General features: G+C 64.9%; 57 protein-coding genes. 38 read left to right on the top strand and 19 right to left on the bottom strand.

Features of this window, described 5'->3' with window-relative positions; all coding sequences use genetic code 11:
- Window positions 1-55: 55 nt before the first annotated feature.
- The gene (locus tag ACODTW_RS22945; protein WP_488948451.1) at window positions 56-1,102 is read left to right on the top strand and encodes an EAL domain-containing protein; all 1,047 of its coding nucleotides are present in this window, start codon (window positions 56-58) and stop codon (window positions 1,100-1,102) included.
- Between the two features lie 12 nt (window positions 1,103-1,114).
- Here the strand turns inward: ACODTW_RS22945 and ACODTW_RS22940 are convergent, their stop codons facing one another.
- Entirely contained in the window at window positions 1,115-2,104 is a 990-nt protein-coding gene (locus ACODTW_RS22940; RefSeq protein WP_488948450.1) for a 2-hydroxyacid dehydrogenase, read from the bottom strand.
- Window positions 2,105-2,321: 217 nt separating this feature from the next.
- Here ACODTW_RS22940 and ACODTW_RS22935 point away from each other — a divergent pair, with 217 nt between their 5' ends.
- Window positions 2,322-2,867, top strand: coding sequence for an SH3 domain-containing protein (locus ACODTW_RS22935; protein WP_488948449.1), 546 nt, complete (start codon window positions 2,322-2,324; stop codon window positions 2,865-2,867).
- 116 nt (window positions 2,868-2,983) lie between these two features.
- A complete protein-coding gene (locus ACODTW_RS22930; RefSeq protein ID WP_488948448.1) occupies window positions 2,984-3,358 on the top strand; it encodes a YciI family protein in 375 nt (124 codons plus the stop codon).
- A 24-nt stretch (window positions 3,359-3,382) separates the two neighbouring features.
- On the opposite strand, the gene ACODTW_RS22925 is transcribed toward ACODTW_RS22930, so the two are convergent.
- Together ACODTW_RS22925 and ACODTW_RS22920 are read right to left on the bottom strand one after the other, a co-directional pair.
- Window positions 3,383-5,110, bottom strand: a complete 1,728-nt coding sequence (locus tag ACODTW_RS22925) for a stimulus-sensing domain-containing protein (RefSeq protein ID WP_488948447.1) — start codon at window positions 5,108-5,110, stop codon at window positions 3,383-3,385.
- Between the two features lie 128 nt (window positions 5,111-5,238).
- Window positions 5,239-5,937, bottom strand: coding sequence for a response regulator transcription factor (locus ACODTW_RS22920; protein ID WP_488948446.1), 699 nt, complete (start codon window positions 5,935-5,937; stop codon window positions 5,239-5,241).
- Between the two features lie 171 nt (window positions 5,938-6,108).
- Between ACODTW_RS22920 and ACODTW_RS22915 the strand changes: the two genes are divergently transcribed.
- The 5 genes from ACODTW_RS22915 (at window position 6,109) to ACODTW_RS22895 (ending at window position 13,403) form a co-directional block, all read left to right on the top strand.
- Window positions 6,109-6,855, top strand: coding sequence for a HugZ family pyridoxamine 5'-phosphate oxidase (locus tag ACODTW_RS22915; protein WP_488948444.1), 747 nt, complete (start codon window positions 6,109-6,111; stop codon window positions 6,853-6,855).
- A 70-nt stretch (window positions 6,856-6,925) separates the two neighbouring features.
- On the top strand, window positions 6,926-8,845 hold the full coding sequence (locus ACODTW_RS22910) for an amidohydrolase (RefSeq protein ID WP_488948442.1): 1,920 nt from the start codon (window positions 6,926-6,928) through the stop codon (window positions 8,843-8,845).
- 155 nt (window positions 8,846-9,000) lie between these two features.
- A complete protein-coding gene (locus ACODTW_RS22905) occupies window positions 9,001-10,395 on the top strand; it encodes a serine hydrolase domain-containing protein (protein WP_488948441.1) in 1,395 nt (464 codons plus the stop codon).
- Window positions 10,396-10,581: 186 nt separating this feature from the next.
- Window positions 10,582-11,595 carry a hypothetical protein gene (locus tag ACODTW_RS22900; protein ID WP_488948439.1) on the top strand — a complete coding sequence of 338 codons (1,014 nt, stop codon included), beginning with the start codon at window positions 10,582-10,584 and terminating at the stop codon, window positions 11,593-11,595.
- 203 nt (window positions 11,596-11,798) lie between these two features.
- Entirely contained in the window at window positions 11,799-13,403 is a 1,605-nt protein-coding gene (locus ACODTW_RS22895; protein ID WP_488948437.1) for a phosphoenolpyruvate carboxykinase, read from the top strand.
- 189 nt (window positions 13,404-13,592) lie between these two features.
- On the opposite strand, the gene ACODTW_RS22890 is transcribed toward ACODTW_RS22895, so the two are convergent.
- Both ACODTW_RS22890 and ACODTW_RS22885 read right to left on the bottom strand, forming a co-directional pair.
- Complete coding sequence (locus tag ACODTW_RS22890) at window positions 13,593-14,009, bottom strand: HRDC domain-containing protein (RefSeq protein ID WP_488948435.1); 417 nt, start codon at window positions 14,007-14,009, stop codon at window positions 13,593-13,595.
- 227 nt (window positions 14,010-14,236) lie between these two features.
- Window positions 14,237-14,989 carry a SapC family protein gene (locus ACODTW_RS22885; RefSeq protein ID WP_488948433.1) on the bottom strand — a complete coding sequence of 251 codons (753 nt, stop codon included), beginning with the start codon at window positions 14,987-14,989 and terminating at the stop codon, window positions 14,237-14,239.
- 323 nt (window positions 14,990-15,312) lie between these two features.
- Between ACODTW_RS22885 and gcvA the strand changes: the two genes are divergently transcribed.
- Window positions 15,313-16,242, top strand: a complete 930-nt coding sequence (gcvA, locus tag ACODTW_RS22880) for a transcriptional regulator GcvA (RefSeq protein ID WP_488948431.1) — start codon at window positions 15,313-15,315, stop codon at window positions 16,240-16,242.
- Here the strand turns inward: gcvA and dapD are convergent.
- Together dapD and ACODTW_RS22870 are read right to left on the bottom strand one after the other, a co-directional pair.
- Window positions 16,220-17,065, bottom strand: a complete 846-nt coding sequence (gene dapD / locus ACODTW_RS22875) for a 2,3,4,5-tetrahydropyridine-2,6-dicarboxylate N-succinyltransferase (RefSeq protein WP_488948429.1) — start codon at window positions 17,063-17,065, stop codon at window positions 16,220-16,222. The genes gcvA and dapD overlap by 23 nt on opposite strands.
- A 105-nt stretch (window positions 17,066-17,170) precedes the next feature.
- A complete protein-coding gene (locus tag ACODTW_RS22870; RefSeq protein ID WP_488948427.1) occupies window positions 17,171-17,923 on the bottom strand; it encodes a pyrimidine 5'-nucleotidase in 753 nt (250 codons plus the stop codon).
- A gap of 108 nt (window positions 17,924-18,031) precedes the next feature.
- Between ACODTW_RS22870 and ACODTW_RS22865 the strand changes: the two genes are divergently transcribed.
- The 4 genes from ACODTW_RS22865 (at window position 18,032) to ACODTW_RS22850 (ending at window position 23,028) form a co-directional block, all read left to right on the top strand.
- Window positions 18,032-19,705 (top strand): sensor domain-containing diguanylate cyclase, encoded by a 1,674-nt coding sequence (locus tag ACODTW_RS22865; protein WP_488948425.1) that lies wholly within the window; start codon window positions 18,032-18,034, stop codon window positions 19,703-19,705.
- Window positions 19,706-19,771: 66 nt separating this feature from the next.
- Window positions 19,772-21,049 (top strand): DUF2336 domain-containing protein, encoded by a 1,278-nt coding sequence (locus ACODTW_RS22860; RefSeq protein WP_488948424.1) that lies wholly within the window; start codon window positions 19,772-19,774, stop codon window positions 21,047-21,049.
- Window positions 21,050-21,052: 3 nt separating this feature from the next.
- Window positions 21,053-22,336 carry a CCA tRNA nucleotidyltransferase gene (locus ACODTW_RS22855; protein WP_488948422.1) on the top strand — a complete coding sequence of 428 codons (1,284 nt, stop codon included), beginning with the start codon at window positions 21,053-21,055 and terminating at the stop codon, window positions 22,334-22,336.
- Window positions 22,337-22,476: 140 nt separating this feature from the next.
- On the top strand, window positions 22,477-23,028 hold the full coding sequence (locus ACODTW_RS22850) for a DUF924 family protein (RefSeq protein WP_488948421.1): 552 nt from the start codon (window positions 22,477-22,479) through the stop codon (window positions 23,026-23,028).
- Between the two features lie 30 nt (window positions 23,029-23,058).
- On the opposite strand, the gene hemJ is transcribed toward ACODTW_RS22850, so the two are convergent.
- On the bottom strand, window positions 23,059-23,493 hold the full coding sequence (gene hemJ / locus ACODTW_RS22845) for a protoporphyrinogen oxidase HemJ (RefSeq protein ID WP_488948420.1): 435 nt from the start codon (window positions 23,491-23,493) through the stop codon (window positions 23,059-23,061).
- 203 nt (window positions 23,494-23,696) lie between these two features.
- On the opposite strand from hemJ, the gene ACODTW_RS22840 reads away from it, so the two are divergent.
- Complete coding sequence (locus ACODTW_RS22840; RefSeq protein ID WP_488948419.1) at window positions 23,697-24,755, top strand: hypothetical protein; 1,059 nt, start codon at window positions 23,697-23,699, stop codon at window positions 24,753-24,755.
- Between the two features lie 8 nt (window positions 24,756-24,763).
- Here the strand turns inward: ACODTW_RS22840 and ACODTW_RS22835 are convergent, their stop codons facing one another.
- Window positions 24,764-25,234 (bottom strand): Lrp/AsnC family transcriptional regulator, encoded by a 471-nt coding sequence (locus ACODTW_RS22835; RefSeq protein ID WP_488948417.1) that lies wholly within the window; start codon window positions 25,232-25,234, stop codon window positions 24,764-24,766.
- Between the two features lie 117 nt (window positions 25,235-25,351).
- On the opposite strand from ACODTW_RS22835, the gene ACODTW_RS22830 reads away from it, so the two are divergent.
- Both ACODTW_RS22830 and ACODTW_RS22825 read left to right on the top strand, forming a co-directional pair.
- The gene (locus tag ACODTW_RS22830) at window positions 25,352-25,744 is read left to right on the top strand and encodes a VOC family protein (RefSeq protein ID WP_488948416.1); all 393 of its coding nucleotides are present in this window, start codon (window positions 25,352-25,354) and stop codon (window positions 25,742-25,744) included.
- A 138-nt stretch (window positions 25,745-25,882) separates the two neighbouring features.
- Window positions 25,883-28,012: a transglycosylase domain-containing protein gene (locus ACODTW_RS22825; protein WP_488948415.1), complete on the top strand. Its 2,130-nt coding sequence runs from the start codon at window positions 25,883-25,885 to the stop codon at window positions 28,010-28,012.
- A gap of 43 nt (window positions 28,013-28,055) precedes the next feature.
- Here the strand turns inward: ACODTW_RS22825 and ACODTW_RS22820 are convergent, their stop codons facing one another.
- Entirely contained in the window at window positions 28,056-29,156 is a 1,101-nt protein-coding gene (locus ACODTW_RS22820) for an alkene reductase (protein ID WP_488948413.1), read from the bottom strand.
- 233 nt (window positions 29,157-29,389) lie between these two features.
- Between ACODTW_RS22820 and ACODTW_RS22815 the strand changes: the two genes are divergently transcribed.
- Window positions 29,390-30,682: a hemolysin family protein gene (locus ACODTW_RS22815; protein ID WP_488948411.1), complete on the top strand. Its 1,293-nt coding sequence runs from the start codon at window positions 29,390-29,392 to the stop codon at window positions 30,680-30,682.
- 27 nt (window positions 30,683-30,709) lie between these two features.
- Here the strand turns inward: ACODTW_RS22815 and ACODTW_RS22810 are convergent, their stop codons facing one another.
- The 6 genes from ACODTW_RS22810 to ACODTW_RS22785 form a co-directional block, all read right to left on the bottom strand.
- Window positions 30,710-31,741 (bottom strand): response regulator, encoded by a 1,032-nt coding sequence (locus tag ACODTW_RS22810; RefSeq protein ID WP_488948409.1) that lies wholly within the window; start codon window positions 31,739-31,741, stop codon window positions 30,710-30,712.
- A complete protein-coding gene (gene glgX / locus ACODTW_RS22805; protein WP_488948408.1) occupies window positions 31,734-33,941 on the bottom strand; it encodes a glycogen debranching protein GlgX in 2,208 nt (735 codons plus the stop codon). Before glgX ends, ACODTW_RS22810 begins: the two co-directional genes overlap by 8 nt.
- A 94-nt stretch (window positions 33,942-34,035) precedes the next feature.
- The gene (locus ACODTW_RS22800) at window positions 34,036-34,911 is read right to left on the bottom strand and encodes a hypothetical protein (RefSeq protein WP_488948406.1); all 876 of its coding nucleotides are present in this window, start codon (window positions 34,909-34,911) and stop codon (window positions 34,036-34,038) included.
- A 445-nt stretch (window positions 34,912-35,356) separates the two neighbouring features.
- Window positions 35,357-36,259 carry a DMT family transporter gene (locus ACODTW_RS22795; RefSeq protein WP_488948405.1) on the bottom strand — a complete coding sequence of 301 codons (903 nt, stop codon included), beginning with the start codon at window positions 36,257-36,259 and terminating at the stop codon, window positions 35,357-35,359.
- Between the two features lie 5 nt (window positions 36,260-36,264).
- On the bottom strand, window positions 36,265-37,200 hold the full coding sequence (locus ACODTW_RS22790; protein ID WP_488948403.1) for a DMT family transporter: 936 nt from the start codon (window positions 37,198-37,200) through the stop codon (window positions 36,265-36,267).
- Between the two features lie 114 nt (window positions 37,201-37,314).
- Window positions 37,315-38,691, bottom strand: a complete 1,377-nt coding sequence (locus ACODTW_RS22785) for a pentapeptide repeat-containing protein (RefSeq protein ID WP_488948402.1) — start codon at window positions 38,689-38,691, stop codon at window positions 37,315-37,317.
- A 357-nt stretch (window positions 38,692-39,048) separates the two neighbouring features.
- Here ACODTW_RS22785 and ffh point away from each other — a divergent pair, with 357 nt between their 5' ends.
- The 9 genes from ffh to ACODTW_RS22740 all read left to right on the top strand — a co-directional run bounded on the left by ffh (window position 39,049) and on the right by ACODTW_RS22740 (window position 46,683).
- Window positions 39,049-40,407, top strand: coding sequence for a signal recognition particle protein (ffh, locus tag ACODTW_RS22780; protein WP_488948401.1), 1,359 nt, complete (start codon window positions 39,049-39,051; stop codon window positions 40,405-40,407).
- Window positions 40,407-40,769, top strand: coding sequence for a hypothetical protein (locus tag ACODTW_RS22775; RefSeq protein WP_488948400.1), 363 nt, complete (start codon window positions 40,407-40,409; stop codon window positions 40,767-40,769). Before ffh ends, ACODTW_RS22775 begins: the two co-directional genes overlap by 1 nt.
- Window positions 40,766-41,890, top strand: coding sequence for a GNAT family N-acetyltransferase (locus ACODTW_RS22770; protein WP_488948399.1), 1,125 nt, complete (start codon window positions 40,766-40,768; stop codon window positions 41,888-41,890). The genes ACODTW_RS22775 and ACODTW_RS22770 overlap by 4 nt, the downstream gene beginning before the upstream one ends.
- A 103-nt stretch (window positions 41,891-41,993) precedes the next feature.
- A complete protein-coding gene (gene rpsP / locus ACODTW_RS22765) occupies window positions 41,994-42,335 on the top strand; it encodes a 30S ribosomal protein S16 (RefSeq protein WP_488948398.1) in 342 nt (113 codons plus the stop codon).
- A gap of 58 nt (window positions 42,336-42,393) precedes the next feature.
- Window positions 42,394-43,032 carry a ribosome maturation factor RimM gene (gene rimM, locus ACODTW_RS22760; RefSeq protein WP_488948397.1) on the top strand — a complete coding sequence of 213 codons (639 nt, stop codon included), beginning with the start codon at window positions 42,394-42,396 and terminating at the stop codon, window positions 43,030-43,032.
- A 4-nt stretch (window positions 43,033-43,036) separates the two neighbouring features.
- Entirely contained in the window at window positions 43,037-43,867 is an 831-nt protein-coding gene (gene trmD, locus ACODTW_RS22755; protein WP_488948396.1) for a tRNA (guanosine(37)-N1)-methyltransferase TrmD, read from the top strand.
- 5 nt (window positions 43,868-43,872) lie between these two features.
- Window positions 43,873-44,268, top strand: coding sequence for a 50S ribosomal protein L19 (gene rplS, locus ACODTW_RS22750; protein WP_488948395.1), 396 nt, complete (start codon window positions 43,873-43,875; stop codon window positions 44,266-44,268).
- A gap of 259 nt (window positions 44,269-44,527) precedes the next feature.
- Entirely contained in the window at window positions 44,528-45,007 is a 480-nt protein-coding gene (locus tag ACODTW_RS22745; protein ID WP_488948394.1) for a PAS domain-containing protein, read from the top strand.
- 173 nt (window positions 45,008-45,180) lie between these two features.
- Complete coding sequence (locus tag ACODTW_RS22740) at window positions 45,181-46,683, top strand: ATP-binding cassette domain-containing protein (RefSeq protein WP_488948393.1); 1,503 nt, start codon at window positions 45,181-45,183, stop codon at window positions 46,681-46,683.
- Here the strand turns inward: ACODTW_RS22740 and ACODTW_RS22735 are convergent.
- Entirely contained in the window at window positions 46,678-46,869 is a 192-nt protein-coding gene (locus tag ACODTW_RS22735) for a hypothetical protein (RefSeq protein WP_488948391.1), read from the bottom strand. The genes ACODTW_RS22740 and ACODTW_RS22735 overlap by 6 nt on opposite strands.
- Window positions 46,870-47,189: 320 nt before the next feature.
- Window positions 47,190-47,849, bottom strand: a complete 660-nt coding sequence (locus tag ACODTW_RS22730; RefSeq protein ID WP_488948390.1) for a S24 family peptidase — start codon at window positions 47,847-47,849, stop codon at window positions 47,190-47,192.
- 127 nt (window positions 47,850-47,976) lie between these two features.
- Here ACODTW_RS22730 and ACODTW_RS22725 point away from each other — a divergent pair, with 127 nt between their 5' ends.
- The 8 genes from ACODTW_RS22725 to ACODTW_RS22690 all read left to right on the top strand — a co-directional run bounded on the left by ACODTW_RS22725 (window position 47,977) and on the right by ACODTW_RS22690 (window position 53,331).
- Window positions 47,977-48,360 (top strand): hypothetical protein, encoded by a 384-nt coding sequence (locus ACODTW_RS22725; RefSeq protein WP_488948389.1) that lies wholly within the window; start codon window positions 47,977-47,979, stop codon window positions 48,358-48,360.
- The gene (locus ACODTW_RS22720; RefSeq protein WP_488948388.1) at window positions 48,357-49,016 is read left to right on the top strand and encodes a hypothetical protein; all 660 of its coding nucleotides are present in this window, start codon (window positions 48,357-48,359) and stop codon (window positions 49,014-49,016) included. Before ACODTW_RS22725 ends, ACODTW_RS22720 begins: the two co-directional genes overlap by 4 nt.
- 2 nt (window positions 49,017-49,018) lie before the next feature.
- Entirely contained in the window at window positions 49,019-50,155 is a 1,137-nt protein-coding gene (locus ACODTW_RS22715) for a portal protein (RefSeq protein WP_488948387.1), read from the top strand.
- Window positions 50,103-51,356 (top strand): tyrosine-type recombinase/integrase, encoded by a 1,254-nt coding sequence (locus ACODTW_RS22710; RefSeq protein ID WP_488948386.1) that lies wholly within the window; start codon window positions 50,103-50,105, stop codon window positions 51,354-51,356. The genes ACODTW_RS22715 and ACODTW_RS22710 overlap by 53 nt, the downstream gene beginning before the upstream one ends.
- An 88-nt stretch (window positions 51,357-51,444) precedes the next feature.
- The gene (locus ACODTW_RS22705; protein WP_488948385.1) at window positions 51,445-51,816 is read left to right on the top strand and encodes a toxin-antitoxin system TumE family protein; all 372 of its coding nucleotides are present in this window, start codon (window positions 51,445-51,447) and stop codon (window positions 51,814-51,816) included.
- Window positions 51,813-52,217 (top strand): HVO_A0114 family putative DNA-binding protein, encoded by a 405-nt coding sequence (locus ACODTW_RS22700; protein ID WP_488948384.1) that lies wholly within the window; start codon window positions 51,813-51,815, stop codon window positions 52,215-52,217. Before ACODTW_RS22705 ends, ACODTW_RS22700 begins: the two co-directional genes overlap by 4 nt.
- Window positions 52,218-52,371: 154 nt before the next feature.
- Complete coding sequence (locus ACODTW_RS22695; RefSeq protein WP_488948383.1) at window positions 52,372-52,782, top strand: helix-turn-helix domain-containing protein; 411 nt, start codon at window positions 52,372-52,374, stop codon at window positions 52,780-52,782.
- A gap of 279 nt (window positions 52,783-53,061) precedes the next feature.
- Window positions 53,062-53,331, top strand: coding sequence for a helix-turn-helix domain-containing protein (locus ACODTW_RS22690; protein WP_488948382.1), 270 nt, complete (start codon window positions 53,062-53,064; stop codon window positions 53,329-53,331).
- Here the strand turns inward: ACODTW_RS22690 and ACODTW_RS22685 are convergent.
- On the bottom strand, window positions 53,300-53,533 hold the full coding sequence (locus tag ACODTW_RS22685; protein WP_488948380.1) for a helix-turn-helix domain-containing protein: 234 nt from the start codon (window positions 53,531-53,533) through the stop codon (window positions 53,300-53,302). The genes ACODTW_RS22690 and ACODTW_RS22685 overlap by 32 nt on opposite strands.
- A 168-nt stretch (window positions 53,534-53,701) precedes the next feature.
- Here ACODTW_RS22685 and ACODTW_RS22680 point away from each other — a divergent pair, with 168 nt between their 5' ends.
- The 4 genes from ACODTW_RS22680 to ACODTW_RS22665 all read left to right on the top strand — a co-directional run bounded on the left by ACODTW_RS22680 (window position 53,702) and on the right by ACODTW_RS22665 (window position 55,295).
- Complete coding sequence (locus ACODTW_RS22680; RefSeq protein WP_488948379.1) at window positions 53,702-53,917, top strand: hypothetical protein; 216 nt, start codon at window positions 53,702-53,704, stop codon at window positions 53,915-53,917.
- A complete protein-coding gene (locus ACODTW_RS22675; RefSeq protein ID WP_488948378.1) occupies window positions 53,904-54,122 on the top strand; it encodes a hypothetical protein in 219 nt (72 codons plus the stop codon). The genes ACODTW_RS22680 and ACODTW_RS22675 overlap by 14 nt, the downstream gene beginning before the upstream one ends.
- The gene (locus tag ACODTW_RS22670) at window positions 54,115-54,468 is read left to right on the top strand and encodes a hypothetical protein (RefSeq protein WP_488948377.1); all 354 of its coding nucleotides are present in this window, start codon (window positions 54,115-54,117) and stop codon (window positions 54,466-54,468) included. Before ACODTW_RS22675 ends, ACODTW_RS22670 begins: the two co-directional genes overlap by 8 nt.
- Before the next feature lie 170 nt (window positions 54,469-54,638).
- Window positions 54,639-55,295, top strand: a complete 657-nt coding sequence (locus ACODTW_RS22665; RefSeq protein WP_488948376.1) for a hypothetical protein — start codon at window positions 54,639-54,641, stop codon at window positions 55,293-55,295.
- Window positions 55,296-55,459 lie beyond the last annotated feature (164 nt).

Genomic DNA, 55,459 nt, shown 5'->3' with positions numbered 1-55,459 from the left:
CTCCCTTGAAAGCCCGCCCGCGGGAGCGATGTCACTGGCACCGAAGGAGAGCGCCATGCATTGCCCTGACTGCAAGAAGATCAAGACCCTGATCCATGCCGACAACCGGCTTCTGCTGTCCACGCCGACGGTGCGGACAAGAGAGAAGCTGGCGGGACTGGCGGACCGGCGGGGGCTGGTGCTGACGCAAGTGGATGATCCCGACTGTCTGGACATCCGCCTGCCATCCGACCGGATGGGCATCTTCGTGACAGAGGCCAACGGTCTGCTGTCGCAGGAGGAGATGGAACATACGCGCGCCCTGCTGCTGGATGCCGGCCGCACGCCCAGCCTGTCGGACTGGATGGGCACGCGCACGCTGCGCTGGCTGGTGGCGGCGGTGAAGGGGCAATGGCTGGTGGGGATGCTGGAGCGCGACCGGCTGTTTTCCATGCTGCAACCCATCTGCCGGCCCGATGGCAGCGTCTTCGGTTACGAGGCGCTGTTGCGCGGGCGGGAGGAGAATGGCGACATTGTCGCCGCCGGTGCGCTGCTGTCGGTGGCGGCGGAGACGCAGTTGCTGTTCACCGTCGATCTGGTGGCGCGGCGGGAGGCGATCCGCGCCATGGCCGCGCGGCGCGCACCCGACGCAAGGCTGTTCGTCAATTTCAACCCGTCCAGCATCTATGACCCGTCCTACTGCCTGCGCACGACCCATTCCTTCGTGCAGGAAATGGGCCTGACCCCGGCCAATATCGTGTTCGAGGTGACGGAGACGGCGGAGGTCAAGGATCAGGCGCATCTGCGCGGCATCCTGGCCTTTTACCGGCAGGCCGGGTTCCGCGTGGCGCTGGACGATATCGGTGCCGGCTTTTCCGGGCTGAACATGCTGCAGGAACTGCGCCCGGACTATGTGAAGATCGACATGGCCCTGATCCGCAATGTCGATGCCGATCCCTACAAGCAATCCATCGTCCGCCACCTGGTCGGCATTGCCCGCGACACGGGCTGTCAGGTGGTGGCGGAAGGGATCGAAACGCCGGCCGAACTGGACTGGGTCCGCGCGGCCGGCGTCCATCTGGTGCAGGGCTATCTGCTGGGCCGGCCGGCGCTGGCGGCGTGAGTCCGGGACCGGTCAGAACATCATTTCCAGCACGCGGTCGCGCGGCTGATGCCCGTCGACGAAGGTCTTGATGTTGACGATCACCTTCTCGCCCATGTCGACACGGCCTTCCAGCGTCGCCGAGCCCATGTGCGGCAGCAGCACGACATTATCCAGCTTCAACAGCTTGGGATCGACATTGGGCTCGTCCTCGTACACGTCCAGGCCGGCGGCCCCGATCTCGCGGCGTTGCAGCATGCGGGCCAGCGTCGCCTCGTCCACCACCTGCCCGCGGCTGATATTGACCAGGATGGCGGTGGGCTTCAGCAAGGCGAGACGGCGCGCGTTCAGCAGGTGATATGTCGCCGGCGTGCGCGGGCAGGTGATGGCGACGATGTCCATGCGGGCCAGCATCTGGTCCAGGCTTTCCCAATAGGCCGCATCCAGTTCCGCCTCCACCTCCGGATGGACGGGCTTGCGGTTATGGTAATGGATGGACAGGCCGAAGGCCTTGGCGCGACGGGCCACCGCCTGGCCGATCCGGCCCATGCCGATGATGCCCAGCCGCTTGCCCGCCATGCGCGATCCCAGCATGATCGTCGGCGCCCAGCCCTTCCATTGCCCTGCGCGCACCAGCCGCTCGCCCTCCGACAGGCGGCGTGCGGTCGCCAGGATCAGGGCCATGGTCATGTCGGCCGTGTCTTCAGTCAGCACGCCCGGCGTGTTGGTGACAATGATGCCCTTGGCCCGGGCCACGCGCAGATCGATATGGTCGACGCCATTGCCGAAATTGGCGATCAGCTTCAACTGCGGCCCGGCCTGGTTCAACAGCGCCTCGTCGATCGTGTCGGTGACGGTGGGCACCAGCACGTCGGCATTCTTCACCGCCTCTTCCAGCTCCGCCCGGGTCATCGGGTGGTCGTCCAGGTTGAGGCGCGTCGTGAACAGCTCCATCATCCGGGTCTCGATCACGTCGGGCAGCTTGCGCGTGACGATCACCAGGGGCTTCTTGCGTTCGGCCATTTACCGTTCCTCCCATGGACTGGACGGAATTAGCAGTAATGGCCGGGGCCTGAATTGTCCATGCCAAGCGCGCCCGACAAGCTGTCGCGGCTGAACGCACGGCTGATGCTTGACCCGGCCATCGGCGGTACGGCACAAAGGGTCTGTTAACGATCCGGCGCGCTGTTGCGCCGTTGGGACTCGGGGCTGGGCGTTGCGGTTTTCACGGGCGAACAAGGTGCGCAGGACAGGGATCGCGGCCAGCGGCCGCCTGCTGTTCTGCTGCCTGCTGTCCGCATCCGCCCTGCTGACCCCGGCCACGGGCCTGGGTCAGGAAACGGACCCGCGATCGGACATGATCGTGCGCAGCGGCCTGCCGGTTCCGCGCTTTGTCTCCCTGCGGTCAGCGGAAGTGAATATCCGCACCGGCCCCGGCCGTTCCTACCCCATCGAATGGGTGTTCGTGCGGCCCGGCATGCCGGTGGAGATCACGGCGGAATTCGATACCTGGCGCCGCATCCGCGATGTGGAGGGCACGCAGGGCTGGGTGCACCAATCCATGCTGTCGGGCCGCCGCACCCTGGTCATCACCGGGGAGCTGCGCACCATCCGCGAACGGCCCAGCGCGTCCGCCGCCGCCGTGGCCCAGGCCGAACCCGGCGTCATGGGCCGCCTTGTCTCCTGCAAGGGCGAATGGTGCGAGGTGGAGGTCCAGGGCTATCATGGCTGGCTGGAACGCACCGGCTTCTGGGGCGTCTATCCCAAGGAGGAGGTGGAGGACTGACGTCCCCCACCTGGACTCGCCCGAATTTTTTTGCATGCCACTGTCGGCAGTCGCCCTGTCATCACCGTTCCTTGATCATCGGGTTGCGGCCCAGGACCAAGGCAATGGAGGAAGCGATGCGCGTGATGGTGATCGTCAAGGGCACGGTGGACAGCGAAAAGGGCCTGCTGCCCGACCCGCAATTGTTCGAAGCCATGGGCAGGTTCAACGCGGAACTGATGGCGGCCGGCATCATGCAGTCGGGCGACGGGCTGAAACCGTCATCCCTGGGCAAGCGCGTGCATTTCGATGGAACCGCGCGCCGCGTCAGCGACGGCCCCTTCGGCCCGCCCGGCGAACTGGTGGCCGGCTTCTGGATCTGGCAGGTGAAGGACATGGAAGAGGCGGTGGCCTGGGTGAAGCGCTGCCCCAACCCCATGCCCGGCCCCAGCGACATTGAAATCCGCCCCTTCTATGAAGAAGCGGATTTCGCCAGTCTGGTCGACGGGTGACGGCGCGGGGCGCCCGGACCGATCCTATCGCGGCAGGACGACGGTGAAGCGGGCGCCCGTCACGGTCCCGTCCGCCGCCTTCATATTCTCGGCGAAGATGCGGCCCTGATGGGCCTCGATGATCTGCTTGGAGATGGACAGGCCCAGGCCGGAATGTTTGCCGAAGGCTTCCGATTTCGGCCGTTCGCTGTAGAACCGGTCGAAGATGGCGTCCAGCTTGCCTTCCGGGATACCCGGCCCCTGATCCTCGCAGGTGATCTCCACCCGGTCGGCGAAGGATCTGGCCTTGAACCGCACCACCCCGCCCGCGGGGGAAAAGGACAGGGCGTTCGACAGCAGGTTCTGGAACACCTGGGTCAGGCGGCCTTCCAGGCCCGGCACGATCAGGCCGGTCCTGGTCAGGGGCAGTTCCACCTCCACCCGCACGGGCGGCGGCACATCGGCCAGATCCGCACCGGCCGACGCGGCCGCTTCGCGCAGGGCCTCTTCATTACCCAGGGTGGCGTCATGAATATTGGCCAGCATGGTCAGCATCTGGCCCACATCGGCCGGCTCCGTGCGGGCGCGCGACAGTTCGGCGTCCAGACGGCTGGCATTGGAAATGTCGCTGATCAGCCGGTCCAGCCGCTGCACATCATGGTGGATGATGGACAGCAGCCGCTGGCGCTGCTCGTCCGTCTTTACCCGCTGCACCGTCTCCACGGCGCTGCGCATGCTGGTCAGCGGGTTCTTGATCTCATGCGCCACGTCGGCCGCGAACCGTTCGATGGCGTCCATGCGGTTCCAGATGGCGGCCGTCATTTCCCGCAGACTGTCCGACAGGTCTCCTACCTCGTCCCGGCGGCGGGAGAAATCCGGAATGGTGACCTGTCGCCCATGACCATGACGTACCTCGTCGGCGGCATTGGCCAGCTTGCGGATGGGCCGGGCGATGGTGCCCGCCAGATAGAAGGACAGCAGCACCGTCACGCCCAGGGTGATGGCGAACAGGCGCAATATATCCATGCGGAACTGGCGCACGGCCACATCGACGGCAGTGCCGGAGCGGGAGATATAGACGGCCCCCAGCACCTTCTTGTAGCGCTGCACGGGCACGGCCACGGTCAGCACCATGTCGGTGCGCCCGTCGGCCCGGCCGATCCGCCAGACATTGCGGCCTAGCTCACCCGCCAGGGCCTTCATCACATCGGGATAATTCTCCGCCGTCGGGTCCTTTTCGCTGGGATAGGCGGGCAGATGTTCCCGCTCCGGCACGGCATTGACGATATAGTCATAGATGGCGATGCCGATCTCGGTCAGACGGTTGCCGTCGCGCAGCGGCGGCAGTTCCTCGATCTGCACCACGCCCTTGGCCCCGCCCAGCACGCGGCTGTCGGCGATCAGTTCGCCATTGGGGGCGAACAGGCGGGTGCGGGTGTCGGTGGTCTCCACCAGGCGCCGCACCATCTGCCGGGCCAGTTCATAGGAAAGCTGGCTGGCGGGTTCGTTGAACTCGTCCGTGGCCGGCTGCATGGCGCCTTCGCCCAGCGCACCGGCGAAAATCCGCGCCTCTGTCGTCAGTGCCGACAGTTCCTTGTCAATCAGCCATTGCTGATAGGTGGACAGGTACAGCAACCCGCCCAGCAGGATGGCCAGCGCCAGCATGTTGACAGCCAGGATGCGCAGCGTCAGCGGCGAGAAATGCCGGACGCGGCGCCGGACAGCGGCGCCCTCGGCCGCATTACCAGCCGGATCGCGAAACGGACGCTTCACCGCACCCTAACTCCCTGTGAAACCGGCTTCCATTGGCCTGGAAGCCGGAGGCCGCCGACCGGCGGCCCGCGCCTCTTGGCGCGTAAGCCCAAGCCACCGGATGGTGGCGCCCGGCGCCTGAGGGAACATCACTCTTTGTACTTGTAACCCACACCATACAGCGTTTCGATCTGCTGGAAGTCGTCGTCCACGGCCTTGAACTTCTTGCGCAGGCGCTTGATGTGGCTGTCGATGGTGCGGTCATCGACATAGATATGCTCGCCATAGGCGGCATCCATCAGCTGGTCGCGGTTCTTCACATGGCCAGGGCGGACGGCCAGCGCCTTGACCAGCAGGAATTCCGTGACCGTCAGGTCGATCTCCTGGCCCTTCCAGGTGCAGAGATGGCGGGCACCGTCCAGCACCAGCTCGCCGCGCACCAGGGTCTGGCCCGGATCTGGCGCCGTGCCCTTGCCCTGGGCCAGTTCGGTACGGCGCAGCAGGGTCTTGATGCGTTCGATCAGCAGGCGCTGGCTGAACGGCTTCTTGATGTAATCATCGGCCCCCATGCGCAGGCCCTGCAGCTCGTCCGTCTCATCATCCTTGGAGGTCAGGAAGATGATGGGCATCTGCGTGGTCTGGCGCAGGCGCTGCAGCAGTTCCAGCCCGTCCATGCGCGGCATCTTGATATCCAGCACGGCCATGTCGACGGGCCGGGTGCTGATGCCGCGCAGGGCTTCGTCCCCGTCGCCATAGGTGCGGACCTCGTACCCTTCGGCTTCCAGCGCGATGGACACGGACGTCAGGATGTTGCGGTCGTCATCGACCAGGGCGATCACTTGGGCCACGCTGCTTCTCCAACCTGTGCCGGTCCACCGGGGGAGTACCCCCGAAAGACCGGGTTTGCCAAATCCAGCTTAACTTTCAATATGTCATCAATGCGGCGCGGGGAAGAGCCGATAAGATATAGAACCGATGGCAAGGCCGGATCCATGACAGCAATCAGGGAAGATCAAGAGTTGGAGACAGCCGACCTGGGCCGCGAAGCCCGTGCCCTGATGCGGGCGTCGGGTCAGGCGACATTGGCCACGCTGACCCGGCCGGGGGTGGAGGGCGGCCTGGAGGGATGGCCCAGCCCGTCGCTGGTGCTGGTCGGGTTCGACCTGGACGCCACGCCCCTGCTGCTGATCTCCCGTCTGGCCGAACATACCCGCAATCTGGAAGCGGACCCGCGTTGCGGCCTGCTGTTCGACGGGACGGAGGGGCATGCCGACCGGTTGACGGGGCCGCGCCTGTCGGTGCAGGGCCGCGCAGAAAGGGCGGGCGATGCGCGGTTGACGGAACGGTTCATCGCCCGCCACCCGTCGGCCAACGCCTATGCCGGTTTCCGCGATTTCGCCCTGTGGCGGGTGACGCCGCTGCGCGGGCATCTGGTGGCCGGATTCGGCCGCATCCACCATCTGGCGGCCGACGCGCTGACCCTGCCGCCTGTCGACTGGATGGACCTGTCGGCGCGGGAAGCGGATATTGTCGGCCATATGAACCAGGATCATGCCGACGCCGTGGCCCTCTACGCCACGCGCCTGCTGGGTCAGCCAGCCGGAGACTGGCGCCTGACGGGGATCGATCCGGAAGGATGCGACCTGCGTGCCGGCCAGGAAACGGCCCGCCTGCCCTTTGCCACCCTGGTACGCGACGCCAAGGCGGCACGGGCCGAACTTGTACGTCTGGTTGCAAAGGCTCGGGACCCAGACCCCGACAAGTAGACATAAAAGTCATATACCTTTGCCTGTTTCTGCGATAGTTTCCTTTGGCAACACTCTATCGGAGGATGTCATGGGACCCGGTTGCTTCCACGCGCGCGCACCTGAAATCCGCAACAATCTGGCCCCCATCGCCGCCCTGCCGCCCGATATTCTGGAACAGAACGCGCAGCAGGCGATGGGTGCGGCGGCGGCCGGTTCCTTCATCGGACATCTGGTGGAGGAGGCGGCCGAGGGGCTGGCCAGGCTGTTGGGCTTTGATCCGGCCTATCTGTTCCATGGCGGCACCATCCGCACCCTGGCGGATTTCGGTGCGGTGGCCGACGCGATGCTGGTCAAGGGCCAGCAGATCATCGGCCTGGGCAGTCTGGCGGACATGCGCAAGCTGGCGCCCCATGGCACGAAGGAGATCGACCTGAAGGGCCGCACCCTGCTGCCCGGCTTCGTCGATCCGCACATGCATATCGTGGCCAGTGCTGCGGAGATGGGCTTCATCGATCTGTCGCCCCCGGCCACCGGCACTTATGACATCCTTTATGTCGAGCATCTGCTGCACGAAGCGCTGAAGAAGGCGCCGGGCAAGGATACGCTGATCCTGGGCGCCGGTATCGATCCGTCGCAGATGGCGGAATGGGTCAACCCCACCATCGAATGGTTCGACGCGCTGTTCGGCACCGACAAGGCGGAAAAGCAGAACCCCATCGTTCTGGCTGCCGGGTCCGGCCATATCAGCTTCCTGAACCGCCGGGCCATGCAGATGGCCGGCATCGACCTAGCCTATCCGCCGCCTGTCTTCGGCGGCAAGGTCGCCACCTTCCTGGACGGCCCGGCAAAGGGCACGGCATCAGGCATCCTGGTGGAAACCCCGGCCCAGCGGTTGACGGGCAATGTGCTGAAAAAATCGCCGGGCACGCTGGTCTGGGAATTCGCGTCCCTGGCCGGCAACCTGAAAAAGCTGTTCCATATGGCGGTCGCCAACGGCAACACCATGCTGAACGATGCCGCCACGGGCATTGCGGTGGGCGTGCAGGCCGAGCGTGTGATCCTGGACGCAGCCATGATGGCCTTCGGCCATCCCGTGCGTCTGGCCAGTGCCGCCTATATCGATGAATGGGCCTTTCCGGGCAGTGCGGAGGTGCTGACCGACAGCGGCCCCGATGTCAGCAACCCGATGTTCCTGAAACAGGCGGTGAAGCTGTTCGCCGACGGGTCGAACCAGGGCGTGACCGGCCTGCTGCGCGAACCCTATACGGCCTGGGGTCAGGAACGGACGCGTCAGCAATATATGGGCACCGACACGCGCGGCAACATGGACATCAATCCGCAGACCCTGACCCAGACGCTGGCCGCGGCCCAGCGCCGGGGCTGGCAGGTGATGATCCATGCCAATGGCGACGGGGCCATCGACAATGTCCTGGCCAGCTTCATGGAGGTGGACCAGCAGGGGCTGCTGCGGCGTGACCTGCGCAACCGCATCGAACATTGCTCCATCCTGCATGATCAGCAGATCGCCGACATGGCGGCGCTGAAGCTGGTGCCCTCCTTCCTGATCGAACATGTGACCAAGTGGGGGCCGGTGCTGAAGAAGCTGCTGGGCGAAGACCGGGTACAGCTTCTGGACCGCTGCAAGTCAGCCTATGATGCCGGCCTGCCCTTCTCCCTGCACAGCGATTACGGCGTCAGCCCCCTGACCCCGCTGAAGCGCGTGCAGGATGCGGTGACCCGCCTGACCGAAGGGGCCGAAGGCGGCTGGGTACTGAACCCGGCCGAATGCGTGTCCATCGAACTGGCCCTGATGGCCCAGACCCGGTTCGCCGCCTGGCAATGCCATGCCGACGCCTATGTCGGTACGCTGGAGGTCGGCAAGATGGCGGATCTGGTCATCCTGGATGGTGATCCCGTCGCCTATGCCAACAATGGCAGGGCGGGGCAGATCGCCGGCATCAAGGTGCAGGAGACCTGGGTGAACGGGCGGCAGGTGTACAAAGCCTGATACCGGTTGCTGTCCGTTTCCGGACGCTGACTGTCCGGAAGCGGACAGCAGGGGGGATGTGACGGCCGACGCCACGGCAGCTTCCCGGGGCTTTCCGGCTGGCATGGCGGATGCTTTGACGGCGGCATCCGTCACCGGCAAAGGTCCACGCCCCCATGCTTGCCCGTCGCCTTCGTCCGGTCGCCCTGCTGTTGCTGGCGACCACCGGTCTGCTGTCCGGCCCCGTGCAGGCCGACCAGGTGGATGATTATGTCCAGGGCTTCATGCAGCGCACCCATATACCGGGCGTGGCAGTGGCCGTGGTGCGCAACGGCAAGCTGGAAAAGCTGGCGACCTATGGCGACGCCGATGCCTTTACCCATACCCGCCTGACCCCTGACCACACGTTCCAGATCGCATCGGCCACCAAGATGCTGACGGGCGTGGCCCTGATGCGCATGGAACGGGCCGGGCTGCTGTCGCTGGACGACAATCTGCGCCTGCATTTTCCGCAAGCCCCGGAAAGCTGGTCGCGCATCACCCTGCGCCAGTTGGCCACCCATTCGTCGGGCCTGCCTGACCGGCTGGGCCTGAGCCCCGATGCCAGCACAGCTGACATCGTGGCCGCCGCCCAGAAGGCGCCGCTGGATTATGAACCGGGCAGCCGCTCGCGCTATGGCTTCACCGATTTCGTCGTGCTGCAGGCCGTGATCGAAAACAAGGCGGGCCAGCCCTTCCCGGCCGCCCTGCGCACCTGGGGGCTGGCCCCGCTGGGCATGACGTCCAGCGGCTTTCCGACAGAAAAACCAGCCCCCTGGAAGGATGCGGCCGCCACCACCCATGTCTTCAGGGATGGCCAGCAGATCCGGGATGATTTCGGCTACACGCCCGCCGGCTATTCCGCGGGCGGGCTGTTGACCAGCATCAACGACATGGCCCGCTTCGCCCGGGCCATTGACCAGGGCACAGCCCTGCCGGCCGCGGACTGGGCCGCCCTGTGGGAGGTACGGCCGTTCAGCGATGGCGCGCCCGGCGATTTCGGCATCGGCTGGACCCGGCATGATTACCGGGGCCATGTCGCTGTGGGGCACAGCGGCGGCCCGGCCCTGGCCGATCTGTTGCGCTTCCCGGAAGAGAAGCTGACCATCGTGGCCCTGACCAATCAGCGCTGGCTGTACCCACTGCTGGCGGAAGGCATCGCCGATTTCTATGTCACTGACGCCAGCCGTTTCATCCCGGATGACCGGCCGGAGATGACGCAGCGCCTGCGCCACGCGCTGGATAGCGCCGCGGCCGGGGCCTTGGACAAGGACGGCTTCACCGATCAGGCCGGCGGCATGATGCAGGGCTTCTTCCAGGATTTCGGCAGCGCCCTGCTGACCGGGGCCGGTCCCGTGACCGGCCTCCGCCTGATGGAACAGCTGCGCACGCCCGACGGCCGGCATCTGCGCCGCTACCGCGTGGATTTCCAATACCGGTCGATGGTCTGGCTGTTCGGCCTGGATGTGGCCGGCAAGGTCGACCTGATGCGCCCAGCCAGCGACAACACGCCCCTTGAACAACCAAGGTGACGCCGCGACAGTCAGCGTCACCGCGCCGCTGCCTGTCGGTTCTCTCCTCCTTGGCTTTGGATGGATCTGGGTATATATTCCTTGCGGTTGGCCGCGCCGCGCCGCAACCCCATCTGCAACACACCCCTTCGTCATGTTGCATCATGTTGCAGTTGCGATGGCCAGTTCTCCTGCCCGGACCTCCAAATGCCCTTCCTCCGAATGCTGCTGCTTGCCTTTGGTCTTCTCGCCCTGACGGGGCCGGCCCTGGCGGATCGGCCACCATCATCCTGCCAGTCGCCGGAGGAAACGGAGACGGCTAAGGCCCTGGCGCGAGAGGGCATTGCCGAGCCGACACTGGCCCTGACCGGCGTGGGCCAGTCCGCCGCCGCCAAGGGCGGGGAATGGCTGGTTGTGGGCTGGCGTCCCTGTCTGGCCCCGGAACAGGAGCCGGAAGGCGGGGTTTCCACAATCATCAAGCTGTACCACCGCGCCGACAAGGCCCGGCCCAAGCCCGTTGCCGCCATCACCCTGCCGTCGGAACTGGCTTATGTCAGCCCGTCGGAGGACCCGGTGGTGGAAACCGCCTTCGGTCCCCTGCTGCTGATCGAGGCGGCGACGGGCGGCAATTGCATGGGCTGTGAAAAGCTGCTGCCGCTGCGGCTGGACGGCGACAAACTGTTGCCGGTGGAACCCCAGGACAACCGGATCGCCCTGCGCGAGGTGACGGCATCCGATCCCGACCTGATCATCACCGGCTTTCTGAACACCTTCGAAAGCTATGGCCCGCTCTGCCATGCCTGCTCGCCTTCCACCACCATCCATCTGAAACTGGAAAAGGGCGGACGGCTGACGGAGGCGTGTGACCGGTCGAAGGATGATTACGCCAGCGACGCCCTGGCCGCGAAGGATGAACTGGCAGCCCTGGCCGACAGTTCTGCCAAGGGGGCCAGGCCCGACAGTCAGGCCGCGTCGGACCTGTTCTCCGGCGCCATCGCCCGCACATTGGACCGGCTGAATGCGGGGGAAAGTGCGGCGGCCGTGCTGCCCGATTTTCAATCACTCGTAGCGCAGGCCCGGTCGGTGGCGGATGCACAGTTGGCGCGGGAAATCGACCGCGCGGCGCAGGCCCTGGCAGACGAAATGACCGCCGCCGGCAAGGCCGGACGCCTGAACCGCTCCTGCCCCGCCCTGGGCGTGCAGCGTCCCGCCGGCTTTTGACAAAAGACATCGATACCGTGGAGCGGCATGCCCGGCGGCATTGCGACCCTTGCGGCAGGCAGGGGTTGCCACGCCGAAATCGGAACGGTAAGTGTACAAACGCCGTTACATAAAAAGCCCTGTAGCGCCCTTTGGGCCGGTTACAAGGCGGACAGGCCCGGTCAACGGGCGCGGCCCGTGACAAGTCTAGGGAGATACCGAACGTGGAACATACCGGTCCCGTCATCAGCAGCTTCGGTCTGGATTATCTGGGTCTGGCCAATCTGAAGGCCGCTCATTGGAACCTCAGCGTTGGCGCCCTTTATGAGCAGGCGCTGCGCCGTGGCGAGGCGAAGCTGTCCAAGGACGGCGCGCTGGTTGCCATCACCGGCCAGCATACCGGCCGTTCCCCCAACGACAAGTTCACCGTCAAGGAAGAGACGACGGCCCACGACATCTGGTGGGGGCCGAACAAGCCCTTCACGGAAGAGGCGTTCGACCGTCTGCACCATCGCATGACGGCCTTCCTGCAGAGTCGTGAAGTGTTCGTGCAGGATCTCTATGCCGGGGCCGATCTGGCCTACCGCCTGCCGGTGCGCATCGTCACCCAGCATGCCTGGCACAACCTGTTCGCCCAGAACATGTTCATCCGCCCGCCACTGGCCGAACGGATCGATTTCGAACCGGCCTTCACGGTTTTGCAGGCGCCGGACTTCCATGCCGTGCCGGAACGCGACGGCACCCGGTCCGACGTGTTCGTCGTCATCAACTTCAAGAAGAAGCTGGTCCTGATCGGCGGCACCTCCTATGCCGGCGAGATCAAGAAGTCGGTCTTCTCCATCCTGAACTTCCTGCTGCCGGGTCAGGGCGTGCTGCCGATGCACTGCTCCGCCAATATCGGCCGCAACGGCGACACGGCCATCTTCTTCGGCCTGTCGGGCACGGGCAAGACCACCCTGTCCGCCGACAGCAGCCGCACCCTGATCGGCGATGACGAACATGGCTGGTCGGACAATGGCGTCTTCAATTTCGAAGGCGGCTGCTATGCCAAGGTCATCCGCCTGTCGGCGGAGGCCGAGCCGGAGATTTATGAGACGACGCGCCGCTTCGGCACCGTGCTGGAAAATGTCGTCATGGACCCGGTGGCCCGCTCGCTGGACCTGGACGATGCCAGCCTGACGGAAAACACCCGTGCCTCCTACCCGATCGACTTCATCCCCAATGCCAGCGAAACGGGCCGCGGCGGTCAGCCGCTGAACATCATCATGCTGACGGCCGATGCCTTCGGCGTGCTGCCGCCCATTTCCAAGCTGACGGCCGACCAGGCCATGTACCATTTCCTGTCGGGCTACACGGCCCGTGTGGCTGGCACGGAAAAGGGCGTGACCGAGCCGCAGGCCACCTTCAGCACCTGCTTCGGCGCCCCCTTCATGCCCCGCCATCCCACCGTCTATGCCAAACTGCTGGGCGAGAAGATCAAGGCGCATGGGGCCAATTGCTGGCTGGTCAACACGGGCTGGACGGGCGGTTCCTATGGCACGGGCAGCCGCATGAAGATCGGCCATACCCGCTCGCTGGTGAATGCGGCGCTGAACGGCCTGCTGGCCACGGTCCCGCACAAGCCGGAACCGAATTTCGGCCTGGCCGTGCCGGAAGGCTGCGACGGCGTGCCCAACGACGTGCTGTTCCCGCGTAATGCCTGGACCGACAAGAAGGCCTTCGACAGCACCGCCCATGAGGTCGCGCGCCGCTTCGAGGCCAATTTCGTGCAATTCGCCGATCAGGTGGACGAGAAGGTCGTGCGCGCCGGTATCCGTACCGCCGCGTAAAGACACGCCACCATCCCTCCAAGACCGGGGAGGGACGAAGAAGGCCGGGGGATCGCTCCCCCGGCCTTGTTTGTTTCAGGCCTCGTTTCAGGCCTCGCGCCGGCAGCAGTCGGGAACGGAACCAATCTGCCAAAGGCCGATTGGCGGCTGCCAGCCACCAGCCCGCCGCCCGTAGGGACTGGTATGGTGTCAGCCCGTCAGGTCTTCCATGGTCTGACGCACGACGCGCACGATCTCCGACCCGCGCGCATGGGCATCTTCGCCCAGGCTGCTGATGATGACCGACAGTTCCACCTCCGTCGTGGGGGCGTAACGGGCAACCTCGCCCAGCAGGTGATTGCTCATCACCTCCTCGCGGTCGACCCCCAGATTGCGGCCCACCTCCGACCGCCAGCTGTTCAGCGCCTGCTGGATGGCCGTTTCGATCTGGGCCTGTTCTTCCTTGCGGCGCAGGTCGCGGTAATGGACCAGCAACCGCCAGCCGCCCTCGGCGTAGGACGTGTCGATGCGTTCCACCTCCACCGTGCGCAGGAAATTGGCCACGCGCAGCTCATCCTCTTCGGCGGCAGCGTCACGGATGGTGAAGGTGCGAAGCTCAAGATTCATGATGTCGACCTGCCCTGTTGCGACGGCCGGCATCCCCACCCTTGGGATGGGGGAAGCCCGTGACCGACACTATACAAGCGACCGGAGACATCGGCATCTATCTTCCGTATGGGTTTTGCCGGATTGACGATTGGAAACCCGCGCAGGAACCTGTCCCGGAAAGAACAAAGGGCCCCGGCGGTTTCCCGCCGGAGCCCTTCTGATCATGCGCCTGTCAGGCCGGATGCTCAGGCGGCGTCCTTCTTGCCCATCCGGTCGATCAGGTTCTGCCAGCGGCCCAGCGACACGAAGTGGGCATAGACCAGGCCGATCCAGTTGCGCTTGCGCCATTCCAGGAACGTCTCGTCCGGCAGCGCATTGAACTTGGCCTCGTCGATGATGCGGAAGCCGGACAGGGCCAGCTGCTTGCCATCGGGCGTCACCACCTCGGCGCGCTGATCGACCAGCAGGCCCAGCTTCTCCACCTCTTCACAGAACAGCTGGGTCTGGCGGGCCGACTCGTTGAAGGCGACGCAGTAGTTCAGGATCTCTTCGCCTTCCTTGGTGCCCTTGCCGTCCTGGAACAGCGGGATGTCACCGTCGCGGCGCAGAATCTCCTCGTCTTCCTCGACGATCAGGACCAGACGCTTGTCCTCCGGGATTTCCACCAGCAGGAAGGGGTAGCGGCCGACATAGGCCGGGATCTGGTTGCGGTCCGCCCAGCTGCCATCGGCATTCACGAACAGATTCTCACCCGCGCGCAGGCCCAGCAGAGCCATCACGCCGGCGCTGGGGCCCGGGCCGAACACCAGCGGATAATAATTCTGCAGCTGCGGCAGTTCCTCGGCCAGCACGGGAATGGCATGGACCTTGGCGGCGTAGTTGAAGGTGCGGTTGCGCTTGACCTTCAGATCGGCATGCCGCTGCGAGCTGACAGCCATCGGGTTCTTGTACAGCAGCGGCATCTGCGGCGGAGCGTCGGCGTTGGCGACGTCGGTCATGTGATCAGTCCCGGCAATAATAGGCATGGGCGGCCGTCCGCCCGGCGCTAGAGGTGCCCTTCAACTGCCGGAAAGCGTCCGGGCTGTCAATGCCGGTGGCAGGCGACAACGGGCGAGAACCGGCAGGAAAGCAGGCTGAACAGCAAGGAAAAAGGCCAGGTGGCGCGATCCATCACGGGGGCCTGGGGTGTCATGGCGAGTACTCCTAACGGGTGTTGTCATCTGCCACCAGCATCGCCCAATCCAGCCTTGACGTCCAATATCAATCAAATACAGTCGCTGTAACTTAAAGGCACAGCAATATCGCCTTGATCGGAACTTCCATGCGCCGTCTGCCGCCCCTGACCCAACTGCGCGCCTTCGAGGCGGTCGCCCGCCATGAAAGCCTGACGCGCGCGGCCGAGGAGTTGAACGTGGCCCATACCGCCCTGTCGCGGCAGATCCGTGATCTGGAGGCGTGGCTGGGCTGTGCCCTTTTTACCCGCCATAACCGCGGCCTGACGCTGACGGAGGCCGGCAGAGCCTATCGCGATGCGGTCGTGTCGGCCTTTGACATGCTGGAATCATCGACGTCGGCGTTGCGGGCAATCCCGCCCGTGGCGGGAAGGACGCGTCTGATCCTGTCGGTGGAACCGTCCTTCGCCCAGCGTTGGCTGATCCCCCGCCTGGGCGATTTCCGGGCCAGCCATCCGGAAGTGGAGGTGGTGGTGGATGCCACGCGCGTGGCCGCGGATTTCCGCAAGGGCGGCGCCGACCTGGGCATCCGCTACGGCTCCGGTCCCTGGCCGGGATTGGAGGCGCGGCTGCTGTCGGTGGTGGTGAATTTCCCGGTCTGCGCCCCGCAGCTGGTCGCCACCCTGCCTTCCGACCCCGCGCAGCTGCTGGCCGGCGACCTGCTGCTGGAGGAGATGGACATGCCCTGGCACGCATGGTTCCGCGCGGCGGGCGTGGCAGTGACCGCCCCCCTGCGCGGCACCCGCTTCTATGATGCGGGCAATGCCATCGATGCCGCAGCGGCGGGCCAGGGGTTGGCGCTGGGTGATACGATCCTGGCCGCCGATGACGTGGCGGCAGGCCGGCTGGCCCGCCCCTATCCGCACACGGCCATCTACGACGCCTATCACCTGGTGGCGCCAGCCCCGCATTTCCGCCGACCGCCCGTGAAGGCCTTCACCGACTGGGTGACCAGGACGATGACGGCCTTCCAGGCGGAGCGGGGGGATGGTGTCCTTAATCCCGCAACAGGTCGTTGATGCTGGTCTTCGACCGGGTCTGCGCGTCCACCCGCTTGACGATGACGGCGCAGGAAAGCGACGGGCCGGGCGTGCCATCGGGCAGCGGCTTGCCGGGCAGGCTGCCGGGGACGACCACCGAATAGGCCGGAACACGGCCGATGAAGACCTCGCCCGTCGTGCGGTCGATGATCTTGGTGGTAGCGCTGATGAAGACGCCCATGGACAGGACCGCGCCCTGTTCCACGATCACGCCTTCCACCACTTCCGACCGGGCGCCGATGAAGCAGTCATCCTCGATGATGACGGGGCCGGCCTGCAGCGGTTCCAGCACACCGCCGATGCCCACGCCGCCCGACAGATGCACATTCTTGCCGATCTGGGCACAGGAGCCGACCGTGGCCCAGGTATCGACCATCGTGCCCTTGTCCACAAAGGCACCGACATTGACGAAGCTGGGCATCAGCACAACGCCTGGGGCGATATAAGCGCTGCGGCGTACGACGCTGCCGGGCACGGCGCGGAAGCCGGCGGTGCGCCACTGCGCCTCGTCCCAACCGTCGAATTTCGACGGCACCTTGTCCCACCAGGAGGCACCGCCCGGCGCGCCGCTGATCATGGCATTGTCGTTCAGACGGAAGGACAGCAGCACGGCCTTCTTCAGCCACTGGTTCACCACCCAGGCGCCGTCCAGCTTCTCCGCCACGCGGGCATCGCCGGCATCCAGCAGGGACAGGGCGCGGTTGACGGCGTCGCGCACGTCGCCGGTCGTGGAAAAGCCAAGGTCGGCACGGTCTTCCCAGGCCTGGTCGATGATGCGGGCGAGATCGGCGTGGCTGCTCATGACGGCGTTCCTGTCACAGGGTTGTGAAGATCGGCCGCGAGAGTGGGCAGGTGCCGGCGGCCTGTCAACGCGACAGCCCGCAGAGCGCCCATGTGCTGGAGCAGATTACCGCACGGGTGCTGTCAATCCGGCCAACCAGCTTTCCACCTCATCGATCACATGGTGGACATGGGGGCCGGGATGCTCAGGCTGGGGCTTCACCTCCCCCACCTTCAGGTCGGGACGGGAAAACTCGCTGTCGGTGCGCACCCAGACCGTGGTCATGCCCATGGCGGCCGCCGGCCCCAGATTGCGGTGCAGATCCTCCACCATCACGGCGCGCGATGGTTCCAGCGCAAAGCGCCGCGCCATGACAGCATAGGGGGCCGGGTCGGGCTTGGGCACGTAATCGGCGGCAACGATATCGAAGATGCCGTCGAACTGATCGGCCACGCCCAGTCGGGCCAGCACATTTTCTGCATGGCGCACGGACCCGTTGGTAAAGACCAGCTTGCGCCCGGGCAGCGCGCGCAGTGATGCCGCCAGCACGGGCGACGGCGGAACCGGCGTCACATCGATATCATGCACATAGTCCAGGAATTCGGCCGGATCCATGCCGTGATGGATCATCATGCCGCGCAGCGATGTGCCATGTTCCAGATAATATTGCTTCTGCTTGGCGCGCGCCAACGCTGGGTCCATATCCAGCGCACGGGCGATGAAGTCCGTGATGCGGACATCCACCTGGGCGAACAGGTTGCAACGCGCCGGGTACAGCGTGTTGTCCAGATCGAACACCCAATGGTCGACATGGTCGAACCGGGTGTCACGCGGGGTGGCGCCCATAGGGGCGGGGCGGTGGTGATTGGCCTTGCTCATGCCCCGTAACATGGTCACGACGCCAACTAACCGCAAGCGCAATGGACCGGAACCCCCGTCTGCGTTACCACTGGTGGCCATTAACCCTGATCCGGGAGCGTCCCCGCCTTGTCCGTCCTTTCCGGTTCCGCCCCGTCCACCTGCGAAGACGACGGCCTGTCCGACCTGCTGGAAGGTTGGCCCGGCCCCGCCCTGGCCTTGGACATCAGCGGACAACCGGTTGCGACCAATGAAGTGGCGCGGGCCCTGGCCGCCCGCCATGGCGGCTGGTTGACGGAACTGACGCGCTGGGCTGGTGTCGGCGGCCCCTTGACAGAGCCTTACCGGTCGGTGCCCGTGGAAACCGGCAGCGGGCCGGGCGTGGTCGAATTCACCACAGTGCTGCGCAATGACGGCGGCATCATCTGCCTGGGACGCGACGTCACCCTGGAACGGCGCCTGCGACACGCATTGACCGAGTCGCGGCAGCGCTACAAGGATCTGGTCGACATTTCGTCGGATTTCGCTTGGGAAGTCGGGCCGGATGGACGCTTCGTCTTCGTGTCGGCGGCCGGTGCCATCGGCTATGACCCCGACGATCTGATCGGACGCCACCCCTCGGAATTCGTGCTGAGCGATTTCGCCGACCAGCCCCTGCCCTTCGACACCGGTGTCGCCATCGAACGCACGGAAGTCTGGCTGCGGGCCAAGAACGGGGACTCGGCCTGCCTGATCTCCTCCGCCGTTCCGCTGATCGGTGCCGAGGGTGAATGGATCGGCGCACGCGGTGCCTGCCGCGACATCACCGAAGCGCGGGTGAAGGGCATGGAACTGGCGCAGGTCCGCCTGCGCGAGAAATATCTGGGCTATATCGTCTCCTCCACCCGCGACGACGTGGACCCGGGCAAGACGCTGGAAATTGCGGTGGGCGTAGCCATCAATGCCACCGGGGCCGGCGGGGCCACGCTCTATGCCCGCACGGGCGACGTCTTCTCCGAGGCGGCCCGGCAGGGAATGATGCCGGACGGGCTGCGCCCCTTCATCGCCACCTTCCTGGAACGTGTAGCCGCGCAGCCCGAACCCGCCCTGAATGCCGAGGGGGAATGGCGGCTGCTGGCCAGCCGTACGCTGTTCCGGCACGAGGTGAACGGCGCGGTTCTGGTCTGGCGTGGCGACGGTCAGGAATGGACCGAGGATGACCTGTCCATGGTCCAGGCCATCGCCGATCAGGTGGGCGTGGCCGTGGCGCAGGCACGCTACCAGGAAAGGTTGAAGACCCTGTCGGAGCGCGATGGCCTGACCGGCCTGTACAATCGCCGCACCTTCATGGAGATGTTGGAGCAGCGGCTGGACAAGCAAACGGGCGGCGGGTCCGCCCTGCTTTATTTCGATCTCGACAATTTCAAGGCCGTCAACGACAAGTTGGGACATGGCGCCGGTGACGATGTGCTGCGCGCCGTGGGTGAATTGTTGGGCCGCCTGGCCCGCGCTGCCGATCTGGCGGGGCGCCTGGGCGGCGACGAGTTCGTGCTGTGGGTCGACCGTGTCGATGAACCCCAGGCGCTGGCGGTTGCGGACCGTCTGCTGCGCGAAGCGGCGGAATTCCTGCGGCCGCTGTCCGCCACGCCCGACAAGCCGCTGGGCGTGTCCGTGGGCGTCGCGGTCTATCGCGGCGGGTCGGGAGAAACGGCCCAGGGGCTGGTCGACCGGGGTGACCAGGGTATGTATGCTGCCAAGCGCATGGGCAAGGGGTACCGGTCCCTGGCGCCCGCCTTTGCGCCAGAGCCGCAGCAGGCTACATGAGATGAAGATGACGGCTGCCCCTGTGGTGGCCGGTGGTGATGGATCGTTGTTGCGGGTCGTGTGCTGATGTCTGGTTCGTCCAACCCCCTGGATTACGATACGGCGAAGAAGCTGGCCGCCAGCCAGGACATGGGTGACCGGCGGCTGGTGGCCAGCCGTGCCGACACCCAGCCGGAAATCCTGTTCTTTCTGGCCAATGATGCCGCCGCCGAGGTGCGTCGCGAGATCGCCCGCAACGACGCCACGCCGCGGCAGGCCGACCTGTTGCTGTGTGGCGACCCGGACGACGAGGTGCGCAGCGGTCTGGCATCCAAGATCGCCCGTCTGGTGCCGACCCTGACCGCAGACCGGGTTGGCCAGCTGGAGCGCATGACGCTGGACATCGTGGAGGCACTGGCCCGCGACCAGGCCACCGCCGTCCGCCGCGCCGTGGCCGAGGTGCTGAAGGACAGCGCCGGTGCGCCGCCGCAATTGATCCAGCAGCTGGCCCGCGACCTGGAATTGTCGGTCAGCGGACCCGTGCTGCGCCACTCGCCGCTGCTGACCGATGATGATCTGCTGTCGATCATCGGCAGCCAGCCCATGGATGGAAAGCTGGTCGCCATTGCCGAGCGTGCCGGCCTGTCCGGTTCCGTTTCCGAGGCTGTGGCCCGTACCCAGAGCGAAGCCGCCGTGGCCGCCCTGCTGGGCAACGGATCGGCACAGATCCGCGAGGAGACGCTGGACCGCATCATCGACATGGCCCCCAGGCATGAGCCGTGGCACGGCCCCCTGGTCCGCCGCCCGTCGCTTCCGCCCAAGGCCGCGGCCCGCATCGCCGGTTTTGTCAGCGACCAGTTGCTGAAGGTGCTGGAAAGCCGGGTCGACCTGCCGGCCGATGTGCGCAATGCCGTGCGCAACGCCATACAGCAGCGGGCGAAAACCCATGGAAACGGGCGCGGTGGGGCCGAACCGCTGGGCCTAGACGATGCCGACGCGGAAGAGGCGCCGAAGGAACGTCCCATGGACCGGGCGCGCAAGGCACATGCCGCCGGCAAGCTGGACGAAGAAATGATCGCCAGCGCGCTGACCCAGGGTGATCGTGGCTTCGTGCTGGCTGCCCTGGCCGTGCGCGCCACCATACCCCTGGACGCGGTGGACAAGATCATTGGCGGACAAAGCGCACGCGGCGTCACCGCCCTGTGCTGGAAGGCCAAGATTTCCATGCGCCTGTGCCGCCAGGTGCAATTGCGGGTCGCCAATATCCCGCCCAGTTCAGTGCTGAATGCGCGGGAGGGTACGCATTACCCGATGTCGGACAGCGAAATGGCCTGGCAGTTGGAATTTTTCGGACTGAAGGCCTGACGCATGACGGCCATGGGCGACAAGGCTGTCGAAACCTTGCATCCGGGGCCCATCGGCATGATGGCCGGCACCGCCGCCCGCCGTGTCATGCAGTCATTGATGCGCACCGGACAGGAAGCGCGTTTCATTGGCGGCTGCGTACGCGATGCCCTGCTGGGCATTCAGGCCAATGATGTCGATATCGCCACGCCGCTGCTGCCGGACGAGGTCATGCGCCGCCTGCGCCAGGATGGCATCCGCGTGCTGGCCACGGGTATCGACCATGGCACGGTGACCGCCGTGCTGGACGGCACCTCATTCGAGATCACGACATTGCGGCGGGATGTGGAAACGGACGGGCGGCACGCCACGGTTGCCTTCACCGACGATTGGCTGGCCGATGCCAGCCGCCGGGATTTCACCTTCAACGCCATGTCCCTGACCCCGGAAGGGGAATTGTACGACCCGTTCGGCGGCGTGCGCGATCTGAAGGCTGGCCGTGTCCGCTTCATCGGTTCCGCCCGCGAGCGCATCGCGGAGGATGTGCTGCGCATCCTGCGCTTCTTCCGCTTCCATTCACGCTTCGGCCAGGGGCGCCCTGATGCCGACGCGCTGGCGGCCTGCGCCACATTGTCGCCATTGCTGCCCACCCTGTCGGGAGAGCGCGTGCAGCAGGAGGTGATGCGCATCCTGGCCCAGGATCGCATGGTGGAGACGTGGCGGCTGATGCTGCAAACCGGCATCGTGGCCCAGATCCTGCCCAAGGCAGTGGATATCGAACGGCTGGCCGCCCTGGACCGGCTGGAATGGCTGGTGGGTGAGGCGCATCCCATGGCGCACCTGGCGGCTTTGCTGCCGCCGGGCCTGACGGCGGCCAGCGACACGGCCGAACGCCTGCGCCTGTCGAACAGCAACCGGGAGCGGCTGATGGCGCTGTGTGCGCCCACGGTGGATGTGCATCCGGACCTGACCATCACCAGCCGTCGACATGCCCTGCAGAAGCTGGGTCCCGATCTTTACCGCGACCAGCTGCTGCTCTCGGCCGCGACACGGCGCACGCCGGCCGTGGAACTGGTGGAAGCGCTGGCCGATGCCGCCACCTGGATCGTCATCCCGTTCCCCCTGAAGGGGCGCGACGTGCTGGATCTGGGCGTGCCACCCGGGCCCAATGTCGGGCTGCTGCTGGCCGGGGTTGAAGGCTGGTGGGCCGCGCGGGATTACCGGCCCACGCGGGAGGACTGCCTGATAGAGCTGAGCCGCCGCATCAATGACCGCAGACAGACCGACGATGCGCCGGCCCTTGACTGACGGCGAGGGCCGTCTGACCCCAGGAAGCACATCCGGCGCTGGACATCCAGCCGCCCTGACTGCATCAGTAATCTGTGGTGACCAGACCGGTCGTGCGATCTCCATGATCGCAAAGCACCGGATCGGAACGGAGAGGCCGGATGCGGGCCAGTGACATTGACGGGGTGCTGGAATTCTGGTTCCAGGAAGCTGGACCCGGCCGCTGGTTCGGCGGCGGACCCGAATTCGATGTGCTGGTCACACAGCGCCTGCTGGCCGCACATCTGGCCGCCGCCAATGGCGACCTTGCCGATTGGGCGGAAACGGCGGAAGGGACACTGGCCCTGTGCATCCTGCTGGATCAGGCGCCGCGCAACATGTTCCGCGGCACGCCGCGCGCCTTTGCCACCGATGAACGCGCCCTGTCCATCGCCACCGACGCCATCGCCCGCGAACAGGACCTGATGCTGCCGGAAGACCGGCGGCTTTTCGTCTATCTGCCGTTCGAACATTCCGAACAGATCGAGGATCAGCGGCTGTCGGTGCGACTGTTCGCCAACCGCACCCGTGACCCGACCCTGCTGGACTATGCCTGCCGACATCTGGCCGTCATCGCCCAGTTCGGCCGCTTTCCCCATCGCAACAAGGTGCTGGAACGGGAAAGCACGGCCGAAGAGCTGGCCTATCTGGCTATGCCGGGTTCCGGCTTCTGAACGCTTTTTACGTCTGCTTCAGCCGCCGGTTCAGAACGGCCGGACAATGACCAGGATGACGATGCCGATCATCAGCAGGGTCGGCACCTCGTTCAGGATGCGGAAATATCGCTGCGGCTTGGTGTTGGCGTCCTGAGCAAACAGGCGCACATGCTTGGACAGCACGCCATGCACGCCCGACAGGGCAATGACCAGTGCCAGCTTGGCATGCAGCCAGCCCTGTCCTTTCAGCAGATCCAGGTTCAGCGCGATCATGGCGCCGCCGCATAGCCAGGTCGCAATCATGGCCGGGTTGATGATGGCCTTCAACAGCCTGCGTTCCATGACCTTGAAGGTTTCCGACTGGGTGGAACCGGCGGGCGCTTCGCAATGATAGACGAAAAGGCGCGGCAGATAGAGCATCCCCGCCATCCAGGCGATGACGCTGATGACATGCAAGGCCTTGATCCAAAGATAGAATTCCATGATGTCGCCTTCCCGCTCCCTGCCTGCCGGATATCCTGATGCACCTTTGCCGGCCGGTGCCAGCATGGGCTAAATACCATTCCAAAGGCCGCCAACCAAGCATGACCCGTCTGCACGAAAGGGTTGTGGCTTGCATACCGGTGTACGCCCGTTTAGGTTTCTTCCGCTTTCCAAAGATGGCGCCGCCGGCACAGGACCCAATAATGGCAGATACAGCCCAGACCGAAGCGCCAGAACAGGAGGCAGAAACCGTCGCTTTCGACGATGCCTCCCGCGATGCGCTGCATATTCTGCCGATGTCCATGCTGCCCTTGCAGACACCGGGCCTGCGCCGCGCCAAGCTGATCAAGAATGCCAGATTGGAAACAGTGGTGGAGGTGTTCCAGGACCGTTCGACCGGCAGCGGCCAGATCAGTCCCGACCATCTGGGCAGCCTGTTTCCCAGCCACACCAAGTCGCTGCGCCTGGACATGGTGCAGATCAACAAGCTGACCCGCATCAACAGCTTCGATGTCTACACCTTGCGCAAGGAACTGCGCCGAGTCGGCATCGCCGTGAATGATGCCAAGTCCCTGCAGCTGTCCGACAGCAAGCGGGCCGAGCTGACCGGCTATATGAAGGATTTCACGCGCCCGCTGCTTCAACAGGTCTATGGCAATGACCAGCGGCAGATCAGCGACGTGGCCGACATCCTGGCCATGCTGGCCAACCCCGACCGGGAAGAGGCGCTGAACAACCTGCGCCTGCTGTCTGAGAAGCTGAAGGTGAAGCTGAACGAGATTCCGGACTTTCTGGAGGATTACGGCGACGTCTTTCTGTCGCTGGCCTATTTCCGTTCCTGCCTGGACGGGATCGTGCCGGAGGTGCAGCGCTTCCTGAAATGGGCGATGGAGCCGAAATCGTCGGAACTGATCGCGCGCGACCGCAATGTGATGAAGATGCTGTCCGACGTGCAGAGCAAGCTGACCTCCATCACCACCTCCATCACCGGCCGTTTCGAGGCGTTCGACCGGCGGTCGAAGGATTTCTGGAACGATATCAGCGCCGAAAGCTTCCGGTCGGTGCGACACCAGATCGAAAGCCATCATGTCACCATCGGCGGCGTGCTGTGCGGTCTGGCCGTGAAGATGGCGCTGTGGCGCGCCCGCTTCCCGCAGGGGGGTGCTGGCCCCAACAAGCGCGTGGAATTCGTGCGGTCGGAAATCCTGCCGGGCCTGGACCACATCATGGCCATCGAAAGTGCTGCCAGCGGCATGCGCTGACATCCCGGTCAGCCGGACAGAGGCAGGGCCAGGGTCTGTTTCAGGGTGCTGAAGACCAGCGAGGTCTTGTATTTGACGACGGCACGGTTGGCCTCGCCCAGCGCGCCCATCAACATGTTGAACGCATCCACGTCATCGCAGCGGACAAGCAGGATCAGGTCCGCGTCGCCACTGACATACCAGCAGGACTGAACCTCGGGCCGCCCCTGGACCCAGCGGCCCAGAGCATCCAGTACATCGCGCCGGTCGCTGTCCAGCATCAGTTCCACCAGGGCAGTGAAGCCCACGCCGAAATCGGCAGGGTTGGGCACGGCCACGATGCCGGCGATGGCGCCCGCCGCCTTCAGCCTGGCGACGCGGCGTTGTACGGCGGACGCAGAGAGATTGACCAGCGCGGCCAGGGCCTCATGGGTGCGGTCGGCATCCTGCTGAAGCAGTGCCACCAGCTTGCGGTCGAATTCATCCCATTTGTCGGACATGCCGCGTCCCGCTCCCCCAATTCGCTGGAAAAACCCGCCCCCGGCAACGGGATCGGGCGGTTTCCCCAGGCAACCTTTTTATGATCGGGCATCGCTTGACGACAAGGAGCCCTGTCAATGCTGGACCATCTTTCCATCGCTGTGGATGATCTGTCCGCCGCCGCCCTGTTCTACGACCGGCTGCTGACCCCGCTGGGGTATCGCCGGTTTTCGGAACAGACTGCCATGATCGGTTATGCGGGCGATCCGCCCGGTTCCAGCCTGTGGCTGCAAAGGCCCGCCAACGGGGCCCCCGCGACCAGCATGGCGGGCTTCCATGTGGCCCTGGCCGCCCCGACACGCGCGGCCGTGCGGGCGGGACATGCGGCGGGCCTGGCCGCGGGTGCGCGTGACCAGCGGCCCCCGGCGCTGCTGCCCGCCATCCATCCCGACTATTACTTTGCCATGATCCAGGACCCGCACGGGCATTGGATCGAGCTGGTCTGCCACAGCCCGGATGACGAGGCATAAGGGCAGGCAGAAGGGCCAAGCATGCCGTCACTTCATCCCTGAAATCGCCGCAATAGGGGCGCATCAGCTTGTGGACATAGGGGGTGGGCCCTATCCTGCCCATGCCCCTCTACCCCCGCCTTGTTCCGGACCCCTGCCTTGAGCACGCTGAGCGCCCCGCCCCGTTTCCGCCCCGCAGGACCGCCGCCGAAGAAGCGGGCGCCGGCCGGCCCGCCGCCGGGTGGCTCTGGCGGTGGCGGTCAGGGCGCCCCCCCTTCCCCGCCGCCGCCGGAAAAGGGCAAGGCCCCGCGCAAGGCGAAGCCGCGGAAATCCTGGGGCGGGCGCATCCTGTCCGGTCTGGTCGTCCTGGGCATCTGGGGGCTGATCGTGGCGGCCGGCATCTTCGCCTATGTCGCCCACGACATGCCCAATATCTCCGAAGTGGCGACGGCCGCCCGCCGTCCGGCCATCACCCTGGTGGCGCTGGACGGGACCGAGTATCAGCGGTTGGGCGATCTGCGCGGGGAAACGCTGGATGTCAGCGAACTGCCGCCACATTTCGTCCAGGCCCTGGTCGCCACGGAAGACCGTCGGTTCTTCAGCCATTTCGGTGTCGACCCCATCGGCATCCTGCGCGCCGCCTATACCAATTACCGCGCAGGCCGGACCGTGCAGGGCGGTTCAACCCTGACCCAGCAGCTGGCCAAGAACCTGTTCCTGACCCCGGACCAGAACTTCAAGCGCAAGGCGCAGGAGGCGCTGCTGGCCCTGCGGCTGGAAGCGACCTACAGCAAGGAACAGATCCTTACCGCCTATCTGAACCGCGTCTATCTGGGGGCCGGTACCTATGGCGTGGATGCCGCTGCCCGCACCTATTTCAACAAATCGGCGCGTGATCTCAGCTTGCGGGAATCGGCCATCATCGTCGGCCTGCTGAAGGCACCGTCGCGCTATGCCCCCACCTCCAGCCTGAACCGGGCCACCCAGCGCATGGGCGTGGTCCTGCGCGCCATGCTGGATGAGGGCTATATCACCCCGGCCCAATATGATGCCGCCATGGCCGTGCCGCAGGTGCCGGCGCGCAAGCCGGGGGCGGACGGTGACGGACGCTATTTCGCCGGCTGGGTGGCCGATCAGGTGGAAGCCTTTGTCGGGGCCGACCATGGTGATCTGGTCGTCTACACCACCTTCGATCCGCACCTGCAGCAGAGGGCGGAGGCCAAGGTGACGGAGATGCTGAACGGACCGGGGGCCGAGGCCCGGGTCAGCCAGGCCGCCGCCCTGGTGATGACGCCCGACGGGGCCGTGCGCGCCATGATCGGGGGCAAGGATTACGCCGCCAGCGAATTCAACCGCGCCACCCAGGCCTTGCGCCAGCCCGGCTCCTCCTTCAAGCCCATGGTCTATCTGGCAGCCCTGGAATCGGGCTGGACGGAGGGCAGCACCATCCTGGACGCGCCCTATCGCAAGGACAAATGGACCCCCGGCAATTACGACGGCAAGTTCCGCGGCGAGGTGACGCTGCGCGATGCGCTGGCCCATTCGCTGAACACGGCCACCATCCGCTTGGCCGAAGCCGTGGGTATCGACAATGTACGCCGGGCGGCCAAGCGGCTGGGCCTGACCACCCCCATGCGCCGTGACCTGTCGCTGGCATTGGGCACATCGGAAGTGACCCTGCTGGACATCACGGGCGCCTATGCCACGCTGGCCAATGACGGGGAGGCGGTGATCCCCTATGGCATCCTGGAAATCCGCGACACGGACGGCACGATCCTGTACCAGCGGCACGGATCCAGCGCCGGCTTCGCCGTTGCCACCCCGCATGTGGAGGCGATGAACCGCCTGCTGTCCGGCCCTGTCACCTATGGCACCGGCAAGGCGGCTCAACTGGACCGGCCGACCGTGGGCAAGACGGGCACGACCCAGGACTACAAGGACGCCTGGTTCATCGGCTATACGGCCGATCTGGTGGGCGGCGTCTGGCTGGGCAATGACGATGGCGCACCCATGAAGAAGGTCACGGGTGGTGGCCTGCCCGCCAAACTGTGGCACGCCATCATGGTGGAGGCGCACCAGGGCCTGCCGCCGCGGGGCCTGCGCGGACTGGGCGGCCCCGCGCTGGAGGAGGACCGCCCGGCCCTGCTGCCGGTGGCCAGTGAAGTGTCGGAACTGCCGGCCGAGGGCATGGCCCAGACGGCGGAAGGCACGCCACCGACCGATCCGGTCGCCCCGGCGGAAGGCGGCGATCCGATCGGCGACCTGCTGCACCGGCTGACAGGGCGGTAAGCAACGGGCCGGCCGGGGCGGGGGGCGCCCCGGCCAACACCCGTCAGGCCGCGGCGTCCAACGCCGGGTAATCCAGATAGCCCCGTTCGTCCCCGCCATAGAAGGTGGCACGGTCGGCCTGGGCCAGGGGGGCATTGCGGCGGAACCGTTCCACCAGGTCTGGGTTGGCGATGTAGGGCACGCCAAACGCAATGGCGTCCGCCGCCCCGTCCGCGATCAGCCGGTCACCAACCTCCCGCGTGATGCCGCCATTCAGGATGAACGGACCCTTGAAGGTCTTGCGCAGCAGGCTGGCAACGCGCGTGGCGCCGGGTGGCGGGCTCATCTGATGGTTGTCGACCAGCGGTTCGATAATGTGCAGGAAGGCCAGGTTGAAGCGGTTCAGCTGTTCGGCGGCATAGCCGAAAGTGGCCGCCGGGTCGCTGTCCGACATGTTGTGATAGGCGCCGTTGGGGCTGAAGCGGATGCCGACGCGGCCACCACCCAGCACATCGGTCACCGCCGCCACCACGTCCAGCATGAAGCGGTTGCGGTTTTCCACCGATCCGCCATAGCGGTCGGTGCGCAGGTTGGAGCCGCTGCGGATGAACTGGTCGACCAGATAGCCGTTGGCACCGTGGATCTCCACCGCGTCGAAGCCGGCACGCTTGGCATTCTCCGCCGCCTTGGCGAAATCGGCGACGATGCCCGCGATCTCGTCCGTTTCCAGGGCACGCGGCGTTTCATAGTCCAGCATGCCCTGCGGCGTGAAGGCCTTGCCGTCCGGCTTGATCGCTGACGGCGCCACCGGCAGCGCCCCGCCCGGCTGCAGGACGCGGTGCGACAGGCGACCGACATGCCACAGCTGGGCGGCGATGCGCCCGCCGGCCGCATGCACGGCGTCGGTCACGCCACGCCAGCCGGCCACCTGGTCGTCGGAGAAAATGCCGGGCGTGAAGGCATAACCCTGGCCCTGCTGGCTGATCTGGGTGCCTTCGGTGATCAGCAGGCCCGCGGTGGCGCGCTGCACGTAATATTTGGCGGTCGCCGGCGTCGCGACATCACCCTTGCCGGCCCGCGACCGGGTCATGGGCGCCATGATGACGCGGTTCGGCAGGTCCAGATCGCCCAGACGCAGGGGCGAGAGAAGATCGGAGTGGCTCATCGGAAAGTCCCGTGAAGCAAAGGGTTGGGGGCGGCCCGGCCATGCGGCACCGCACCATGGGCTCATGCACCCAGAGTTAGGTGCCGGCCGCACAACTGCAAGTGACGCCGATCACCAGCCGCCCCTCCAGTAATGAAACGCAGCTTTAATCGCATGCATGCTCGCATTTCGCGTGCGATGCGATAGGATGGAGGCGCGGGCCGCCTCCGGGCTCGCGTCACATATCGCAGAAGATGGTTTCGCTCGAACTCGCCGCGGTCCTGTTCCTGATCCTGTTGAACGCGTTCTTCGCCATGTCGGAACTGGCTGTGGTCTCCGCCCGGAAGATCCGGCTGCAACAGATGGCCGAGGAAGGGCGCCGGGGGGCCAACACCGCGCTGGCCCTGCAGGAGGACCCATCGCGCTTTCTGTCGACGGTGCAGATCGGCATCACCCTGATCGGCGTCATCAATGGTGCTGTCGGTGGCGCCACCCTGTCGGAACGGCTGGCCCCCGTGCTGGACGCCGTGCCAGCACTGGAAGGCTATGGCGAGACGCTGGCGATCTCCATCGTCGTCATCTCCATCACCTATCTGTCGCTGATCATCGGCGAACTGGTGCCCAAGCGCATCGCGCTCAACAATGCGGAAGGCATCGCCGTCTTCGCCGCCCCCATCATGCGCGGCCTGTCACGGTCTACCGCCCCCTTCGTCTGGCTGCTGGGCGCCAGCACGGAAGCCATGCTGAAACTGCTGCACATCCCCGAAAAGGCGGAGCAGACGGTCACCGAAGAAGAAGTGAAAAGCCTGATCGCCGAAGGCACGGCCAGCGGCGTCTTCGATCCCGGCGAAAAGCGCATGATCGAAGGTGTCATGCGCCTGGCCGACCGCACCGTGCGCTCGCTGATGACGCCGCGGCCAGAAGTGATGTGGCTGGACATTGATGACGAGCCGGAGAACATCAAGCGGGAGATCCGGGAGGCAGGCCATTCCCGTTTCCCCGTCTGTCGCGGCGATTTCGACGACGTGATCGGCATTCTGCATACCAAGGACATGCTGCACCGGCTGCTGCAAGGCGGCAATTTCGACATGCGCGCCGTCGTGCGCGACGCCCTGGTTGTCCATGACGGCACGGAGGTCATGCGCCTGCTGGAACTGTTCAAGCAGTCGGGCGAGCAGCTGGCCATCGTCGTTGACGAATATGGCACGGTGGAAGGCATCGCCACCCTGACCGACGTGCTGGAAGGCATCGCCGGCGAACTGCCCGATGATGGCGGGGAGGACAGCGATATCGTCCGCCGCGCCGACGGGTCACTGCTGATCGACGGCATGATGGCCGTGGAAGAGGTGGAAGCCCATCTGGGCCTGAAAAGCCTGCGCGACGAGGACAGCGGCTATCACACGCTGGCGGGCTTCCTGCTGTTCAAACTGGGGCGCATCCCGACGGCCGGCGAATATGCCGACCATGACGGCTACCGGTTTGAAGTGGTGGACATGGATGGTCGCCGCATCGACAAGGTGCTGGTGACGCCGACGCCGGGGGAGTGAGCCCCGGTCATTGACGCAAGCCGGCGCTTACCCCGCCGACTTGCCCTCTGCCCCGCCTTCCGTGCCCCCGGCCGCCGTTGCCGCATCGCGTTCGGCCTGTTCGGCCTTGGCCTGGGCGATCTGGGCCAGACGGTTGCGATAGGCAGTGACGGCGCCGCGCACTTCCGCCTCCACCACCGACAGGTCAGCCCGACGCGATGTCAGGGCGGCAATGCCGATGGCCGCCGCCCGCAGCGGCTGCACGCCCAGCAGCGGTTTGTCCGGCGCATTGCGGAAGACCTCCACGCCTGCCCGGATGGTGGCGGCGTAATTCTCCGCCGGGCCGCGCAGGTCGCTGTCCGGCCGCAGCCGCCGCATCAGTTCTTCCAGCGCCGCGCCCCCGCGCAGCAGGTGGTCGGCCGCCATCCGGTCCGCACCCGCCGCCAGGCCGGGCGTGGCGAAATCGATCAGAAAGGCCACCTGGAAACCGTTGCGCACAATCTTCTGGGCATTGATGGCGTCCAGGGCGTTGGCGACGCTGTCGGCGGCGCGGTTGCGGTCATACTGGCCCAGCGCCTTCATGCGCAAGGTGTTCGGCACGTCGAACAGGGGGATCTGGATACCCTCGCGCGGCTGGCGCCGACGGTCGGGACCGATATAGTCCGCTGTGACCACAAAGCTCTTCCGCGCTTCGATCAGGTTGACCAGCCGGTCATGCACCTGCTTGGCGCTGAAAGGCTTGGCCATCATGTCGTCGGCGCCGGTGGCGTTGAATCGCAGAAGCAGCGACGGTGTCGGCTGCCAGGTGGTGGCGATGACGCCGATGAAGGGATTGTGCGGCGCCTGGGCATGGCGCAGCCCCTGCACGAATTTCAGCCCGTCGGGGTCGGGTGCGTCGGCATCGATGAAAATCAGATCGGGCTGCACGGCCACCATGGCCGTCGGCACATCGGCAATGCCGGTGAAATCCAGAATCCGATCCACCCCCATCCGGGCCAGGATGCCGCGCAGCAACCGCCGCGTATTGACCTCCCGATCCACGATGAGGACGGCGAGCGAGCGGAAGTCATAATCAGTCATGATCCGGCCCTCCCAGGCCGGTTACGGGCACCACCGGGGCCGACGTCTCAGTTTCAATCAGTTGATATAGCCAACAGGTACGGCCGGGCAAGGAGACCGGACGGCCGGTGACGGTCAGAACAGCCCCTGGCGTGGCCGTCGGCCATCCTTCCTCGTCACCCGTGTCCAAAAGGCAACGCCAGCCGGTTCCGCCGGCCACCGATGGCAGGATGAATTCGGCCGCCTCTGTCGCGGCGTTGACGATCAGCAGCAGCACCCCGTCCAGGGCGGGCGTGCCATCGACCGCCAAATGCTGGCCGGCCTTGCCGTTCAGCAGCAGGCCCAGGCAGCGCGCCTGTCCGTCGCGCCATTGCTCCGCCGCCTTCTCCACCCCTTGCGGGTTGATCCAGGTGATGTCCTTCAGCCCGTCGGCAGAAACTTCCCGTCCGTGCAGGAAGCGGCCCCGGCGCAGCACGGGATGGGCACGGCGCAGCCGGGTCAGGCGCGCCACAAAACGCGTCATGGCGGCGCCGGCCTCTCCCACCCCCGGCCAGTCGGTCCAGGAGACCTCGTTATCCTGGCAATAGGCATTGTTGTTGCCGCGCTGTGTGCGCAGCAGCTCGTCACCCGCCGTCAGCATGGGTGTGCCTTGCGACAGCAGCAGCGTGGCCAGCATGTTGCGGGCCTGACGCCGGCGTACGGCCAGCACCTCAGGGTCATCACTCGGGCCCTCGACCCCGTGGTTGAAGCTGAAATTGGCGTCGTGGCCGTCGCGGTTGCCTTCCTGGTTCGCCTCATTGTGCTTGGTGTTGTAGGAGACGAGGTCGGCCAGGGTGAAGCCATCGTGGCTGGTCACGAAATTGACGCTGGCCCAGGGGCGGCGGCGGGCATTGTCGAAAATATCGGCCGACCCGGTCAGACGCGCCGCCAGTTCCGGCAACATCCCCTCGTCCCCCCGCCAGAAACGGCGGATGGTGTCGCGGTAGCGGTCGTTCCATTCACTCCAGCCGGACGGAAACTGCCCCACGCGGTAGCCGCCGGGACCGATGTCCCAAGGCTCCGCGATCATTTTCACACCCGCCAGCACCGGGTCCTGGCGCACGGCATCCAGGAAGCCGGAGCCATTGTCGTAACCATGCGTTTCCCGCGCCAGCGTCGTTGCCAGATCGAAACGGAACCCGTCGACATGCATTTCCGTCACCCAGTGACGCAGACTGTCCATGACCAGTTGCAGCACACGGGGATGCGACAAATTAAGGGTATTTCCGGTTCCGGTATGATCCTGGTAGAAGCGCTTGTCGTGCGGATGCAGCAGATAGTAGCTGGCATTGTCGATGCCGCGGAAGGACAGGGTCGGGCCCAGATGGTTGCCCTCGCCCGTGTGGTTATAGACCACGTCCAGGATGACCTCGATCCCGGCATCATGCAGGCGGGCCACCATGTTCTTGAATTCCCGCGTCGACCGGCCGGTCATATAGCGGGGTTCGGGCGCAAAGAAGCAGATGCTGGCATAGCCCCAATAATTATGCAGGGAGCGTTCAACCAGATGCCGGTCGTCGGTGAAGGCGTGGACGGGCAGCAGTTCCACCGCTGTCACACCCAGCACCTTCAGATGGTCGATCATGGTCTGTGAGGCCAGACCCGTGAAGGTCCCGCGCAGGCTGGGCGCGATATCGGGATGGCGCAGCGTCTGGCCGCGCACATGCGCCTCATAGATGATGCTGTCGGTCCAGGGCACACGCGGGGCCCGTTCCAGCCCCCAGGTAAAGGCGGGGTCGATGACGCGACATTTCGGCATGCCGCGGGCATTGTCCCGACGGTCGAAGGACAGGTCCTCCTTCACCGCGCCGACACGATAGCCGAAATGCGCATCCGACCAGCGCAACGGCCCCTCCAGCGCCTTGGCATAGGGGTCCATCAACAGCTTGTTGGGATTGAAGCGGTGCCCGCGCGACGGGTCATAGGGCCCATGCACACGATAGCCGTACAGCAGGCCCGGACGCGCTTCCGGCAGATAGGCATGCCAGACATCATCCGTGCATTCCGGCAGGGTGATGCGTTCAATCTCCCGGTTGCCGTCGCTGTCGAACAGACAAAGCTCCACCTTCTCGGCATGGGCGGAGAACAGGGCGAAATTCACCCCCAGCCCGTCCCAGGTCGCCCCCAGCGGGTCAGGGCGGCCGGGCCAGACGACGGTACGCGCGGCGCCGGTAGATCGCATTGGGCTTGGGTTACCTTCCTGACCGGGTCAACGGGCGATCAGCATGCCAAACTTGCCCACCCCGCGCCAAGGGCTTGCGAGGCATTCGCCGCGGTCAGCGGAGATCGTCCGTCAATTCCATATCGCCCTTGCCTATTTTCTGCATCAGGTATCCGCAGCCCGCGAAGTGCAGGAAATAGGCGATCCCAAGCTCCTTACGAAGCATCGGCAATACTTCCAGATATTTCTCGGGAGAAATTTCCCTTCCCCATGTTTCAGGAAAATACATGGCCAACATATACATGATCATCCAGTTAAATCTGGGCGAGAATTCTGTTACCTTTCCACTCCTGCATATTTCATAAGAGAGGCCGGGCTGCTCATATAAACGACTGTCGTTATTATAGTTTATATAGGATCTCCTAAACAGATCCCGATGTATCGCTGGGTGCACCACCATCACACCAGTGCAGTACATCTTGATGGTGTCATCGATGTCGATATTCGCGGTATCTTTAAATAGAATTTTATCAGCCATACGCTGCGTCTCAGGCCAATGCTCAGGCCAGATCTCCATGTTTCGGACGCGTTCATTGAAAATATGTACGGATGCTGTCTCCCGCTCCCCACCCACAGCGGGAACCCCGATACAGGAGTGATCAGGGACGCTATTCAATATATTGGGCGCGGTCGAATTGATCAGGATGTCAGCGTCCAGCCAGACAATGCGCTCATATTTCTGCGCCCAAGGCTGGTCCAGAATAAGAAGCTTCTGCCATGCCGGCGACCGGGACGCAGCCAGAGACGAATGGTCCAAGATAGTATTGACAAGTATAATATCGAATCCATGCCTTATTGCATACTTTACCCATTCCTTCTGACACAACTCAACCCAAAGACTAATAAATATATCGCCAATCACCATGGTCACAATGGCATTGCGATGTACAGGAACGTGGTCATTTGTAATTTTTGATGTCAGAAATAGCATCAGCCACTCCCCTTGATCGAATGGCGACCAACCGAACTAACTTTGATTTTCCATATTCTCGGTAACTTTTTCCAAAAAAGAATTCAACCAGAAATAGGGACTATGCCCAAGGTATGGGGAATGCGGCCAAATGGCTGAAGCTGCTATGGCGTGTTTATGAGCAATGGCTGACGTTTCGGTGTGATTCCAAAGCGTCATTGCCTATTCTTGATCGACGGAAGCGCGGCGTCGGTCTCCCCTGTCAGGCCCGCAGATGCTGGTGCCGGCGATCGATATCCGTTCCCGATAGGTTGGACTCATCAGGAACAGGTACCGCAGCGACGACTGCCGCGCCGCGCGTGCGGCGTAGCCGAGCCGCCGGAAGCCGACCGGAAACGCCACCAAACTGGACGCCGATGTTAACAGAGAACAGCTTTAAGGTGCAAAAATGCGACTCCAGCGTCGTTTACCGCACCGTCTCCCCGTCTGCGGCGCTGGCCGTGGCGGCCTGACGGTGCAGAACGGTTTCACGGTGGATGATGTAGAGCCCGCTGGCTGCGACGATGGCGCAACCGGTCCAGATGGCGCGATCGGGGACGTCCCCGAAGATCAGATAGCCGAATCCGGCCGCCCAGATCATGGCCACATATTCGAACGGTGCCAGCAGGGACGGCGGTGCCAGACGGAAGGCCTGGGTAAAGACAATCTGGGCCACGCCGCCGAACAGGCCGACCAGCACCAGCAGGCCCATGCCGCCGGCGTCGGGCGTCCGCCAGTCCGGCAGCATGGCGGCACCGCTGACCACAGCCATGGTCATGACGAAATAGAAGGTGATGGCGCCGTTCGTCTCCGTCCGGGCCAGGGCCCGCACATACAGCATGGACAGGGCATAGAAGAAGGCGGCGGCCAGCGGCATCACGGCCAGCAGGCTGAACATGCCCTGGCCCGGCCGCAGCATGACCATGACCCCGCCGAATCCGACCAGCACCGCCAGCCAGCGCCGCCAGCCCACCTTTTCCTTCAACACCGGCACGGACAGGGCCGTCATGAACAAGGGTGCGGCAAAGCCGATGGCATAGACATCGGCCAGCGGCATATGGGCATAGGAATAGAAGAACCCATAGGCGGCGATGACGCCCATCAGCGACCGGGCGGCGTGGGAGGTGACGCTTTTCGTGCGCAGGCTGGCCGCCCCGCCGGTACGCGCAATCAGCAGACCGATGGGCACCAGGGAGAAGACGGCCCGGAAGAACATGATCTGCCAGGTGCCGTAATCCCGCGCCAGCAGCTTGATCAGGGTGTCCATGATCCCGAACAGGAGTGTGGCCAGGATGAAAAAGCCGATGCCGGCAAGGGTCCGCCCGCCCATCCCGTTCACTCCGCCGGGGCGCGGGAGGTGACCTGCCGGCCCAGCACGGTTTCGCGGTACAGAATATAGAGACCGCTGGAAATGACGATGATCAGACCAATGAACAGCGTACGATCCGGCACGTCACCGAAAATCAGATAGCCATAGGACACACCCCAGATGATCTGGGTGTACTGGAAGGGTGCGGCCACGGCAGCCGGCACCTTGCGGAAGGCCGTCAGCAGACAGACGAACGCCACCCCGCACAAGGTGCCGCCCAGTGCCGACAGGCCCAGATCATGTGCCGTCGGAACGCGCCCCAGCCAGGGTGTCATGGATCCGAACACCAGCCCGCTGGTCAGGGTGGAATAGAAGGCGAATGAAACACTGCTTTCAGTGTTGCGGGCGAACCGTGTGATCAGCATGCCGACTGAATAGAAAAAGGCGCCGCCCAGCACGGCCAGGGACCCGACATTGATCAGTCCGCTGCCCGGCCGCAGCATGATCAGCACGCCGACGAAACCGACGCCCACCGCTGTCCAGCGCCGCCAGCCGACCGGTTCCTTCAGGATCGGCACGGCCAGCGCCGTGATGAACAAGGGCGCCGTGAAGGCCAGCGCATAGGCATCCGCGATCGGCATGCGCGAATAGGCCCAGAAGCCGAAGAAACTGCTGAACAGGCCGCAGCCGGCGCGGATGGCATGATAGATCGGTCGCCGTGTGCGCAGATTATTGTAAAGCCCGCCGAAAATGGCGGCATAGGCCAGAATCGGTCCCAGCGCGAACAGGCTGTTCAGCGCGATGACCTGCGGCACCGAATAGGTTTTGGTCAGCAGCTTGATGGTCACGTCCATGCCGCTGTAGAGCGCAAACGCCGCGACAGCGAGCGCGATGCCGACGGGGAAATTCTCCTCCCCCGACCGGCCCGGGGTGGACGCGGTGCTGTTGGATACGGCGGACATGGATGGAAACCAGGATCAGAAGAGAATGTGGGACAAGAGTTAATCACGTCGGCGTCCGGCCGATAGGGCCGCTTCCGCATGGCCCGCCTGCGCCGGGCGGGTGCGATCACGCTATCAATCGTCGAAATCCGGCAGTTTCAGATCCTTTGCGCCCGCGTGGCGGACATCGGTGGTATTGGCCCCGTCCAGGGCCAGATCGGTGCAGATGGCCCCCGACAGATCGGCGCTGATCAGTTCGGCCCCGCCCAGATCGGCGCGGATCAGGTTGGCCTCGGTGAAGACGGCCTGGGTTGCCTTGGCCTTGCGCAGATGCGCACTGCCCAGATCGGCCTTGTCCAGCCGCGCGCGTTGCAGGTTGGCGGGCCACAGCCGGGCCGTGTTGGACTGGATCTGCACCGGCCCCAGATCGGCGCGCACCAGGATGGCCCCTGTCAATGTGGCGCGTTCCAGCGAGGCACCGCGCAGATCGGTCGCCGTCAGGTCCACCCCGCGCAAATCCGCCAGCGACAGGTCGGCCATGGCCATCGTCGCCCCCGACAGGTCCGCCCCGCGCAGCATGGTCCGGTGCATCAGCGCCGCGGACAGGACACGGCCCGACAGGTCGCGCCCCGACAGGTCCACACCCGACAGGTCGGCGCGCATCCCCTCCCGCCCCTGGCTGTCCACCCAGATGTGGTGATCGTCCAGGATCTGGTCCAGGCTGCGCCCGTCGGCCCCCAGTTCCCGTGACAGGATGGCACCGTCCAGGTTGGCGCTGCGACGGGTATTGTCATCCATGATGACGCCGATCAGATCCGCGCCCAGGAAGGAGGTGGCGTTCAGTTCCGCCCCCGTCAGATTGGCGCCCGACAGCTTGGCGCCTGCCAGATTGGCCTCCCGCAGGTCGGCCCCGGTCATGTCGCAACCGGTCAGGTTGGAGTTGGACAGGTTGGCGCGCATGAATTTCGTGCCGCGCAGGATGGCATCGGTCAGGTCGGTCTGCATGACGAAAGCGTTCGACACCTTCGCCCGCGACAGGTCGGCCGCGCGGATGGTGGCCACCGACAATTCCGTGGTGACGGAAATGGCCTCGAACTCATGCATGGCGATGTCGCCATTCTTGCGCACATGCATGATGGTGCCGTCGCGCAGATCGCAATCGACCATGATGGCCTCTGTCAGCACGGCCCCGCGCAGGCAGGCGCCCCGCAGATCGGCCCGGCGCAGGTCGGCCCCTTCCAGATTGGCCAGGCGCAGATCGGCGGCATAGAAATTGGCCCCCGCCAGGTTCGCCCCTTCCAGCCGTGTGCCGAACAGCTTGGCCCCCGACAGGTCGGCGTCCGACAGGTCAAAGCCCGACAGATCCATATGGGAAAGGTCGCGCAGCTTCAGGTTGGCGCGCGCGCCGCCGGCCTGCCGTCGCAGAAAAGCCTGATGCCGGCTGTGAACAGCCTGCAACTCCGCCGCCGTGATCCGTGTCCGGTCCGGACCCCGCCCGATCTCGCCGCTCATCCCAACCCCTGACTACATGGGAGCATTTCAGTGTGATCAACGCGACCACTATGATCAATCGAGCAATAGGCCAGGAGAAATGAATATTCCGTATATCACCACAGGATGAGTATTGCTTGGCCGCCACCCTAACCTTCGTCCTGGTCATGCCGATGGCGGGACCCCGTCCCCCGGACCGGACGCATTGACTCCCGCTTCGTCCGCCTGTATCAACCCCCAACCCCGTAATGGGTGTGAATTCGGCGTCGAGGCGCCCCGCCAGTCCGCGAGTGTCGCGCACTGGCGCTTTTGCGTTTGGGCATACCCCATCCGCAAAGGCCGTGCGGGACGGTTTGGAACCGGGATGGAAGGCTTGTGATGTTCGACGGACTGACGGGACGGCTTGGCGATATCTTCGACCGCCTGCGCAAGCGCGGAGCGTTGACGGAGGATGACGTCAACGCGGCCCTGCGCGAAGTGCGCATCGCGCTCTTGGAAGCCGACGTCGCCCTGCCCGCCGTGAAGGCCTTTGTCACCGGCGTCAAGGAAAAGGCCATCGGGACGGAGGTGTTGCGCGGCATCAATCCCGGCCAGATGGTCATCAAGATCGTCCATGATCATCTGGTGGAACTGCTGGGGTCTCAGGTCGAAGACCTGAACCTGACGGCTGTGCCGCCGGTTCCCATCCTGATGCTGGGCCTGCAGGGCTCGGGCAAGACCACCACGTCGGCCAAGATCGCGGTCCGCCTGAAGAACCGCGACAAGAAGAAGGTGCTGCTGGCGTCGCTGGACACCCGTCGCCCCGCCGCACAGGAACAGTTGCGCATCCTGGGCGAACAGACGGGTGTGGCCAGCCTGCCCATCGTCGCCGGTCAGACGCCGGTGGAGATCGCCCGGCGCGCCATGGAAGTGGGCCGCCTGGAAGGCTATGACGTCGTCATCCTGGACACGGCCGGCCGTCTGGCCATCGACGAGGAGTTGATGGACGAGGTCGTGGCCATCCGCGATGCGACCAAGCCGGTGGAAAGCCTGCTGGTCGTGGACGCGATGACGGGCCAGGATGCGGTCACCGTCGCCACCAATTTCAACGAACGTGTCGGCATCACCGGCATCGTCATGACGCGCATCGACGGCGATGCGCGCGGCGGTGCGGCGCTCTCCATGCGTCACGTCACCGGCAAGCCCATCAAGCTGATGGGCATGGGTGAAAAGACGGACGCGCTGGAACCCTTCCACCCCGACCGTATCGCCGGCCGCATCCTGGGCATGGGCGACGTGGTCAGCCTGGTGGAAAAGGCGGCCGAAAGCATTGACAAGGAAGAAGCCGAAAAGCTGGCCAGGAAGCTGGAAAAGGGCGGCTTCGACCTGGAGGACATGCTGTCCCAGATGCGGCAGATCCGCAAACTGGGCGGCATGGGCGGGATGCTGAACCTGCTGCCCGGCGTGGGCAAGATCAAGGAACAGCTGAAAAACGCCAATATCGACGAGAAGATCCTGGATCGTCAGGAAGCCATCATCCTGTCGATGACCAAAAAAGAACGGAAGAAGCCGGAGATTCTGAATGCTTCCCGCCGCCGCCGCATCGCGACGGGGGCCGGCGTCACCGTTGCCGACGTGAACCGCCTGATCAAACAGTATCAGGACATGTCGGAAATGATGAAGAAGATGAAGAAGATGGGCCAGAAGGGCCTGCTGCGGCAGGGTCTGGGCGCCCTGATGCCCAAGGGCATGCGCTGATGGCCGGCACGCTGGACATGGCCCAGTTGGACGCGACGGTACAGCGGCTGTCGCTGGACAGCCTGTGGTTCGACGCCACGCTGGCAGCATTGCTGCATGCCGTGAACAACAGCCTGTTCGCCGCCTTCCACCATGACGGCCCGCGCGGGCGCCGGCTGCTGACCCTGCTGGGCTTCGTGGCCGTCACCATGGCGCTATCGGCCCTGCTTGGCCGCGGCTGGGCCTTGGGCTTCCTGGCCCTGTCCACCGCCCTTGTCTTCTATGTCCATGCCGTCTGGCTGCCCAACCATGGCGTCAATGGCTGGACCGGTGAACCGCGCGACCGCTATTTGGCCCTGTTGCGCCGGAAGGATCGCGCATGAGCAAGCCCGTCCAGACCGTTCCCGCCCCCGATCACGCGACGCTGCTGACGGCACGCCTGATGCTGCGCCCGCTGTCGATCGCCGACACGGACGCCATGCACGCGATCTTCAGCGATGCGGAAAGCATGCGTTACTGGTCGCACCCGCCGCTGACCCGGATCGAGGAAACGCGCGAGGTCATGGAAAAGGCGCTGGTCGATGATGACACGACCCGGACCTGGGCCGTGACCACCGATGGCCGCACCTGCCTGGGCTGGGTCACCCTGTTCGGCGTCCACGGCCGCATGGGATGGGTCGGCTATATCCTGTCGCCGCAGGCCCGCGGCAAGGGCTATGCCGAGGAAGCGGTGACGGCGGCGCTGAATTACGGGTTTGGCGCCTGGAACCTGCACCGCGTCGCCGCCAATATCGACCCGCGCAACCACCGGTCGGCCGGCCTGCTGCTGCGCCTGGGCTTCACCCAGGAAGGACACCAGCGCCAGGATTTCATCTATGGCGACCAATATATCGATACCGGCATTTTCGGCATCCTGGCGGCAGACTGGCAGAAGCGGCGGGAAAACCCGCCGGCCCCGCTGCCCACGCTGCGCCAGGGTCCGGTTGTGCTGCGCCCGCTGAAATCCAGCGATGCCGATGCGCTGCACGCCGCCTTTGGCGATCCGGACAGCATGGTCTACATGCCGCATCAGGCCTATACCGATATCGAGCAGACGCGCGACAAGGTGCTGTCCATGACCAGCGGCGCCAAGGGCGGCTGGCACTGGGCCGTGACCACCGATGGCGGCGAATGCCTGGGCTGGGCCCTGCTGCTGAAGGAAACGCCGGCGCAGGTGAACCTGGGCTATATCCTGACGCCAGCCGGCCGCGGCAAGGGGTTGGCCCGCGCCGCCACGGCCGCCATGCTGCGCTACGCCTTCACGGTTCTGAAGAAGAACCGGGTGGAGGCCGAGATCGACCCCCGCAACCACGCGTCGGCCCGTGTGCTGGAAGCCAATGGCTTCACGCGCGAAGGCATCCGCCGGCAGGGCTATGTCCGCCTGCATGGCGAGGTGATCGACAATTGCCTTTACGGAATCCTGGCGTCCGAATGGACGGCAGCGAATGGCGGGGATCAGCAATGACCCGCCGTGAAACCCTCCCGCCTTTCGTACCCGATCTGGACGGGTGCGGGACCATGGCGGTCACGTCCCATCCAGAACTTGTTCAAAATTAAGGAAGACTTCCATGTCCGTTAAGATCCGTCTGGCCCGTGGTGGCTCGAAGAAGCGTCCGTTCTATTCCATCGTCGTCGCCGACAGCCGCGCCCCGCGCGATGGCGCCTTCATCCAGAAGGTCGGCACCTACAACCCGATGCTGGCTTCCGACCACGCCGACCGCGTGACCCTGAACGAAGAAGCCATCAAGGGCTGGCTGTCCAAGGGCGCGCAGCCGACCGACCGCGTTGCCAAGCTGCTGGGCAAGGCCAACCTGATCGAGGCCCCGGCCATCATCGAAAGCCCGAAGAAGTCCGCTCCGAAGGCCAAGGCCCAGGAACGCGCCAAGCTGGCCGCCAAGGCTGCCGAGTAAGTGATGTACCGCCCCTCTCCCGCCGGGAGAGGGGCATGTTTATTGAGAGACCCGCTTTATGACCGATCGCGTTTGCGTGGCCCAGATCATCGGATCGCATGGGGTTCATGGCCGGCTGCGGGTGAAGAGCTTCACCGCCGTTCCCGAAGCCGTGTTCGATTACAATCCCCTGTCCGACGAGACGGGCAAGCGGAGCTTCACCCTGCGCATGACCGGGATGGGCAAGGACCATTTCCTGGTGGAAGCCGTGGGCGTGAAGGGCCGCGATGCCGCCGACGCGCTGAAGGGCGTCACGCTGTTCGTGGACCGTGACCGTCTGCCCGCCCTGGACGATGAGGACGAGTTCTATCATACCGATCTGATCGGCATGGAAACCGTCACCACGGGCGAAGCGGGCGATGCCGTCTTCGGCACCATCAAGGCCATCCATGATTTCGGCGCGGGCGACGTGCTGGAACTGGTGCATGTGTCGGGCAAGACGGTGTTTGTGCCCTTCTCCCGCGCCTGTGTGCCGCTGGTGGATGTGAAGGCGGCCCGTGTCGTCATCGACCCGCCCGTCAACCTGTTCACGCCGGCCCGTCCGGACCCGGAAGAACTGGCGGAAATGGGCGGCAAGCTGTCGCTGGACGACGCGGACGGCGATCAGCCGGCCGAGGAAGGCGACAAGCCGACGGCGGAAGCGGACGAAAGCCGCTGACGCCATGCCGGAGTCCACGCCCCCTTTCCTGCACGTCACCGTGCTGACCCTGTTCCCGGAGATGTTTCCGGGGCCATTGGGGCTCAGCCTTGCGGGAAAAGCGCTGGAAAAGGGCACCTGGACGCTGGAAAAGCTGGACATCCGATCGTTCACGCGCGATAAGCACCGCTCCGTGGATGATACCCCGTTCGGCGGCGGCCCCGGCATGGTCATGCGCCCGGATGTGCTCGATGCAGCCATCCGTGATGCGAAGGCCAGGCAGGAGGCTGCCGGTTTGAAACCGGGCCGGATCGTCTACCTTTCACCGCGTGGACGCGTGTTGGACCAGAACCTGGTGCGGGAGATCGCCCAGGAAGGGGTTCTGACATTGCTGTGCGGGCGGTATGAGGGGATCGACGAACGGGTGATCGAGGAACATCACCTGGAGGAGGTCTCCCTGGGTGATTTTGTGCTGTCCGGTGGTGAACCGGCGGCCCTCTGTCTGATCGACGCCGTGGTCCGGCTGCTGCCGGGTGTCATGGGCAACGTCGAGACGGCGGGGGAAGAGAGTTTTGAACGGGGGTTGCTGGAATACCCCCATTATACGCGGCCACCCGTCTGGAATGGCCGTGCGGTACCGGAGATCCTTTTGTCCGGTCACCATGAGAAGGTCCGGGCTTGGCGGCTCGAACAGGCGGAAAAGATCACGGCGGACCGACGGCCCGACCTGTGGTCCGACTACCTGGCCAGTCGCCCGGCCCCAAAGGTGAAGAAACGCCGAGCCCGTCGGGCATCGGCCGAGCCAACCAAAACCACCGCGATCCCGGACGGGAACGGTGGCGATAGTGAAGGATGAGTACCATGAACATTCTGCAGAAGCTGGAAGCCGAACAGGTCGCCAAGCTGAGCCAGGGCAAGAAGATCCCGACCTTCTCCCCCGGCGACACCGTCAAGGTGAACGTGAAGGTGACCGAAGGCACGCGTGAGCGTATCCAGGCCTATGAAGGCGTTGTGATCGCTCGCAAGAATGCCGGCATCAATTCCAGCTTCACCGTCCGCAAGATCTCCTACGGCGAAGGCGTGGAGCGCGTGTTCCCGCTGTACAGCCCGCGTCTGGACAGCATCGAACTGGTCCGCAAGGGCCAGGTCCGTCGCGCCAAGCTGTATTACCTGCGTGGCCTGACCGGCAAGTCCGCTCGTATCGCCGAGCGTACGACGGGCCGTGGCATGAAGAACGGCCGCTCGATCGCCGAGTAATCGTTCCGGCCCCCGGGCTGACAGTAAAGACCCCGCCGGATGCTTGTCCGGCGGGGTTTTTTGTTATGCGCAGGTGCTGCCAAACCTGCCGCTGGCGCATGCGGCGGCCCGTGCGCCCACCCATTCGGGGCATGGACAGGCTGGGTTGATGGGCGCACCATGGCGACCCTTTTCCACGGACCGGACCGGCCCGATGTCGCCTCGCCACAGCATGTCCAACCTCGCATCGGCCTTGCCCGACGCCCACCAGGATATGCCGATGCTGCTGCAGCCCCTGTTGCCCTGGTGGCGGGCGCTGCCGCGTGACGGGCTGCTGCCCCTGTGGACGGGGGAACTGGTTTTCGATCTGAAGCCCTGGCTGGGCCACATGCTGATGGCCCGGTTCCCGCGCAACGGCGGGGAAGCGCGCTATACGCTCTACGGGTCCGACCTGGTGGCCTTCACGGGCCGCGACCTGACGGGCCAGGGGCTGCGCGATGCCAGCAAGTCGCCGGGCTTTCGCACCACAGCCGAGTCCTATATCACCACGCGCAGTACCGGCCGGCCGCATTGGAGCCGGATTCGCGTCGACCTGCCGGCAGGAACGATGGTGCGGTATGACCGGCTGCTGCTGCCCTTTGCCTGTGCCGATGGCGATGCCCGCGTCCTGGGCGCCATCCGTTTCGACCAGCGCCTGCCCCGGCTGTGGGATGTGGACGAGATGGAATTGACCATCGAGCAGCAGGCGCTGCTGACCTGACCCGGCTTTACATCCGCGCCCGGATGTGTTTCAGTGCCGACCTCTTCTGGAGGAACCCGCCATGGATCTGAACCCGCTGTCCTGACCGCCGCCCTGGGGTCTGCCATTCGTTTCACCGCGAATCGCTTCCTGGACCCACAGGGCTTGTTCTGGATCGACCGGGATTCTCCTCCATGCCGGATTGGCTTGTGGCCGAGGGCCTGTGCTATGCGCACGGCGACGAACGGCCCCTTCTCGACACCATCTCCCTGCGCATCGCCCAGGAACGGGTTGCCCTGATCGGCGGCAATGGCGTGGGCAAGACGACATTGCTGCGCCTGCTGACGGGCGAATTGCGACCGGAGCGCGGCCATGTCGCCCGCCGGGGACACCATTTCTACTGGCCACAGCAATCCCGGGCCGGGGAACGTGTCGGCACGTTGCTGCCGATGGCCCTGGCGGACCGTGGTGCCGCCCTTGCCCGTTTCAACTTGCCGGCCACCCTGCCCGCCGCTCTGCCCCTGGCCTCCCTGTCCGGCGGGCAGGTGGCGCGGGTACGGCTGGCCGCCATCACCGCCACCCGCCCCGATCTGCTGATCCTGGACGAACCGGGCAACGATCTGGATGAAGAGGGGCGACGGCTGCTGACTGACCTGATGCGCGGGTGGCGGGGCGGGCTGCTGCTGGTCAGCCATGAACGGCACCTGCTGTCACTGGCCGATCGCATCCTGGATCTGGGGCCGAAGGGTCTGCGCAGCCATGGCGGCGGGCTGGAAGGCTGGCTGACGGCCAAGGCGGCAGAGCACGCTGCCGCCGAACGCGCACTGGCCGATGCCGACAAGCAGGTTCGCCGGGTCACTGCCAGCACGCGCGAGGCCGAAGCAAGGGCCGACCGCCGGGCCCGTGCCGGCAAACGCGACCGGGAGCGCGGCTCCAACGCCCCCGTCCTGATGGGCATGTGGCGCGGTAATGCCGAGAGCGCGGCATCGGCGCGACGCATGCGGGCCGAACGGCAAACGGCCGATGCGAAGGCGGCACTGGAGGAAGCGCGCAGGCGCCTGCCGCCGCCAAGGCCGCCCCTGCATCTGGCCATCCCGCCCACGGGTCTGTCCGCCGGCCAGTTGCTGTTGCGTGCCGACGGCATCAGCCTGACACGCGGGGGCCGATCCCTGTGGCGGGATCTGTCCTTCACCCTGGCGGGGCCGGAACGGGTGGCCATCACCGGCATCAACGGCGCCGGCAAAAGCAGCCTGCTGGACGTGCTGGCAGGCACACTGCCTGCCGACGGGGGCACGGTGGAACGGGCGCGCGGTCTGCGCCTGGCCCGGCTGGACCAGCGACTGTTGCCGCGCGACCGGGGAACACCCCTGGACCTGATGCGGACATCCCATCCCGATCAACCGGAACAGGAAAGGCGCGCCGCCCTGGCCCGCTTCGGCTTCCGCGCCGAACAGGCGGAAGTTCCGATGGCGGCACTGTCGGGCGGCATGCTGGTGCGTGCCTGCCTCTGTGTGGTCCTGGCCGGGCCCCGGCCGCCCAACCTGCTGCTGCTGGACGAGCCGACCAACCATCTGGACCTGGAGGGGCTGGAGGCGCTGCGCCAAACCCTGCTGGCCTATGATGGCGCCCTGGTCCTGGTCTGCCACGATGCCGAATTCCGACAGACCCTGAACCTGTCGCGCACCGTGGCGCTATAGGTCTCGGGGTGCGCAGGCGACGGCTTCCGCCCGCGCAACCTCCATGGCGGCCGTCAGGCGACACAGCCAGGCATCATCGGCAGCCGCCATGGCCGACAATTGCCGCCGGCGCCGCGCAACGGCCAGCAGCGTGCCGGCGCATTGCGTCCGCAATCGGCTTGCCTCGGCCTCCTGATGCAGGCGCACCAGGACAGAATCCCCACCAGCAAGCGCTGCAAGCCGCATCCGGCGCGGGGGGCGTCCGTCGTAAACCGCATGCAGGCGGTCCAGTTCATCCGGCTGATGGGCAGAAGGGGCAGGATTTTCGGCTCGCATCCGGCGACTCCGGCTATTTCTGGGGGGCAACCCAGCCTAATGCGGCGGCCGCAGACAGATCAAGGATATTTTTCCTAGGATCGTGATGCGATAAAATCCGACTCCCGACCTGACCCTGCGACTCGAGTCGTCAGAACAGGTCGCGAATCGGATGCCCCACCAGGGATAGGGGGTTTGTCCCGTCCCAGCCGCTACTGGCTGGCCCACATGATGCGGGCGATCCATGCCACGTCGGCCATGGGCAGCGAGCGGTCGGGATGGGCACGGTTCAGCGACACCAGTTCCAGGCGGTTGGCCGTCTGCCGCGCCAGCTGCTTGGCCATCACTTCGCCTTCGCGGGTGCGGACCACCACCCGGTCGCCACGCCGGAAGGACGCAGCGGGAGAGACGATGATGATGTCCCCGTCGCGATAGACGGGTTCCATGCTGTCGCCCGACACTTCCAGCGCATAGACATGGTCGTCGGTGACGTGGGGAAATTCCAGCTCATCCCAGCCATTGCCGGCCGGATAGCCGGCATCATCGAAATAGCCGTCATTGCCGGCCTGGGCATAGCCGATGACGGGCACACGCCGGGTCGCCGCGGCCGCCGCGGCCGTATCGGTCCCGGCGGGGGCCGGGCCGTCGCTGGTCATGCTGACGAAATCGGTGAAGCTGCTGCCCGTCGCCTCCAGCACCTTGGCGATGCTCTCCGTCGATGGCCAGCGCAGCTTGCCATCCGGCGTCATGCGCTTGGACTTGTTGAAGGTGGTCGGGTCCAGGCCGCCGCGCTTGGCAAGCCCGGAAGCGGAGAGGCCATGTCGCTGCGCCAGCCGATCAATGGCCCGCCAGATGTCTGAATGCTTGAGCATGGGAGTGTTATCCCAAAATCCTGAGACCGTGTCCTCAGGATACTTTTCACATATGACTTGACATATGACTTTGATCCTTTATTTAATAGGGAAAATTTCTTATTCCATCTCGTCGAGAGGTCCCGTCATGCGCGAGCGCCTGCATCATCCACCCCAGGACATCCGCGCGGGCGCATCGCCCCTGCCGGGCACCGTCCCGTTCGACAGCGTGGAGGAGGCCTGGTTCTGGTTCATGCAGGCCAACGAGGCGCGTCAGGCGGGGGCGCGCATCCGCGCCGGTGAGGGGCTGGTCAAGCGGCCCTGCGAACCGCTGGACATTCTGCGCTCGGTCGATCGCCTGTACCGGCAGCGGCGATTGCTGCGCGACCATCTGCTGGTCCTGGCCCATTACGGCCGCCGGCAGATGGCGCCGGAGGCAGGCCGACTGCGGGAGATGCGCGACAATGGCCTGTGGCGCGAGGCCTTTCTGGTCCTGGCCCCGGCCCTGACCGCCAAGGGCATCGTGCGATGACCAGCCCCGTCCTGCTGGTCTTCTGCCATGACACGGATCTGCCCTGGCTGCGTTGGCTACGGCCCGGCTTCCGCCATGTCTTCGCCGCCCTGCCCGTGACGGGCGGCTGGATCACCCTGGACCCGCTGTCCACCCGGCTGGAGCTGGCCTTCCATCCCTTGCCGGCAGACAGCGACCTAGCCGGCTGGTTCCGGCGTCATGGGCATATCGTCCTGTCCACGGCCACCCGGCCGCCGGCCACGGCCATTCCCGTCCCCCTGGCGCTGCTGACCTGTGTCGGCGTGGTCAAGCGTCTGTTGGGACTGCACGCCCCTTTCGTCCTGACCCCCTGGCAGCTCTACCGCCATCTGGGCGGCGAGCCCCCTGTCCCCCAACCGCAGAATAAGGAGTGCCCATCCTTGGCCCGCCTTGTCTCCTCCCCCAAACCTGCCGCGGCGCCGGCCGCCGCGGCCATCATTCCCGCCGCGGCCGGCGGCGCTTCCCCGCCGGGGACCGTCGCAGCCATGATCACCAATACGGTCGAAACGGTCACCCCCGCCGAACAGAACCTGCTGCGCCGGGCCACGGGCCGAGCTGGCACGGTCTTGACCGGCTGGCGCGGCGTGCTGGCCCCGGGGACATTGGCCCCGGCGCGCAAGAAACTGCTGGGGGAATGAGCATGGCCCCCCGCACAACCCTGTCGGCCGACAAAGGCCACGCCGAAGCCGCCGCCCTGCTGGACCGTCATGCCCGGGCCGCCGCCCGCCGCGCCCCCTGGGAGCCGCTCTGGCGCGACTGTTATGAGCATGCGCTGCCCCAGCATGCGGCCTTTAACCCTGGTGTCGGGCCGCAGCGCGGCGACCGGCTTTATGATGCCACAGCCGCCGATGCCGTGGATCAACTGGCCGCCGCCCTGCTGGCCCAGCTGACCCCGCCCTGGTCGCGCTGGACGGGACTGGCCCCGGGGCCCGACCTGGATCCCGATCTGGCGGCCCGGTTAGCACCACTTCTGCTATCGGCATCAGAGGTCCTGCACGCCCAGATCGACCGGTCGAACTTCGCGGTGGAGGCACACCAGGCCTTTCTGGATGTCGTCACCGGCGGCACGGGCTGCCTGCTGGTGGAAGAGGCGGCCCCTGGCGCGGCTTCTGCGCTGCGCTTCACAGCCGTGCCGCTGGCCGATCTGGTGCTGGAGGAGGGAGAGGAGGGGCGGCTGGACCATCTCTATCGGCGCCAGCGCCTGACACTCGCCGAACTGGCCGCCCGCGTCCCGCCCGACCGACTGCCCCTGGCGGTGAAGCGCGAGGGGGCCGCCGATCCCACCCGCCGCTTCGCCCTGGTCGAATCGGTGATGGCAGAAGGGGCGGCCTGGCGCTGGCGGCTGGTGCTGGCAGAGGGGGAGTCCGCCCTGCTGGCCGACGGACGCTTTGCCGACATGCCCTTCATCGCTTTCCGCTGGCTGAAGGCCCCGGGCGAAACCTATGGCCGCAGCCCCGTGATGAAGGCCCTGCCTGACATCAAGACGGCCAACAAGGTGGTCGAACTGGTGCTGAAAAACGCCTCCATCGCCGTCACCGGCATCTGGCAGGCTGACCAGTTATATTTTCCGGTATATTCGCGCCCTTTCCAGAATGAAGGCATCCCATTGAAATGCCTCGGGTTTCGGCGTGAAAATGGGGTCGTGGGCAACGTGAGTAAACGACGGAATATTCCGCTTGCTGCTTACGTGGTGCTTACGGGCTGCTTCTATGAAGGTGGGTGTGATGCCGAAGATCACGAAGAAGCTGGTGGATGCTTTGGAGCCTGGGGAGCGTGACGTTTTCGCCTGGGATAGTGAGTTGCCGGGCTTCGGTCTGCGGCTCACCCCAGGCGGCTCCCGGACCTATCTGGTTCAGTACCGGGCCGGTGGCCGATCCCGCCGGATGACGATAGCCCGGCATGGCATCATGACCGCCGAAGAGGCCCGGAAAGAAGCCAGGAACATCCTGGCCGACGTGGCGCGGGGCCTGGACCCGGCGGAGAAGCGGGCGGAGCAACGCCGTGACCTGACCGTCGCCGAACTGTGCGACCTGTATGTCACCGAAGGCATGACCACGAAGAAGCCTTCTACCATCTCCACGGACAAGGGCCGGATCGAACGGCATATCAAGCCGCTGCTGGGCAAGCGACAACTGCGCTCCATCACGCGGGCCGACATCGAGCGGATGCAGGCGGACATCGCCGCCGGCCGGACCAAGGCCGATATCAAGGGTGGGTTCAAGTCCCGCTCAATCGTCACCGGCGGCCGGGGCGTGGCCACGCGGACCCTGGGCTTGCTGTCGGGGATATTCCAGTTCGCGGTGAACCGCTCGCTCCGGCCGGATAACCCTGTGCGAGGTGTGAAACGGCATGCCGATAAGAAGATGGAACGCTTCCTGTCGCCGGCGGAGATGGCGCGGCTGGGCAAGGCCCTGGCCGACCTGCTGGACGATGGCGCCAATGCCCCGCCGGTGGGCGTGATCCGCATGCTGATCCTCACCGGCTGCCGACGGGGGGAAATCACCGGGCTGCGGTGGGAGTGGGTGGATTGGGATAGATCCTGCATCCGCTTCCCGGATTCCAAGACCGGGGCCAAGGTCGTGCCGCTGGGTGCTCCGGCGCTGGAAATGCTGGCGGAGATGAAGCCGGATCGGGCCGCCGGGCCTGTCTTCCCCGGACGCGGGCGGAACGGCACCACCACGGCCGTCTATCAGGCCTGGGAGAAGGCACGGGAGCGGGCCGGCCTGCCTGGTGTCCGCATCCATGACCTTCGGCACAGCTTCGCCAGCGTGGGCGCGGCCGGCGGTGATAGCCTGGTCGTGATCGGGGCGCTGTTGGGTCACCGGGACACGGGTACGACGGCACGTTATGCGCACCTGGCCGATGATCCCCTGAAGGCGGCCGCCGACAGGATCGCCAACAGCGTTGCAGCGGCGATGAAGGGTGACAGCGCAAAGGTGGTGCCGCTGGTGGGCGAGCGCAAACGGCTTGGGGCTTAGGCGATAGCGGATCATGAGATATGATCTTTAGCCGCATTGAAACACTTATCAGCCGATGATAGATATCTCTTAAAAGAACGGTCCAAAGATGAGTGACGATCCTTGGGGCTTACAGATCCTTCTCGACATGAATGGTCAGAGGGGTGAGGTAGGGGGTGGGTTTTGGTTCAAGATCGAGGCGCATGCTGTAACCGCATCGCCCGCGATCCCGCATGGTATCAGCTATTCGCTGACCCTGCATGAGCCAAGCGGTGCGCGCATCTACGGAATAGACAATGCCCATGCTCCCAAGGTTACGGGGGAGCGTAAAGGGCCGGGCCGTGTCCGTCGTGTAGAGTTTGACCACCAGCACGAAGGAAAGAAGATCAGTTACTATGAGTACGTGACCGCAGCCGACCTCTTGGAGGATTTCTTCCTCAAAGTCGACGCGATCCGAGCAGAGAAAGGAGTGACACCATGACCGAGCGCGTTGTGAGGGTCGGTATCGCGACCTATGAGCAACAGAAGGCGCGGTTGATGGCTATTGCTCGCGGTGAGTATAAGCCATCCGCCGACGAGCCGAAGGTCTGGTTTTCGTCCATTGAGAGCTTCGCTCAGGTGCTTTCGACGAAGAACCAGCTTCTGTTGGAGATGATCGCCGAGTCGCAGCCGGCTTCCGTGACGGAGTTGGAGGCGTTGAGCGGCCGCAAAGGATCAAACCTGTCTCGCACCCTGAAGACGCTGGCCGGCTTCGGCTTGGTCGCGCTGGAGAAGCACGGCAAGACCGTGGTGCCGCGGGCGCTCTATGACCGCGTGTCCGTCGATCTGCCTTTGCTGGCAGCGGCACATAGCCGGGGGGCGCTGGTGGCCGGCGCCTGCTGAACTACCGATGCGCTTGCGGTTCGCCGTGGTGCGCCTCAAGTCCACCGAGAGGTGGCGGGCCGACAAGGCCGACAGCCCCGCCTTCTGAGGTGGGGCTTTTGTTTTCTGATCCTGCTGTCGGGCCCTGGCCATGTACCACTACACGGAATGCGGCATGCCCAATGTCTGGCTGGCGAATGGCTTCACGGCCAGGGTCACGCCATATGGGAAGGCGATAATCGTCGCCGATGTGGAGGGGCTGCACCGGGCCGTCGGCTCGCACCTGGTGGAGTGGAAGGCACATCTTACCGGTGCGGAGTTTCGGTTCCTGCGCAAGGAACTGAATCTGTCCCAAAACGCCCTTGCCGGCTATTTCGGCAACGATGCCCAGTCTGTCGCCCTGTGGGAGAAGCGGGGCCGGGTGCCGAAATGGGCAGACCGGTTCCTACGTGCGATCTACCGGGAGCATAAGGAAGGCAATGCCCATATCCGCGAGATCGTGTCCAGGCTGAACGACCTGGACCGGCAAGCCTATGAACGGCAGGTGTTCGAGGATACGCCGGATGGGTGGCTGGCGGCTGCGTGAGTGACGACTATCCCTTCCGGCCGATTGACTCTACGGGAACATATGTGGAACAAATTGGCCGTCAACGCCTGAAGTCTGTGAAGCCCGCCCGGTTCTGCCGTGGCGGGCTTTTCATTTTCTCAGCAGGGTTCGGCTTGTCCCCCGGAGGGAAGAACCAAAGACGTGTTTTCCTCGACCGGTCCTTAGTCTTTTTCATGCGCGTGCAAAATGGAGGAAAAAAGTAACTCTGGTCATCCAGGTGGACGAGTATTCTGGGAGGCATGCTGACAGGGAGGCGATGTGAACGACATCCTGTTAACACTGGACGATGTGGCCGACCGGCTGCACGTCAGTTCAAGAACGGTCCGGGCACTGATCCGCCGCCATGACGCGCCTCACATCAGAGTCGGCCGGCGCATTCTGTTGTCGGAAGCGGATTTCACCGCCCTGGTCGAGGCGATGCGGCATGTTCCCACGAGAGCGCTTGTTGAGCCCGTCCCGCGTAGAAGAGACACAGATGCAAGGCTTCAGGCTCTGCTCAAGGAGAAGCCACCGAAGAGGCGGCGCTAAGCCGGACGCCCGGCCCGCCACCGTCTGATATTGATCCATCGTCGATGAATGCGACGCCGGCTGCTTCTAGGGCGGCGCGGATCGTTTCGACGGTGCGAGGATAGAGGGACTCGCCCCGCTCCAGGCGTGCGACGGTGTCAGGTGAAACGCCAGCGGCGGCGGCAAGATCACGCACCCCCCATCCGATCGCGGCGCGGGCCATGCGACATTGAACCGATTTCATCGTTACCATGTTACGAAGTTGTTGCGTCGACCTGTGATCGTGTATATCGTAACAGCGTACGGTTTTCATAACAAGGGCCGTAACGGCCGAGAGCGGCTACCCCCCAGCTCCAGGCCTACCCACAATTGTCTGATAGGAGACTGGATCATGGATAGGCTTGATCCCAACCCTACCACTTTGCTTAGTACCAGCCCAGAATGGCGGCTCGACCTGATGCCGCTGATCCGTAGCGGCCGTGTTGACGCCGAAGATGCCGTCGAAGCCCTTCTTGCACACCTGGACAGCCTCGATGGCGATACCGCCCCGGCGCCTCCCGACGCAGATGGTTGTGCCAGGAAGGGGGTGCGCCATGCCGGTGGTTAACTATCGACCTGATGCCGAAGGCCTGGAGGATACGATCCTGGCCATGACGTATTTGGCCATCCTTGCCGGCGCTGCGATGGAGCGGGAGGACGGCCTTGACGTGACTGACGCTGTAACCTGGGCGGCGGCCGAAATCGCGCACCGCGGGCTCTATTTGACGCGAGAGATGGAATGCGGCCGGAAACAGGGGCGCAATCATGGGTAAAGCCGTCTTTATCAAGGGGGACAGCGACGAATTCTTCCCGCACGTTAGCGATGCGCGGCGGCTTGACGATCTGACAGGCATGATCTGCAAGACTGTTGAAAGGATGGAGCGATGGAACCGCCGGCCAGTTTCCGACGCAACGGCCAACAAAACTTTGGACGAGTTGGCGAAACTCACCGCGCTTGTGACCGACGCGCCGGCCCGCGATCTGGCCGGCCTGAAGGCCAAAGCCACCGCCCTGGAACTGGCGAATATGAGGGCAATCCGGACTGATGACGATCCGGGGCAGAACGACGTGGAAGCGCTGATCTGGAGCATCGTTCGGGATATTCATGCGATGACATAGGGCCCCGGACGTCTGGCACAGCCCCCCATGGGGTCGGTTAAAGCGACACCCTCCGCGTGACGGAAACCAAGAGAACAGTCAATTTCACGATATCGCGATAAAATCGCGAAAACCATCTTGCGCCATCGGCTTAATTTTGCGATAAAATCTGAAAATGCCGGAGGCGAATTATGAAGCTGCGTGAAATGTCCGACCTCCTGGGTTCCCTGCTTGGGAAGACAGAAGCTCAAATGCGGACATATGTTGATCACATCCGCGCCGTCGGACTTCTTACGACTGGCCCCCGCGGGCGGGGAGCGCCCGATATGGGGCCTGGCGATGCTGTAAATTTGCTTCTGGCTATCGAGGGCTCCGAGCGCGCCATTCACGCAGCCGATACTGTTCACATCTACGGGGCTTTGCAGGCTTACCGCGCTCGCTCCAAGGTCGGGAATGAGTTCTTCAATTTCCTGTTACAAGACGATCTACGTTTTTCATCAGCACTACAGGAATTGATCAAAAGCGCCAGAGACGGTTCACTACAGAAATTTTTCCGCAGTTTGGACCCGCCTCAGTTCAACGAGTCTATGGCGGGACTGTCCTATGGACTCGAAATCAAGTTCTACCTTCCGCAGCCCACTGCGCGAATACTGTTCTGGTACATTGACCAAGATCATAATAGGAAGGAGCTGGTCAATGTTCCATTCGTTGTCAATGCCAATGAGATGTTCCGAGAAGACGTTAGCAACAAACTGAAGTTGCTCAACAATCGCTCCGGTGATGAGCGCACAGAGAAGACCATCACACACAAGACAGTTCTATCTATTGGCGAATCCATTCGAAAATAGATAGCCACCGAACGGAGAAATTTAAATGAACAATCACGAAATGCGCTGCGAGGCGCAAACGCCCGAACTTTGCCTGCGATCACGTCCCTGTGCGTGGTGTAGGAGCGCTGTCTGCCCTGGCGGGCGGTCATCGTGGTTCTTCGGTAAAGTCTGGTCACCACAAC

The organism is Niveispirillum sp. FG148, assembly GCF_057809655.1.
Note: the sequence above shows the minus strand (reverse complement) of the source record. Positions and strands in the feature narration are given on the sequence as shown.

Bases quoted from the DNA above. Each gene is read 5' to 3' on its own strand.
- rpsP (WP_488948398.1), top strand. From the start codon at position 41,994: ATGTCCGTTAAGATCCGTCTGGCCCGTGGTGGCTCGAAGAAGCGTCCG.
- ACODTW_RS22695 (WP_488948383.1), top strand. From the start codon at position 52,372: ATGCCCAATGTCTGGCTGGCGAATGGCTTCACGGCCAGGGTCACGCCA.
- gcvA (WP_488948431.1), top strand. From the start codon at position 15,313: ATGCGCCGTCTGCCGCCCCTGACCCAACTGCGCGCCTTCGAGGCGGTC.
- ACODTW_RS22840 (WP_488948419.1), top strand. From the start codon at position 23,697: ATGGCAGATACAGCCCAGACCGAAGCGCCAGAACAGGAGGCAGAAACC.
- ACODTW_RS22730 (WP_488948390.1), bottom strand. From the start codon at position 47,849: ATGCTCAAGCATTCAGACATCTGGCGGGCCATTGATCGGCTGGCGCAG.
- ACODTW_RS22930 (WP_488948448.1), top strand. From the start codon at position 2,984: ATGCGCGTGATGGTGATCGTCAAGGGCACGGTGGACAGCGAAAAGGGC.
- ACODTW_RS22785 (WP_488948402.1), bottom strand. From the start codon at position 38,691: ATGAGCGGCGAGATCGGGCGGGGTCCGGACCGGACACGGATCACGGCG.
- ACODTW_RS22945 (WP_488948451.1), top strand. From the start codon at position 56: ATGCATTGCCCTGACTGCAAGAAGATCAAGACCCTGATCCATGCCGAC.
- ACODTW_RS22850 (WP_488948421.1), top strand. From the start codon at position 22,477: ATGCGGGCCAGTGACATTGACGGGGTGCTGGAATTCTGGTTCCAGGAA.
- ACODTW_RS22810 (WP_488948409.1), bottom strand. From the start codon at position 31,741: ATGACTGATTATGACTTCCGCTCGCTCGCCGTCCTCATCGTGGATCGG.
- ACODTW_RS22870 (WP_488948427.1), bottom strand. From the start codon at position 17,923: ATGAGCAAGGCCAATCACCACCGCCCCGCCCCTATGGGCGCCACCCCG.
- ACODTW_RS22815 (WP_488948411.1), top strand. From the start codon at position 29,390: ATGGTTTCGCTCGAACTCGCCGCGGTCCTGTTCCTGATCCTGTTGAAC.
- ACODTW_RS22885 (WP_488948433.1), bottom strand. From the start codon at position 14,989: ATGACCGACGTCGCCAACGCCGACGCTCCGCCGCAGATGCCGCTGCTG.
- ACODTW_RS22710 (WP_488948386.1), top strand. From the start codon at position 50,103: ATGCCGAAGATCACGAAGAAGCTGGTGGATGCTTTGGAGCCTGGGGAG.
- ACODTW_RS22820 (WP_488948413.1), bottom strand. From the start codon at position 29,156: ATGAGCCACTCCGATCTTCTCTCGCCCCTGCGTCTGGGCGATCTGGAC.
- ffh (WP_488948401.1), top strand. From the start codon at position 39,049: ATGTTCGACGGACTGACGGGACGGCTTGGCGATATCTTCGACCGCCTG.
- ACODTW_RS22745 (WP_488948394.1), top strand. From the start codon at position 44,528: ATGCTGCTGCAGCCCCTGTTGCCCTGGTGGCGGGCGCTGCCGCGTGAC.
- hemJ (WP_488948420.1), bottom strand. From the start codon at position 23,493: ATGGAATTCTATCTTTGGATCAAGGCCTTGCATGTCATCAGCGTCATC.
- ACODTW_RS22705 (WP_488948385.1), top strand. From the start codon at position 51,445: ATGAGTGACGATCCTTGGGGCTTACAGATCCTTCTCGACATGAATGGT.
- ACODTW_RS22665 (WP_488948376.1), top strand. From the start codon at position 54,639: ATGAAGCTGCGTGAAATGTCCGACCTCCTGGGTTCCCTGCTTGGGAAG.
- ACODTW_RS22680 (WP_488948379.1), top strand. From the start codon at position 53,702: ATGGATAGGCTTGATCCCAACCCTACCACTTTGCTTAGTACCAGCCCA.
- dapD (WP_488948429.1), bottom strand. From the start codon at position 17,065: ATGAGCAGCCACGCCGATCTCGCCCGCATCATCGACCAGGCCTGGGAA.
- ACODTW_RS22940 (WP_488948450.1), bottom strand. From the start codon at position 2,104: ATGGCCGAACGCAAGAAGCCCCTGGTGATCGTCACGCGCAAGCTGCCC.
- ACODTW_RS22900 (WP_488948439.1), top strand. From the start codon at position 10,582: ATGCCCTTCCTCCGAATGCTGCTGCTTGCCTTTGGTCTTCTCGCCCTG.
- ACODTW_RS22830 (WP_488948416.1), top strand. From the start codon at position 25,352: ATGCTGGACCATCTTTCCATCGCTGTGGATGATCTGTCCGCCGCCGCC.
- ACODTW_RS22720 (WP_488948388.1), top strand. From the start codon at position 48,357: ATGACCAGCCCCGTCCTGCTGGTCTTCTGCCATGACACGGATCTGCCC.
- ACODTW_RS22890 (WP_488948435.1), bottom strand. From the start codon at position 14,009: ATGAATCTTGAGCTTCGCACCTTCACCATCCGTGACGCTGCCGCCGAA.
- ACODTW_RS22775 (WP_488948400.1), top strand. From the start codon at position 40,407: ATGGCCGGCACGCTGGACATGGCCCAGTTGGACGCGACGGTACAGCGG.
- ACODTW_RS22795 (WP_488948405.1), bottom strand. From the start codon at position 36,259: ATGGGCGGGCGGACCCTTGCCGGCATCGGCTTTTTCATCCTGGCCACA.
- ACODTW_RS22670 (WP_488948377.1), top strand. From the start codon at position 54,115: ATGGGTAAAGCCGTCTTTATCAAGGGGGACAGCGACGAATTCTTCCCG.
- rimM (WP_488948397.1), top strand. From the start codon at position 42,394: ATGACCGATCGCGTTTGCGTGGCCCAGATCATCGGATCGCATGGGGTT.
- ACODTW_RS22860 (WP_488948424.1), top strand. From the start codon at position 19,772: ATGTCTGGTTCGTCCAACCCCCTGGATTACGATACGGCGAAGAAGCTG.
- ACODTW_RS22855 (WP_488948422.1), top strand. From the start codon at position 21,053: ATGACGGCCATGGGCGACAAGGCTGTCGAAACCTTGCATCCGGGGCCC.
- ACODTW_RS22740 (WP_488948393.1), top strand. From the start codon at position 45,181: ATGCCGGATTGGCTTGTGGCCGAGGGCCTGTGCTATGCGCACGGCGAC.
- rplS (WP_488948395.1), top strand. From the start codon at position 43,873: ATGAACATTCTGCAGAAGCTGGAAGCCGAACAGGTCGCCAAGCTGAGC.
- glgX (WP_488948408.1), bottom strand. From the start codon at position 33,941: ATGCGATCTACCGGCGCCGCGCGTACCGTCGTCTGGCCCGGCCGCCCT.
- ACODTW_RS22675 (WP_488948378.1), top strand. From the start codon at position 53,904: ATGCCGGTGGTTAACTATCGACCTGATGCCGAAGGCCTGGAGGATACG.
- ACODTW_RS22835 (WP_488948417.1), bottom strand. From the start codon at position 25,234: ATGTCCGACAAATGGGATGAATTCGACCGCAAGCTGGTGGCACTGCTT.
- ACODTW_RS22725 (WP_488948389.1), top strand. From the start codon at position 47,977: ATGCGCGAGCGCCTGCATCATCCACCCCAGGACATCCGCGCGGGCGCA.
- ACODTW_RS22790 (WP_488948403.1), bottom strand. From the start codon at position 37,200: ATGTCCGCCGTATCCAACAGCACCGCGTCCACCCCGGGCCGGTCGGGG.
- trmD (WP_488948396.1), top strand. From the start codon at position 43,037: ATGCCGGAGTCCACGCCCCCTTTCCTGCACGTCACCGTGCTGACCCTG.
- ACODTW_RS22910 (WP_488948442.1), top strand. From the start codon at position 6,926: ATGGGACCCGGTTGCTTCCACGCGCGCGCACCTGAAATCCGCAACAAT.
- ACODTW_RS22770 (WP_488948399.1), top strand. From the start codon at position 40,766: ATGAGCAAGCCCGTCCAGACCGTTCCCGCCCCCGATCACGCGACGCTG.
- ACODTW_RS22700 (WP_488948384.1), top strand. From the start codon at position 51,813: ATGACCGAGCGCGTTGTGAGGGTCGGTATCGCGACCTATGAGCAACAG.
- ACODTW_RS22715 (WP_488948387.1), top strand. From the start codon at position 49,019: ATGGCCCCCCGCACAACCCTGTCGGCCGACAAAGGCCACGCCGAAGCC.
- ACODTW_RS22905 (WP_488948441.1), top strand. From the start codon at position 9,001: ATGCTTGCCCGTCGCCTTCGTCCGGTCGCCCTGCTGTTGCTGGCGACC.
- ACODTW_RS22800 (WP_488948406.1), bottom strand. From the start codon at position 34,911: ATGCTATTTCTGACATCAAAAATTACAAATGACCACGTTCCTGTACAT.
- ACODTW_RS22685 (WP_488948380.1), bottom strand. From the start codon at position 53,533: ATGGCCCGCGCCGCGATCGGATGGGGGGTGCGTGATCTTGCCGCCGCC.